Raw genomic sequence first — 56,191 nt, forward strand, 5'->3', positions numbered from 1 at the left:
ACTCGTCCTCGGCGCGCACGTCCCGCAGCGGCACCCGCACCGGCAGGAACCCGGCGGCGGGCAGCCGCGCCGCGAGCACCCGCGTCAGCACCGACTTGCCCGCGCCCGGCTGCCCGAGCACGAGCAGCGGGGCGTCGGCGAGCGCGGGGTTGGTGAGGGCCCCGGCGAGATACCGCGTGAGGTCGTGCCGTACGTCGATGCGCTCCCACCAGGACTCGTCGGCGGGCCCGGACTGGCCGCGCGGGGCCGCGACACGGAAGTCGGGGTCGATGTACATGTCCGCGAGAGTGGGGACGCGGATGCCCTCGGGCGCGGTCTCGGCGTCGAGGACGGCATGGCCGAGGACGGCGCCGTACGAGCGGGCCAGCGACGCCGCCACGTCCACGGGCGCCGTGAGGGCCTGGGCCGTGGAGGCGAGGAGCCGGTCGATGCCGTCGAGGGCGCGGCGGACCGCGACCCGGGTCGCCCGGTGCTCGGTCTCCCCGAGCCAGAACGCGAACTCGGGCGCGTGGGAGGCCAGTTCGGCGCGGAGCGTGCGGTACTTGCCGAGGGCGGTGACCTCAAGGCCCGCGAAGGCGGCGCGCAGGGACCGGTGCTGCTCGCCGGTCAGTGCCTCCGTGACGGCGAGTCCGTCCAAGAAGGACAGGAACGCCTCGGCGTAGTGGATGTACCACAACTCCAGCTCGGTCTCCACCAGTTCGGGCGGCAGATGCGGCGCGGGGCAGGGCGCGTCGACCGAGAACAGGTCCTCCCCGTCGCCGGACGCGAGCCGCACCTGCTCGGCGCCGGTCAGCTCCAAGTCACCTAAGGAGAGTGGTAGTTCCGCTTCCTCCAGGGCCTCGAACCAGGCCACGAGCACGATCACCGCGTGGGCCGCCCGCAGCACGTCCGTCCGCTCGGCGCGGCTCGTCGCCCGCCCGAGCCGCCTGCCGACCCCGCGCACCGCGTCCCGCCCGAGCCCGACGATCCGGCCGCGCTCGGACAGCATCCCGAGGACGGTGCCGCTCGCCCCGCCCGTCGCCAGGTTCAGCGCACCGCCGAGCGCCCGGTCCAGCGCGGCGACCCGCTCGGAGTCCACCCCCAGCAGTCCCAGAGCGTCGGCGAGCGACAACAGTCTGCGCGACCCCATGCAAGCCCCCCGGCCCGTCCCTCGTACGAGCCTCCCAGCCTACGAGCGCGTTGCGCCCGCCGCAGGGCGATGGCTTACCGTGTGGCCGTGGACAGTCAGGGTGAGCGGGCGGTTCGGCTGCGCCTGACAGGGGCCGCGGCCCTCGCCGTCGTGTCCTCGGGCGCCGGCGCGTGGGCGTACGCGCGCAGCGGCGCCACCGCCTCCGACCTCGTCCGCGACCTCGCCGTCGGCTGGGCGTACGTCGTCGCCGGGCTCGCCGCCTGGCGGCGCAGGCCCGCGAACCACACCGGGCGACTGATGGTCCTCGAAGGCGTCACCTGGTTCTTCGGCAACCTGCAAGGGACCTCCGTCCCCGCGCTGTTCACGTTCGGCGCGTGGTGGGAGGCGCTGAACATGGCGGTGCTTCTGCACCTCGTGCTGTCCTTCCCCGAGGGCCGCCTGACCACGGTGCTCACCCGCCGCCTCGTGCGGGCCGCGTATCTGCTCGTCGCGGTCGGCGGGCTGCTGCGCACGATGATGTTCGACCCCGCCCGCGACACCGGCGCCACCTACCTCGACTGCCGCGGCTGCGGCCCGAACCTCTTCCTCGTACCGTCGTGGAACGGCCTGTTCGACACCTTCGACGCCGTCTACCACGCCATCGGCTGGGTCATCTCCGCCGTCGCCGCCGCCGCGATCGTGCTGCGCTGGCGGCACGCCTCCGCCGCCCGCCGCCGCGCCCTGCTGCCCGCCTGGTGCGGCATCGGCGTCGCCGTCGTCTTCCTGATGTGGGACATGCTGTTCTACGTCGTCCCCTGGGTCGGCGACGTCGGCTCGGTCGCCGAGCAGGCCGTCTATCTGATGTCGGACCTCGCGCAGGTCGCCGTGCCCTTCGCGTTCCTCGGCGGGCTGCTGCGCATGCACCTGCAACGCGCCGAGGTCAGCGGCCTCGTCCTCGACGTCGGCACCGACCCCGACCCCTCCCGGGTGCGCGAGGCGCTGGTGCGCGCGCTCGGCGACCCGACGCTGCGGCTCGGCCTGTGGCACGAGGAGCGCGCCGCGTACGTCGACGCCGCGGGCGGCGAGGTCACGCCCGCGGGCCCCGGCCGCACCCCCGTACGCGCCGCCGACGGCCGCCCCCTCGCCCTGCTGCATCACGACCCGGCGCTCGCCGAGGACCCCGAACTCCTGGAGTCCGTCGGTGCCGCGCTGCGCCTCGCGCTGGAGAACGTGTGGCTGCGCACCCGCGCCAAGGACGTCGCCACCCGCATCGTGCGCGCCGCCGACGCCGAACGCGGCCGGCTGGAGCGCGACCTGCACGACGGGGCGCAGGCCCGCCTCGTGTTCGCCCTGATGTCGGTGCGCCGCGTCCAGCGGGGCCTCGACGGCCATCCCGACGCCGGGGTGCGGCGCGCCGCCGACGAGGCCGAGCAGAACCTGCGCCTGGCCATCGAGGAGCTGCGCGGCATCGCCCACGGCATCCATCCGGCGGTCCTCACCCGCGAAGGGCTCGCCCCCGCGCTGCACGCGCTGGCGAAGGAGGCCGCGCTGCCCGTCGTCGTCGCCGCCGAGCCGCGCCGCTACGACCCGCTCGTGGAGAGCACCGCGTACTTCACCGTCTGCGAGGCGCTCGCCAACGCGGCGAAGCACGCGCGCGCCCGCGCGGTCAGCGTCTCGGCGCTCCACCAGGGCGGCCGGCTGGTCATCGAGACGGTCGACGACGGGATCGGCGGCGTCGACCTCGCGCGCGGCACCGGACTGCGCGGTCTCGCGGACCGGCTCGCGGCCGTCGACGGCGTACTGCACATACACAGTCCCGCGGGCGGCGGGACCCGGATCAGGGCGGAGCTTCCGTGCGGGTGATCGTGGCCGAGGACTCGGCGCTGCTGCGGCAGGGCATCGTGCGCCTGCTCACCGACGAGGGTGTCGAGGTGGTCGCCGAACGCGGCGACACGGCGGGCCTCGTCGAACTGGTCGGGGAGCACGCCCCGGACGTCGTACTGCTCGACATCCGGATGCCGCCCACCCACACCGACGAAGGGCTCGTCGCGGCGGCCGCGATCCGCGCGGCGCACCCGGACACGGGCGTGCTGCTGCTGTCGCAGTACGTGGAGACCAGTACGACCGTGCAGGCGCTGGCGGAGCGGCCCGAAGGGCTCGGCTATCTGCTCAAGGAGCGCGTCGCCGACATCGACGAACTCGGCGGCGCCCTCAAGCGCGTCGCGGCCGGCGAGACGGTCCTCGACCCGATGGTGGTGGCCCGCCTCCTGGACGCGCCGCGCCCGCCGGGCCCGCTGGACGAGCTGACCGGCCGCGAGCGGGACGTGCTCGGGCTGATGGCGGAGGGCCGCTCGAACGAGGCCATCGCGCAGAAGCTGGTCATCGGCGGCAAGACGGTCGAGACGCACGTACGGAACATCTTCACCAAGCTGCGGCTCGAACCCGACCTGCTGGAGCACCGCCGGGTCATGGCGGTGCTCACGTACCTGCGGGGCTGACGGCATGCCCGTAGCTGCGGAGACGACGCGTGTGCCCGCCTGTACGGGGATGAGCCACATGCCCGCATCTACGGGGATGACCCGTGTGCCGGCTGTCCGCGTCCCCGGCGCGCACGCGCGCGAGGCGGGAAGAAGTCCCGGCTGTCCGCTCCGGAGACGACGCTCTTCCCCCGTGTCCCCCGTGGTTCCCCCGTGCGTCGTCCGCGGAGCGGTGCCGGATCTCCACCGTAGGGGGCGGCGGGGGAGCGGGACATCAGGGCCAGCCCTGAGACGTGCCGCGCGGGGACGTGACGCGCCCCGCGCCTGTGGCCCCTTCCCAGCGCGGCGGGGCCGGGACTATAGTCCAAAACTAGCAGTGCTAATTAACGCGTCGACCGCTCTCGCCTGGAGCTGACCTTGCGCCCCGTTCACTTCGCCGCCGCCCGCCGCACCCCGATCGGGAAGCTGCGCGGCGCGCTGTCCAGCGTCCGCCCCGACGACCTCGCCGCCACCGTCCTCGCCGGCCTGCTCGCCGACGTGCCCGCCCTCGACCCCGCCCGCGTCGACGACGTGTACTGGGGCGCCGCCAACCAGGCCGGCGAGGACAACCGCAACGTCGCCCGCATGGCCGCCCTCCTCGCGGGCCTGCCCGAGTCCGTCCCCGGCGCCACCGTGAACCGGCTCTGCGCCTCCGGCCTCGAAGCCGTCACCACCGCCGCCCGCACCATCGCCGCAGGCGAGGCCGACATCGTGCTCGCGGGCGGCTCCGAGTCGATGAGCCGCGCCCCCTTCGTGCTGCCGCGCCCCGACGACGCCCTGCCGCACACCCTCCAGACGTACGACACCCGCCTCGGCTGGCGCCTGACCAACCCCCGTATGAAGGACCTGCACGGCGTCCTCGCCATGGGGGAGACCGCCGAGGAGGTCGCGCAGCGCCACGGCGTCTCCCGCGAGCGGCAGGACGCGTTCGCGCTCCGCAGCCATCAGCGGGCCGCCGCCGCCCGCGAGGACGGCCTGTTCGACGCCGAGCTGCTGCCCGTCACCCGGCCCGACGGTGTCGTCGTCGACGCCGACGAGTGCATCCGCCCCGACACCTCCCTCGACAAGCTCGGCGCCCTCAAGCCCGTGTTCCGCAAGGGCGGTTCGGTCACCGCGGGCAACGCCTCCCCGATGAACGACGGCGCCGCCGGACTGCTCCTCGTCGGCGAGGACGCCCTCGCGGACCTGGGCCTGACCTCCCTCGGCCGCTACGTCGCCGGCGCCTCCGCGGGCGTCCACCCCGACGTGATGGGCATCGGGCCCGTCCCCGCCACCCGCAAGGCCCTGGCCCGCGTCGGCTGGAGCCTCGACGACATCGACGAGGCCGAGTTCAACGAGGCGTTCGCCGCACAGGCCCTCGCCTGCGTCGACACCCTCGGCATCGACCCCGACCGGGTCAACGCCACCGGCGGCGCCATCGCGCTCGGCCACCCGCTCGGCTGCTCCGGCGCCCGCATCCTCACCACCCTGCTGCACCGCATGCGCCGCGCGGGCGCCGCCCGCGGCCTCGCCACCATGTGCGTCGGCGTCGGGCAGGGCAGCGCCGTACTCGTCGAACGCGCCTGAACACCCGTACCACGTAAGGACATCGGGCCGGGCGCGGCGGCACCGGACGGGCGATCCCCGCACCGGCGCCACCGCACCGGCCGACAGCACGGAACGGAGCACCACCCCCCATGGCCACCTTGTCCCTCGCCTCGGTCCTCGCCGAGAACGCCCGCCGCCGCCCCCACAAGACCGGCCTCGTCGAAGGCGAACGCCGGTACACCTTCGCCGAGTTGTGGCTGCACGCGCGCAAGCAGGCCGCCGCGCTCGCCGGCCTCGGCGTCCGGCCCGGGGACAAGGTCGCCCTGATGGCACCCAACACCGCCGAGTTCCCGCTCGCCTACTATGCTGCCCTCGCCGCCGGCGCCACCGTCGTCCCCGTCCATCTGCTCCTGTCGGCGCCCGAGGTCCAGCACGTCCTCAAGGACAGCGGCGCGTCCCTGCTCCTCGTCCACCCGGCGCAGGCCGCGACCGGCGAGGCCGCCGCGGGAGCCGTCGGCGTACGCACCCTCGCGCTCGGCGCGGACGGCGAACTGGAGAAGCTCACCGACGCCGCCGAACCGCTCGCCACGTACGCCACCCGCGACGCGGACGACCCGGCCGTCGTCTTCTACACCAGCGGCACCACGGGCGTCCCCAAGGGCGCCGTCCTCAGCCACTTCAACCTCGTCATGAACGCCACGGTCGACGCGTTCGACTGCCACGAGCACAGCCCCGACGCCGTCGTCCTCGGCGCGCTGCCCCTCTTCCACGCCTTCGGCCAGACCGCCTCCATGAACGCCGTCTGGCGCGCGGGCAAGACGCTCGTCCTGCTGCCCCGCTTCGACGCGGCGAAGGCCATCGACCTGATGGTCGCCGAGCAGGTCACCGTCTTCCACGGCGTGCCCACGATGTACGTGCACCTGCTCGCCGCCGGCCGGGAGGCCGCCGCGCTGCCCTCCCTCGAACTCGCCGTCTCCGGCGGCGCCTCCCTGCCCGTCGCCGTCCTCGAACGCTTCCAGGAGATGTTCGGCGCGACGATCTACGAGGGATACGGCCTCAGCGAGACCTCGCCGGTCGCCGCCGTCAACCAGCCCTGGTTCGGCGCCGAGCCCGGCACGGTCGGCCACGCCATCTGGGGCGTCGACGTCGAGATCGCCCGCGCCGAGAACGACACCGCGATCGAACTCCTCCCCGCCGGGGAACTGGGCGAGATCGTCGTGCGCGGCCACTGCGTGTTCTCCGGCTACCTGGGCCGCCCGGAGGCGACGGCGGAGGCCCTGGTCGACGGCTGGTTCCGCACCGGCGACCTCGGCACCCGGGACGCGGACGGCAGGGTGCGCATCGTGGACCGCAAGAAGGACGTCATCATCCGCGGCGGGTACAACGTCTACCCGCGCGAGGTCGAGGAGGCCCTGATGCGCCATCCCGGCATCGCCCAGGCCGCCGTCATCGGCCTGCCCGACGCCGTGCACGGCGAGGAGGTCTGCGCGGTCCTCGTGCCCGCGCCGGACGTCACCCTCGACGCCGCCGAGATCACCGCGTGGGCCAAGGAGAACCTCGGCCGCCACAAGTACCCGCGCCGCGTCGAGATCACGGACGGGCTGCCGCTCGGCCCCAGCATGAAGGTTCTCAAGCGCGAACTGCGGGCCGCGTACGGCGACCGCGCCTGAGGCCGTTCACCCGCGCCCGCTCCGCGCCCGGGGGCGGGGTTCGGGTGTGGGTGCGGGCGTGGGCCTGGGCGTGGGCGGCCGGGGATCGTGGGTCTAGCATGCGGCCCACCATGATCGACATACTCGGGATCTCGCCCTGGGCGTTCGCCGCGCTCGCCGCTGCCGCCGTGCTCGTCGGCTTCTCCAAGACCGCCGTCAGCGGCGCCAACACGGTCAGCCTCGCGGTGTTCGCCGCCGTCCTCCCGGCCCGCGCCTCCACGGGTGTCCTGCTGCCGATCCTCATCGCCGGTGACATCCTCGCCGTCCTCACCTATCGGCGGCACGCGCACTGGCCCACGCTGTGGCGGCTGTTCCCGGCCGTCGCCGCGGGTGTGGTCGCCGGGACGGCGTTCCTCGCGTTCTCGGGGGACGGCGCCGTCCGTACGTCCATCGGCGCGATCCTGCTGTTCATGGCGGGTGTGACGCTGTGGCGGCGGCGCACGGCTCAGGCGCCGCGCGCCGAGGAGGAGCAGGCGAGCCGCGCGGGGCGCGTCAAGGCACGTTCGTACGGCGTCCTCGGCGGGTTCACGACGATGGTCGCCAACGCGGGCGGGCCCGTCATGTCCCTCTATCTGCTCTCCGCCGGCTTCCAGAAGCTCGGCTTCCTCGGCACCTCCGCCTGGTTCTTCCTCATCGTCAACACGGCGAAGGTGCCGTTCAGCGCCGGGCTCGGGCTGATCGACGGGCACTCGCTGCTCCTGGACGCGGCCCTGGTGCTGTTCGTGGTTCCCGGGGCGTTCCTCGGCAAATGGGCTGTGAACCGAATCAACCAGCGCCTCTTCGAACAGCTCGTCATCGGCGCGACTGTCCTGGGCGGCCTCCAGCTCCTGCTGCGCTGAGGGGCGCTCGCCGGGCGCCTTACGTGTGCCGTTCCCTGGGGGAGGCGGCGCGGGACGGGTCTGCGGCGCCGGGCGCTCAGGTCGCGGACAGCGCCCGGCTTCCCGTCGTCTGCGCCGGCAGCCCCTGCGCCAGGTCCTCCGCCAGCAGGCGCTTGGCGATCGTGTCCACGGCCGCACGCAGCTCCTTGCCCGCCGGACGTCCCAGATCCGCCTCGATGCGCCGGCCCAGCCACGCGCCCCACGCCCGGTTGATGACAGCGGCCTCGCGCGCGCCGGCGGCCGTGTGCGAGAAATACGTACCGGTACGCGTCAGATAGCCCTCGTCGACCATCCGCTGGAACACCGGCACCAGCACCTCGGGCGGCACCCTGCGGCGCGCCGCGATCATGCCGAGGCTCGCGTGCCCGACCATCCGCGTGAAGAACTCGACCTGCATGACCGCCCACGCGCCAGCGATGTCGAGCCGCGTGTCGGAGTCGTTCAGGACCTCGCGCACGGTGTCGAGCGTCGTCGACTTCACGAGGTTGCCGACCGCCCGCTCCAGCAGATGCGCCGGGTCGCCCGTCGACGGCTGCGCGAACCCCTCGCCCATGTCGGACGAGCCCACGCGCGCGCTGTCGCGGAGCGGCACCTGCTTGAGGAACAGCGCCACCAGGAACCCGATCAGCGCCACGGGCACCGTCCACAGGAACACCGTGTGCAGCGAGTCCGCGTACGCCTGCACGATCGGCTCCCGGGCCGGCCCCGGCAGCGCGTGCAGCCCCGCCGGGCTCTGCGCCGCCCGCGCGAGCGCCGCCGGGTCGAGCCCGGACCCGGCCCGCGCCGCCTCCGCCACGCCGTCCGCCAGATGGGGCTTGAGGGCGTTGGCGTAGATCGTGCCGAAGACGGCGGTGCCGAAGGAACTGCCGAGCGTACGGAAGAACGTCACGCCGGAGGTCGCCGTGCCGAGGTCCGCGTACTCGACGGTGTTCTGCACGGCGATGGTCAGCACCTGCATGCACAGGCCGATGCCGGCGCCCAGCACCAGCATGTACACCGACTCCAGGCCCGTCCCGGAGTCCGGGCCCATCAGCGACAGCAGGAACAGGCCGACCGCCATCACCAGCGCGCCGACGATGGGGAAGACGCGGTAGGAGCCCGTCTTGCTGACGACGTTGCCGGAGAAGATCGACGCGATCAGCAGACCGATCACCATCGGCAGCGTGCGCACCCCGGAGATCGTGGCCGAGTCCCCGTCCACGTACTGCAGATACGTCGGCAGGAACGTCATCGCGCCGAGCATGGCGAAGCCCACGATGAAGCTCAGGATCGAGCACACCGTGAACACCGGGTTGGCGAACAGCCGCATGGGCAGCATCGGTTGGCTCGCCCGCGTCTCCACCCAGCAGAACGCGGCCAACGCGACGACACCGCCCGCGAACAGGCCGATGATGACGGGCGAGCCCCACGCGTACTCGTTGCCGCCCCAACTCGTCGCCAGGATCAGGGCGCTCGCCCCGACCGCGACGAGCGCGATGCCCAGGTAGTCGATGACGGGCCGCGCCGCCGACTTCACGACGGGGATCGTACGGGCGGCGGCGATGACGACGACGATGGCGATCGGTACGTTCACGTAGAACGCCCACCGCCACGTCAGATGGTCCGTGAACAGCCCGCCCAGCAGCGGCCCGATGACCGTGGACACGCCGAACACCGCGCCGATCGCGCCCTGGTACTTGCCGCGTTCACGCAGCGGGATGACGTCCGCGATGAGCGCCATCGACGTCACCATGAGCCCGCCCGCGCCGATGCCCTGCATCGCACGCCAGGCGATCAGCAGCGTCATGTTCGTGGCGAGCCCGCACAGGAACGAGCCCGTGATGAACACGATCGCCGACACCTGGAAGACGACCTTGCGGCCGAACAGGTCACCGAACTTGCCGACCAGGACCGTGGCGACCGTCTCCGCCAGCAGGTACGAGGTGACCACCCACGACATGTGCGCCGCGCCGCCCAGGTCGGACACGATCGTCGGCAGCGCCGTCCCGACGATCGTCTGGTCCAGCGCCGCGAGCAGCATGCCGAGCATGATCGTCACGAAGACGACGTTGCGGCGGCGCTTGTCCAGGACGGGTGGGGCGGCGGCCGGTGCGGCGTCTTCTTCCACAGTGCTGGTCACCCTCGCAGGGTCACATTCGGCTCGGCGCCGTGCATGTGGGTAGGGGCCGTATCGGTGACGGTTCCCTCCGGGGTGGGGGCGGGGAGTTGTGCGGGGAGTGAGGTCTGGGGTGGGCCCCTGGTCGGCCTGGTGCGGCGCCGTCGTGGCTGGTCGCGCAGTTCCTCGCGCCCCTGAGGGGGCGTTGGTGGGGGGCGTTTAGGTGTCTTCGGCGGGGGGGGGGCGTTTAGGTGTTCTGGGGGGTGGGGCGTAGGTGGGGGGCCGTGGCTGCTGGGTCCAGCGGGGGGCCGCCCCGTTCGACCTGGGTCGCCAGGTTCTGGGCCCAGGTGATCAGGCCGGCCACGTCCAGCCCCGCGGGCGGCTCGCCCGGCCAGGTGGCGACGCCGTCCGCGCCGCGCCGCAGCAGCCGCGCCCCGCCCGCCGCGTTCCCGCGGGCCGCGTGCGTGAGGCCGACGGCCATCTGCGCCAGCGCCCGCCACAGCCCGCGCTCCCGCTCCGGCCCGGCCTTCCAGGCCTCCTCGAAGACCTCGTGGGCGTGGAAGGGGCGCCCCGCGTCCAACAGTTCCTGCGCCGCGTCGACGGTCTCGGCGGCGGAGCGCGAGACGCCCTCGGGCTGCCGGTCGACGCCGGGCGCGCCGTAGGGGAGGGGACGTCCGAGACCGTCCCGGGGGCGGGCGTTACGGGCCCGGCCCTGCTCGTCACGGTCCCGGCCGGCTGCGTTCGCGGTGCTCATGCCCCGATTGTCACGCACCGCGCCCGACGCGTGCGGATCCGGTTTCAAACCACCCGTGAGCTTGGGGTATTGTTCTTCTTGTCGCCGCCGGACGGGACTCCCGCGAGGCAGACGGCATCGGGACGTGGCGCAGCTTGGTAGCGCACTTGACTGGGGGTCAAGGGGTCGCAGGTTCAAATCCTGTCGTCCCGACTCGAAAGAGTCGTAGATCAGGGCCGGTATCGGAGAAATCCGACACCGGCCTTTGGTTGTTTTTGGGGACCACTGGGGGACCAGTGGGGGCCCGGCATCCTCGGCGGCAAAGCCGCCTGCTTCGGCGCAGTCCTCGCCCCTGCTCACTCCGATGCCGTGTAGTTCCTATGCCATTGGCATGAGTGGCGCGCGCCGCTTCGCACCGTAGGCATGCGGTGATCTTTTACTACTTTCACACATGCGGGTGTGGAGGGACGGTTCGCTGGGTGCGGCCGTCGTCAGAGCGGTCTCGCTTGCCTTCCGCCCGCGGATGAGGAGTGCGCGTGGACAGGTCCGGGCTTGCGGGGACGGTTGCCGCCGTCATGCTGACGGCGGGGGTGGTCGGTGCTTCGGCGTTGGCTTTCGGCGACACCAGCGCGGCGGCACGGGCACCTGGGGCGGTGGCCGCGGCTGTGAGCGAGAGCCCCACGAACCAGGCTCCGGCGCCTCCGTCCGCGTCGGCCGTGGCCGCGAGCGTGCCGTCGGTGTCGCATCCGCCGGTTGCGCAGGAGAAACCCTGCGCCGGGTCGGACGGGGCCTCGCCGTCGCCGGCGTGCAAGATGAAATCCGAGGTGGCCGGTCGCTTGAGCGCTTGCCCGCCCACGACCGGCAGCGGTGAGCCCAGCGCGCCGCCGAGCGGGAACGGGGCGTCCGCTCCGGGCCGGAGCGGGGCGCGGCCGGCTGCCGGGGAGCCCGCGCCGTCCGGCGAGCCGCACCTGTCGACGTGCATGGACGGCGTCGTCGGACTCCAGGGAGCCCATACGCACCAGCAGTCCTACCAGGACGCGTTGGAGTCGAAGGTCTCGGGCTTCCAGGAGGGGCGCAAGCCGCGCGAAACCCCGTACGCGTCGGCGGCGGCGGTCCTGTGCGAGATCGTGCTGCCCTCGCAGGAGCCCGTTCCCGGGGACATCACCCAGTACGACCCGCGCGGCACCTACTGCTCCTCCCCGCCCGCAGCTCCCCCCGCCAAGCAGTGACGGCGCTGCTCGCGCGGGTCCTTCGCGCGGCGTGCCCCCCAACCACCGGCGGCCCTGGGGCCGACGAGAAGAGGAGAAGACGTGAGACGTCCCCGAAGTCGGCGCCTGGCCGCGGCCGTGGGTGCGAGCCTGGCGTGCGGGCTGCCCGTGGCCGCACTGCCGGCGGCTGCCGCGCCGGCGGCATTCGCACGGGCCGCGGCTGAGCCGCCCCCGCTGGAGAAGGAACCGGTCGACGTACCGGTGGTCAACGGTGACTTCAGCCGCCCCACGGTCACCAACCGCACCGAGAAGGCGCCGCAGGACTGGGGCAAAGGGCTGACCGGCCGCACGGACGCGGCCGGCTTCAATGTCCCGGCCGGGCCGAACATGGCGGGCCGGGGTCAGGAGCAGGCGGCGCGTGTGGACGCCACCGCGCCCCCGAGCGCGAGCCTTCCGGCGTTCAAGACACGGTTGTGGGGGGTGCGCGCGGGCTCAGAGGTGACCTTGAAGTTCGAGTACAGCCCTTCCACCAATAAGGCCTGTACCGGGGTGTACGCCGACGACGCTGCCCGTACGTCGCTGCATGTGCTGGTCGACGGCAAGCGGGGCGGTGAGAACGACAAGCAGTTCAGTCTGGAGAAACCGGAGGCGGAGAAGGCGCACTGGAAACCGTCCGGCCCCCTCACCTTCACGGCCGGCTCCGACGAGCCACAGGTGATCTTCTATCTGGGCGTCACAGGCTCCTACCAGATGAACGAGTGCCACCCGATGATCGCCGCGGTGTCCGCCAAGCAGCGGGCCATCAAGGTGGACAAGGGCGCGCCGAAGAACGCACTGCCACCCGCCCGGGCCTATGTGGGCAACGAGCCCTACGCCGGCGTGCTGAGCGACACGGGGGCTGACAACCCGCTGCTCGCATGCGCGGGGGCCACCCCTGATGCCACGACGACGACTCCTAGCGGCTCCTGCGCCTTCACTGTGGATCAGCGGTACTCGTACGGTTACTACGACCGTCCGCGTCCGGTCGGTGAGGTGTACGAGAACTGCACCTTCGGCGAGAACGGTGCCTCGGCGGCGCTGCGGGACAAGCGCCAAGTCACGTACCGGGAGCGCACGTTCGACAGCATCACGCAGAGCAAGCACGCACAGTTCCTCGAGCCAGGGGAGGACGAGGGACTGACCACGGCGGACCTGCGACGCGACCCCTCCCACGCCGCCAAACCGAACCCGGCACCCGGCACCTCCGGAAAGGTCACGGACGACTCCTCCCAGACAGCGGCGGGGAAGGCGGCGACGCACTTCGCCGCCGCGTACGAGAGGGTGCGGCAGCAGCCGTGGCAGTGGTCGCGGACGGTGGATCGCACGATCGATGTGATCACGCCTCAGGGACACGCCAGTTGGATGGAGGTGTCTGCCGCCCGCGAGCGGGTGGACGGCCACTACACCGCCTACCCGGACAAGGCGACGAAGGTGTACCGCCTGTACACGCAGTACGACGGTCCCTCGCGGATCACCTCCGACCGCGTCTACCAGCGGCACGGATCGATGTCCCCGACCGAGGTGGCGCGGTGCAAGACGTTCCGCCCCATGCCCTACACCCCGGCGAACGACCCGGTGCTGCCGTACGACCCGGCCGACGGCGATGTCAGCGACACGTCGGAGACTCCGGGAACGGCGGTGAGCGCGGACAAGCCCACGACCTGAGAGTGACAACGGCGGAGCGGCCGGGCCCGGGGGAGATCCCGGGCCCGGCCGCTCCGCCGCGATGGTCAGTTCAGGGGGATGCGCCAGGTCTGCTCGGGCCTGCGACCGTCCGCCTCCGGAACGCGCCTGGCGCCGTCGCCGACAGCGCGTGTCAGTGTGCGTCCCGGGGAGGATTGGCTGTTCTCGTGTGCGCCTTGCTCGGGGTTGAGCGCACCGGACTGCTCGGGTTTCTTCGGGCAGCGGGTGGAGTTGTAGACCTGGCCGATGAGGGTGCTCGCGTTGCTGGTGGAGGGGGTGTGCATGGAGAAGTCCTCCAGCTTCTTGCCGGTCTTGCTGTTCTCCATCTCGCCGTTGACCTGCATCATGGCGAAGGTGGCGCCGAACTCCAGGACCTTGCCGGGGCGGACCTTGAACGTGTGCGCCGTGGTCTCCTTGACCGTGCTCGTCCAGGACTTGGCGAACTTCGCGCGGAAGGCGGCGGTGAAGCTCGCACGCGCCCCTACGAGCACGGAGTCGCTGGCCCCGACATGGGCGGTGTCCTTGCCCGTCGCGGTGGCGCTCGCCTGTGAAGTGGCGCTGGTGGTGGTCGAGGCGTTCGCCTTGGCGCTGTGCGGGGTCCACGTCTGATGTGTGGTCTGGTTGGTGTTCTGCTTGGTGGCCGAACCAGTGACCTCGGCCGTGTCGTCCACCGTGACGGTGGCCGTGTTGTTGATGGTGCCCTCGAACAGGGCCGAGCCGGAGATCTCGCCCTCCACGTTGTCCGTGGACGAGGACGTCAGCTCCACCGTCTTCGTCACCGTGATCGTGTCGTCGGTGCAGTTCTCCACCTTGTTGCCGACGGAGACGAGAGCCGTGGTGTACTCCTTCGCCTCCTTGATCTTGAACGCGCACGTGGGGGCGGCATCGCCCTTCTCGCACTCTTTGAGGGCGGCTCGATAGTCGACGGGCTGCTTGTGCGCGTCGTACGCCCGGGCCTGGGGCAGTGCGGGCAGCTCGACTGAACCGGTGCTGATGCTGTCGGCGCGGGCGGGTGCGCCGAGCACGGTCAGGGACAAGGAGGAGAGCGCGGCGACAGAGCAGGCACGACGCAGCGAACGGCGCACCGCGGACGGTGGTGTGGACACGGGAGGCTCCTGTGGGGGCGTGAGCGGGGGGAGACGGGGAGACCCGCGGGGAGACGGGGCGGCGGTGGCAGCCCCGTACCCGGTGATCACGCGCATCCTAAGTTCGACACAGAAGCAAAAAGGCGTAAAACGCCTTTTATCCTATTTTCAGGGTGCTTTGCACCTGATTGCCGCCTCGGGCGGCCTATGCTCAGCCGCAGGTGTCCTCGCAATCCCCGAAGTTGTCCCACGAGTAGTACTCCGTGTTGGTGGGCACCCTGTCGGCCGAGAAGACGCAGACCTGATCCTCCTCGGACCAGTAGTAGCGAGCGTCGTCAGGCCCTGCGGCGCGGAAGTCCTTGGGGTGGCACCTGTCGTCATCGCGCCGCGCGAGATCGGACATCGTGTGCGCCGATGCGCGTACCGGCTGTGCGGGTGCGGGTGCGGCTACGGCGGGTCCCGCGCTCAGAGCGAGGGCGACGGCGGTGTAAGCGATGACTGCGAAACGCATGGGAGAGCCCCTTCGAGCGAGGTGACGTCCCGTCGGTGTGCGGGACGCCCGGAGGCGCCCGGAGGCGCCCCCGACGAGCATGCGGCGCTCCTCCGGGAACGACCGTGCCCTCCGCGCCGAACCACGCCCATTTCACCCTGCCAGTGCAAGGTCCCTCAGCGGCTCACCTTCGTGGACTTCATGTGAACGAGGTCCCGCGAGACGTGACCGCGTCTAATCGGTGATCTCAAGCGTGAAGTACCTGATGGAGAGCGCCTGATCCGAGCCGTTGTTGTCGATGCGCTCCACCCATGCGCCTCCGAAGTTGTACCGCTTCAGCACCCATCCCATCTTGTCGTACACCACGATGGACATGTTCTTGAGGCGGCCTTCGCGGCCGGCTATCGCGTCGTCGATCCAGCGGTCGACGACAGGATTGTGGTACGACCCGCGTTGCAGGACCACTGTGTGGGTGTTGGTGTTCCAGCTGGTGACGGACGAGATGAATTCGACGGAAACACCGTCGAACTTCATGATGAAGTTGCTCGCGCCTGGGCAGTAATTAGGGTTGCAGGGGTTGTCTTCGGCGGCGGCCGTGGATGCGGCGGCCGCCTCGGTCGCCAGCGTGGCCCCCGTCAGCGTCAGCAGAGCCGCACTGGCGACAGCGGCCCCACGCATCGCCCAGCGCCTGCCGCGAAGTACGTTCATTTCGGTCCCCTCCCGTAAAGCATGTCGGATGAATGTTTCTACCCTGTAATGACGCGCGAGGGATCCGTGTTTCCGGTCAGATGTGTCGATGGTTTGAGCCGGTCGCCGATTGACCCGACCTCTGTGGGGTACTGGCCGCCGCGAGCCCCGACAGGGGGCCCGAGTGGGTTTCGTGCCGCACGGCGCGAGGCGAGGCGGTCGTTTCGCGCCGTCGTCCGCCCGGGTCCACCATGGAGAACGGCGTTCAATGGCCTCCATGGGCGAACGAAAGAGCGGGGCCGGAAGGGAGCGGGAGAACGATGCAGATCGGATACAAGCTGGCCGCCGAGGCATTCGGCCCCAAGGAACTGGTGCGGCAGGCCGTTCTCGCGGAGAAAGCCGGGTTCGACTTCGTCGAGATGAGCGACCATTACCATCCGTGGCTGGATGTGCAGGGCCATTCGCCCTTCGCCTGGTCCGTCCTCGGGACCATCGCCGCGCGCACGGAACGGATCGGCCTGGCGACCGGTGTCACCTGCCCGACCGTGCGCTACCACCCCGCGATCATCGCCCAGGCCGCCGCCACGCTCGCCCTGCTGTCCGACGGGCGCTTCACCCTCGGCATCGGTTCGGGTGAACGGCTCAACGAGCACGTGACCGGTGAAGGATTTCCCAATTCCGTACCGGAACGGCATGCCCGGCTCCGCGAGGCACTGGACATCATCCGGCTGCTGTGGAAGGGCGGATACCAGTCCTACGACGGACGGTATCTGCGTCTCGACGACGCCCGCGTATTCGACCTGCCCGACGAACTCCCGCCGATCGCCGTCGCCGCCGGCGGCCCTCTTTCCGCCCGTATCGCGGCCGAACTCGGCGACGGCCTCTTCGCCACCGAGCCCAGCGGCACCATCGTGAATGCCTACCAGACCGCCGGCGGAAAAGGCCCGCGTTACGCGGAGGTGCCGCTCGCCTGGGCCGAGGACGCGGACACCGGCGCCGACGCGGCACTGAAGACCTCGCGCTGGGCGCTCACCGGCTGGAAAGTCATGTCGGAACTCCCCAACCCGGCCAATTTCGAGGCGGCCACCTCGACCGTCCGCCGCGAGGACATTCTGGAGCAGTTCGCGTGCGGCACGGACCCCGACCGCTGCGTCGAAGTCGCCCAGCCTTTCGTCGACGCCGGCTACGACCGCCTCGTGATGCAGAACGCGGGCCCCGACCCGGACGGCTTCATCGACTTCTACCAGCGCGAACTCGACCAGCGCCTGCGCGCCCTCACCCCGTCCGGCGGCTCCACCGGGCCGAGCTGAGCGTCCAGGCGTGGTCGACAGCGTCCTGCACTTCGGGGACGTCGAGCGCGTCAGAGGCGTTCGGTGGTCGGGCCTGGCGGCAGGTGGACGGTCATGACGAGGTGGCAGGCGGACGCGCCCGCGCCGCGGTAGGTGTGGCCCGCGTCGGCGTGGAACGTGGCCGTCTGCCCCTCCTCGACCGGGTGTTCCACGCCGTCGACGACGAGCACCATGCGCCCTGCGGTGACACTGACGGTCTCGACGACACCGGCCTGATGCGGGTGGCTCGGGTACTCCTCGCCCGGCTCCAGCGTCCAGCGCCAGACCTCCACCGGCGCCGGCCCCGGCGTCGTCAGCATCAGCCGCGCCTCGCTGCCGCGCTCACCCGTCCACAGCGGCTTCACCGCGCCGGCCGACACCACACGTACGCGATCCTCGGCGGGACCGTCCAACAGCGCGGAGACCGAGACGCCGAGGGTGTCGGCGAGCCGGACCAGGGTGGCGAAGTTCGGGTTGCCCTGGGCTCTCTCCAGGCCCACCAGCGCACCCTTGCTCACCTTCGCCCGCCGCCCCAGCTCGTCCAGGGACAGGCCCGCGCGAGTGCGGGCCTGCTTGACGTTGTGCGCGAGCGTGCGCAGGGCCACGTCTGTCTCGGCCACCTGATCGCCTTTCTTACGGGTCTTCTCCCGAGGTCCCGGGGTCGCCGGTCGGTGGAATGTGCCGCGCGGTCGTTCGGTTGACTCAGGACGGTCATTCCGTTGTACCGTTCAGTCGTTCCACTGTAAGGGCGAGCGCCTCGGCGCCGCCGGGCTGATCGGCCTGCCGCTCGCGCTCGTGGCCGTCGTCCTGGTCAGCGCCGGTCACGGCGCGGGCGCGTCACGGCCTTCCCGTACGGCCATGCTGCTGGCCCTGGGTGCGGGCGCGGCCATCGCGCTGCAACTCGTCTGCCTGCATCAAGCGCCGACAGGCAGCGGGGTCGCGCCGCTGATCGCGGGCCGCGCCGTGTCGTCCGTGGTCACCCTGGCCGCCGCCGGGCTGCTGCGCGGCAGGCTCGGTCCGGAGAAGCCCGCCTACGCCGTGTCCGCCGCCGCCGGAGTGCTGGACTCGCTGGCGAACCTGCTGTTCCTGCTGGCCGCGCGCAGCGGCGACCTCACCGTCGTCGCCGTCATCACGGCGCTGTACCCGGCGGGCACGGTCCTGCTGGCCCGGGGCGTCCTCGCCGAACGCATCCACAGAGGCCAGCTCGTCGGCCTCGGCGCCGCCGCCGTCGCCGTCAGCCTCCTCGCTCTCACCTGACCCGGCCGCCCCGCCCCCGCGCGGCAGTCCCGTACCCCCGGCACGGCAGTCCCGTAACTCGCTGCCCTCCGCCGCCAGTTGCACCCGCCGCCCCCCACTGAACGGAGCCCCGCACATGACCGCCTTCCGTCTCGCCCCCGCCGTCGCCGCCGCGTTCCCCGACACCCTGATCGCCGTCGTCACCGCCACCGGCCTGCGCGGGCACGGACCCTGGCCCGAGACCGCCGCCGCCCTCGACGACCTGGAGCAGCGGCTCGCGGCCGGTACCTGGGCGCCGGCCGACGAGACCGATCCCCGAGTCGCGGCGTGGCACACCGCCTACCGGTCGTTCGGCACCAACCCGAGGCGTGTCCGCCCCAGCGTCGACGCGCTCGGCCGCCGCCTCGCCAAGAAGGGGTCCCTGCCCCGGATCGGCCCGGCCGTCGACTCGTACAACGTCGTGTCCGTACGGCACGGACTGCCCGCCGGGGCCTTCGACCTCGACCACGTCACGGGGGACGTCCGCATCCAATACGCGGACGGCACCGAGGAGTTCACGCCGCTCGGCGAGCCCGGCACCGTCGAGAACCCCCGGCCCGGCGAGGTCGTCTACACCGACGACCGCCTCGTCCTCACCCGGCACTGGAACCACCGCGACGCCCACCAGACCTGCGTCACCGAGGAGTCCACCCGCGTCGCGTTCCTCCTGGAGACGCTTCGGGCCGGCGAGGACGGCGGCCTGCTGAAGACGGCGGCCGACGAACTCCTCGGCCTGCTCACCCCGCACGCCGAACACACGGCGGTCCGCTTCCTCAGCCCCCAGGAACCGCACGTCCTCGTCTGAGCCCGCGTGCTAGCGTCGGCGCGATTCCGGCGGGGCCGGCCCGTCGTGGCGTACGAGGTGAGGTGCGATGGGGGAGCAGGAAGCGGCGGGGGCGTGCACGCTGCGGCCACTGACCGAGCAGGACATTCCGGCGCTGTTCGAGGTCCAACTCGACCCGGACGCGCAGTGGTTGGCCGCCTTCATGGACCCGGCGGCCGCGCGCGACCCGGAGGCGTACGAGCGGAAGTACCGCAAGATCCTCGCCGACGAGGACATCGTGAACCGGGTCGTCGAGGTCGACGGGCGGATCGTCGGCAGCGTGGCCGCCTTCCCCCTGGAGGGCGAGGTCGAACTCACGTACTGGATCCATCGGGACTGGTGGGGCCGGGGCCTGGCCACCGCGGCGGTCGCCGCGCTGCTGGAGGAGGTCACACACCGGCCGATCCGCGCGCGCGTGGTCGAGGACAACACCGGCTCGGTGCGGGTCCTGGAGCGCAACGGTTTCGTCCGGGTGGGCAGCGAGGAAGCCTTTGCGGCGGGGCGGCAGGCCACGGTCACGGAGCTGATCTACGCCCTGCCCGCCCGGGAGTGAACGGGCGTCGCCGCCGCCCCAGTTGGGCTCCGCCGGGGCGGTCTTGCGCGGGAGCCGCTGCCCCCGGTCGGACCTCGCCGGGGCGGTCTCACGCCGTCGCCGCCCGCCAGGCCCGTACCAGGGAGTCGATCTTGGCCGGGTGGTGGCCCGTCGCCGTGGCCACGGCCGGCGTCGGGTAGCCGAGACCGCAGCGCAGGACGACCGCGTCGTACTGGAGCGGCGATTCGGCCGGCAGGGGGAGAGGGAGCGGGCGGGCGCGGCTGCCGGTGCAGGCGATCAGCTGGTCCCACGCGTACCGCGCCGGGCTCGGCAGCGCGATGGCGTACGGCCACGTCGTGACGAGCCGCCCGAACGCGGCCGCGACCGCCTCCTGCGCGGCCCCCGGAGGCAGATGCGCCTGCGCGTAACCGAGGTAGAGGTCGTGGTGCAGGGCGCAGAACGCGTCGAACGCCGGGGGCAGCGCGAGCGGCCGTGCGGGCGGGCCCGGGTCGCGGGCCCTGACGTGGCGGCAGGAGGGCGGGCCGGACCGTGTCGTCTGACCCCGGCTCATCCGAACGCCCCGGCGGGCAGGCCGTTCGCACGCGACGGCGGCGCCGGGCTCGCCGGGGCGGCCGGCGGGCGGGCCGCCGCCCACAGCGGGCGGATGGTCTCGGGCGGCCCGTGCAGAGCGCTGACGAGCCGGTCGACGGTCTCCCACTCCGGTACGTGCTTCCCGGCGAGGATGGTGTGGATCTCCTCGCTGCTGAGCGCGTGTCCCAGACGTGAACTCAGTTGCAGGGTGGACGGGTTGGAGTCCGCGATGCGCAACCCGCGCAGGGCCGCCGCCATGCTCCCGGGCTGCGCGGGGCGCATCCCGCGCGCCGCCTCCCACAGCGGGCGCAGGTCGTCGGGATCGCCGCCGCAGGCGAGCGTGATCAGCCGGGTGACCCGCCAGGAAGGCAGCCGCTCACCGGTCAGCACGCGTGAGACGTACGAGCCCGAGACGCCCGCCTGCTCGCCGAGGCCCCGCAGCGTCTTGCCGCTGGTGCGCTGCAACCGTGAGAGAGCGCGCGCGAGCACCTGCTCGGGCGGTTGCGCGCTCTCGGGGCCGCCGCCCCCCGCCCCGGCCGTCCCGTCGGCGTCCTCGCCCGCCGGGTGCGCCGGGGTGCGGCGGTGCGGCCTGCGCTGCTGCGGAAGGAGCGGCGCCCCGCCTTTGCCGCCCGAGGAACCGCCGGCGGCGCCCTTCGTCCCGCCGGGCCCGCGCGGGGGCGTCCGGCGCTCCGCGCCGCCCCCGCCCTGCCGTTCCGCTGACCGTTCCGCGGCTCGCTCCGGGCGGCTCTCCTCGATCCTCTTGCGGCGCAACAGGCGCTGTTCGCGGCGGCGGATCGTGGCGCTCACGGAGTACTTGCGGCTCACGTTGTCGGAGCTGATGTTGAGGGCGGCGGCGATGTCGGCGGACTTCAGCCTGTGCGCCCGGGCGAAGGCGACCATCGCCGCCATGAGGTCCTCCCGGCCGTGCTCGAAGTCCACGGACCTGCGCAGCGCCTCCAGCGGCTCACCCGCGTTGACGAGCGCGATGACGGCCCAGATGTCGGCCGCGTACTCCTTGGCGACCTGGACGGCGTACGCGGCGACTTCTTCGGGCGTCTGCGGGCCGAGGCGCTTGCGCTTGCGGTACGCGCGCCCGCACGCCTCCGTGCAGTACTGCACGGGACGGCCTGGCCGCTTCAACGCCTGGCGGACCAGGTTGGGGCACGCGGGGTTGGCGCACGAGATCATGAGCGCCTGTTCCTGGTGCTGGTCCTTAGGGGTCGTCACTTCTGGTCCCTCTCGGGGTGTGCTCCCGGAATTCCGGGGTGGAATTGGGGTGTTCCGCAAGGCGGCGGGTCCGCGCTCGCGCCGCCTTGTGTGATCGTCGGACGGGCGCGGGAGGACGCGCGGCGCGGGCGGCGGGGCGGGGCCAGCCGCGCTCCGCCGCCCACGGTCCGGTCAGGTCGCGTAAACGTGCCGGTAGCGCACGTACGAGCGTCGCAGGGCCGTCATGAGGAACGGGAGCGCGGCGAGGGCGAGTTCACCCGCGTCGGGACGGAACACGAGCACGATGCCCGCGAAGGGCAACGCGATGAACGGCCCGAGCTGCATGTTGACTTGCTTGTCACGCCGTTCGCGGGTTTTGGCCCGCGTCGCGCGAGGGATGCTAGCTTCGGGTCCGCTCAGCCGAGCGCGTCGCAGCGGTCGGCGGGGAGCACGGTCGGGAGGCATACGCCCTCCTGGGTCAATGGCAGGAACGTGATACGGGAGAGCCCCGGTTCAGATAGTCGGTCCGGGTCGGGGCGGCTCTCGCCCGCCGAACGTACCGTTCACTCATCCGGGACTCCATAACTACCGTCCGTTAATGCCACAGTTGCGGTTCTCGCTCGTTCACTCTTGCGAACTCGATCGAAAGTCGACCGGCGGCGATCAAACGGCGTCAGAGGCGGGCGCATATATGCGACATCGCCCCCACGCCCCCACGAATACTCCTCCGACGCTCCCCGAAGCGCCGGAGCCGCTGCCGGTGTTCGCCGCCGCCTCCCCGGCCGCCGGGCCCGCGGCTGGGCCCTGACGCTCGCCGCCGCGGAACGCCGGGCCGGCGCCCCGCTCTAGGTGGCCGGCGTCCTCTGCGTCTCGGGGCGTGCGCTCGCCTCCCGCTGGTGCGGGATGAGGGAGGTCGCGGTGCTGCCCTGGGCGAGCGCCACCGTGCGCACCGGCGACGGGACGCGGATGCCCTCCTCGCGGTAGCGGCGGTGGAGCCGCTTGATGAACTCGTGCTTGATCCGGTACTGGTCGCTGAACTCGCCCACGCCCAGGATCACCGTGAAGCCGATCCGCGAGTCGCCGAACGTGTGGAAGCGGACCGCCGGTTCGTGCTCGGGGAGCGCACCTTCCACGTCCTTCATGACCGCCTCGACGACCTCGGTCGTGACCCGCTCCACATGCTCCAGGTCGCTGTCGTAGCCGACCCCCACCTGCACGGTCAGGGTCATCTCCTGCGCGGGTCTGCTGAAGTTGGTCATGTTCGTGCCCGACAGTTGCGTGTTCGGGATGATGACGAGGTTGTTGGCGAGCTGACGCACCACCGTGTTGCGCCAGTTGATGTCGACGACGTACCCCTCCTCGCCGCTGCTGAGCCGGATGTAGTCGCCCGGCTGGATCGTCTTGGAGGCGAGGATGTGCACCCCGGCGAAGAGGTTGGCGAGGGTGTCCTGGAGGGCGAGCGCCACCGCGAGGCCGCCGACGCCGAGCGCGGTCAGCAGCGGCGCGATGGAGATACCCAGTGTCTGGAGCACCACGAGGAAGCCCATGGCGAGGACCACGGCCCGGGTGATGTTCACGAAGATCGTCGCGGAGCCCGCCACGGCCGCCCGCGACTGGGCGACCGTGCGGACCAGGCCGGTGACCACCCGGGCCGCCGTCAGCGTCGCCGACACGATCAAGAACGCCGTCAGGACCGTGTTCACGGTCCGTCCGGTGCGCGCCGTCAGCGGCAGCGCCTGCGCCGCCAGCGCCGCCCCGGCCGCGACCGCCGCCCACGGCACGACCGTACGCAGCGCGTCCACGATCACGTCGTCACCGCCCCAGCGGGTGCGCCCCGCCCGCACCCCGAGCCAGCGCAGCAGTGCCCGCAGCAGCACCGCCGCGAGCAGCCCGCCGAGCAGCGCGACCCCGGCGGCGATGAGGTCGTGCGCCTCCACGCCCCGGTTCACCGGGCACCTCCCCGGGCGTGCAACGGGCGCGGGGACACGGGTATGTGATGTCTCGTCACGTACTACCTGCTCACTCGGTTACAAGATCTCCTCATCCTGCACCACTCCGAGGTCGTCCGGTGCCGGGCGGGTCCCCGCAGGCGAATCGCCACACATGACCCATTGACGCCGGTTCGGCCCGGCACTGACGCTGGAGTCATGACCCGACTGTCCGAGCATCTGCGCCAGGCCACCCCCGTCGTCGCGCAGCGCGGGGAAGGCGTCCACCTCTACGGCATCGACGGCCGCCGATATCTCGACTTCACCGCCGGGATCGGCGTCACCAGCACCGGCCACTGTCACCCGAAGGTCGTGGCCGCCGCCCAGGAGCAGGTGGCGACGCTCATCCACGGCCAGTACACGACCGTGATGCACGAGCCGTTGCAGCGGCTCGTCGCCAAGCTGGGGGACGTGCTGCCCTCCGGGCTCGACAGCCTGTTCTTCGTCAACTCCGGCAGCGAGGCCGTCGAGGCCGCCATGCGCCTGGCCCGCCAGGCCACCGGCCGCCCCAACATCGTCGTCGCCCACGGCGGCTTCCACGGCCGCACGGTCGCCGCCGCCTCCCTCACCACGTCCGGCACCAAGATCCGTACCGGCTTCGGACCGCTCATGGCGGGCGTCGCCATCACCCCGTTCCCCGACGTGTACCACTACGGATGGGACCAGGAGACCGCCACCCGGTTCGCGCTGCGCGAGTTCGACCACCTCCTCGCCACCGTCTCCGACCCCGACGACACGGCCGCCGTCATCGTCGAACCCGTCCTCGGCGAAGGCGGCTACGTACCCGCCAACACGGCCTTCCTGCAAGGGCTGCGGGAGCGCGCCGACCGGCACGGCATCCTGCTGATCCTCGACGAGATCCAGACCGGCGTCGGCCGCACCGGCCGCTTCTGGGGCCACGACCACTTCGACGTGCGCCCCGACATCCTCGTCACCGCCAAGGGCCTCGCCAGCGGCTTCCCGCTCTCCGGCATCGCCGCCCCCGAAGCGCTCATGCACAAGGCCCGCCCCGGTTCACAAGGCGGCACCTACGGCGGCAACGCGGTCGCCTGCGCCGCCGCCTGCGCCACCCTCGACGTCATCCGCGAAGAAGGGCTCGTCGCCAACGCCGAGGCCATGGGCGCCCGGCTGCGCACCGGCCTGGAGGACATCGCGGCGAAGACCCCCGCCATCGGTGACGTACGCGGACTCGGCCTGATGCTCGCCAGCGAGTTCACCACCGACGCGGGCGACCCCGACCCCGCGACCGCGATCCGCGCCCAGCAGGCCGCCGCCGACGAGGGACTGCTCCTGCTGACCTGCGGCCCGTACGGCAACGTCGTCCGCATGATCCCGGCGCTCGTCGTGACGCAGGGGCAGGTGGACGAGGCGCTCCAGTCCTGGCAGGCGGCCGTGACCACCGCCACGTCCTGACTCCTGACGCCCCGGGCGGCGCGGGACCGAAAGGGCGCACACCCACGCCCCCACCCGCGCCCGCCCGCCGTCCCGTCACCTCCTTCGAAGGGCCACCATGACCACACCCCCCGTAGTGCGGAACGTCCCCCGTGAGCTGTACGTGGGCGGCGCCTGGCGGCCCGCCGCGTCCGGCCGCACCCTGCCCGTCGACAACCCGGCCACCGGCGCCACCCTGTGCCACGTCGCCGACGCCGGGCCCGAGGACGGCCGCGCTGCGCTCGACGCCGCCCGCGCCGCCCAGCGCGCCTGGGGGGCGACCGCGCCCCGCGAACGCTCCGAGATCCTGCGCCGCGCCCACGAGACACTGCTGCGCCGCACCGACGACCTCGCCCTGCTCATGACCCTGGAGATGGGCAAGCCGCTCGCGGAGGCACGCGGCGAGGTCGCGTACGCCGCCGAGTTCTTCCGCTGGTTCTCCGAGGAGGCCGTCCGCGTCGACGGCGGCTACGCGACCAGCCCCGACGGCCGCAACCGCCACCTCGTCCTGCGCCAGCCCGTCGGCCCCTGCCTGCTGATCACCCCGTGGAACTTCCCGCTCGCCATGGGCACCCGCAAGATCGGCCCGGCCGTCGCCGCCGGCTGCACGATGATCCTCAAACCGGCGCCGCAGACCCCCCTGTCCACGCTCGCCCTCACCCGCATCCTGGAGGAGTGCGGGCTGCCGCCCGGCGTCCTCAACACCGTCACCACGACCGACGCCGCCGCCCTCGTCGAACCGCTGCTGCGCGGCGGCGGCATCCGCAAGCTGTCCTTCACCGGCTCGACGCAGGTGGGCCGGACGCTGCTCGCGCAGTGCGCCGACACCGTCGTACGGACCTCGCTCGAACTCGGCGGCAACGCCCCGCTGATCGTCTTCCAGGACGCCGACCTCGACGCGGCCGTCGAAGGGGCGATGCTCGCCAAGATGCGGAACATGGGCGAGGCGTGCACGGCCGCCAACCGCATCTACGTGCACCGCTCGGTCGCCGGGGAGTTCGCCGAGCGGCTCACCGCCCGCATGGCCGCCCTGAAGGTCGGCGACGGCACCGCCCCCGGCACCGACGTCGGCCCGCTCATCGACCAGGCGGGCCGTGCCAAGGTCGAGCACCTGGTACGGGACGCCGTCGAGCGGGGCGCGAAGGTGCTCACCGGGGGCGAAGTCCCCGGCGGAGAAGGCACGTTCTACCCGCCGACCGTGCTCGCCGGCGTGCCGCGCGATGCCGAACTCACCACCACGGAGATCTTCGGCCCGGTCGCGGCGCTGTTCGAGTTCGACGACGAGGACGATGTCGTCGAAGTCGGCAACGCCACCGAATGGGGCCTCGTCTCCTACGTGTTCACCCGCGATCTAGACCGTGCGCTGCGCGTCGGCGAACGCCTGGAGACCGGCATGGTCGGCATCAACACCGGCCTGGTCTCCAACCCGGCCGCGCCCTTCGGCGGCGTCAAGCAGTCCGGCCTCGGCCGGGAGGGCGGCCGGGTCGGCATCGAGGAGTTCCTGGAGTACAAGTACCTGGCGATCCCGGCCCCGGGCTCCTGAACCCGGCTCGGCGGTGGGGCGCCGGCGTCACAGGCGCTCCACCGCCCGGAACCCGGCGAGATGCGCGACCAGGGAGCGGGCCGCGGGCGCGAGTTCCCCGACCGTGAGCGTCGCACCCCGGTTCAACCGGCCGAGCACCGCGCCGAGTTCACGGGCCGTCAGATCCGTCTCCAGGACGTGACCGCAGGCCGCGACGAGCCGTCGGCCCGACGCCTCCGCCCACAGCACTCGCTCCACGGCGCGCACCGCGTCGTCGTCGGTGAAGTAGCCGGGCCGGGCGGGCGGCGGCACCGGCCGCAGCCCGCCGTCCGTCGCGTGCCGCAGCGCCTCCCGCGCCAGCCACCGCTCCAGCGACGCGGGCCGGGCCGCCTCCCGGTAGTGCCCGAGCGCCCGCACCAGCACCTCCGGCAGCCCCGGCCCGCCACCGCCCCCGCCGTGCGCCTCGGGCCCGTCCGGCGGCGGCCCTTCGTCCCGTACGAGGATGTCGTCGTCGCCGCCCCGGGCCTGCGGGGTCGCCGGACTCGGCCCGGGCGCGAGCAGCCGCCCCAGACCGGCGCCCGGCGCGGGCGGCTGCCGGCGGATGCCGAGGTGCACCACGGCGCCGGGGGAGGGGAGCGGCTCGACGGTCCAGCGCCGGCCGGGCGGCCAGTACACGAGGTCGCCCGGCGCGGGCCGCGCCGAGTGCCAGCACCCCTCGTGCCGCACCCGCAGCCGGGGCCGCCCGGACAGGGTGTAGAGGAACGTCGCCGAGGACGCGGGCGCCGGGGTCGCCGGGCCGCGCGTGCCGTGCCACAGCGTGGTGGACGTGCCGTGGACGGGCTGGCCCACCCGGTCCCACAGGCGCGCGAGGAAGTCCCGTTCGCGCAGCCACACCGGGTGGTGCCGGGCGTGCAGGCCGCGCACCACGAGCCGGAACGGCTCACGCCCCAACTGCCGTGCCAGGCGCCGTTCGTAGCGGCCGAACGAACCGTCCCCGGCGTGCGGCAGCAGGTCCCCGGGGTCGAGCAGGCGGCGCGGCCCCACGGTGAACGTCACCTGGCCGGCGCCGGGTTGCTGCGCCGCGGCCACGGTCCCCTCGAACGCCTCGTGCGCGTCGAAGGGCGGCGAGCCGAGGGCGGCGCCCTTGATCAGCGCGGGGCGCCGGTCCCAGTACGCGGCGACGAAGTGGTCCCAGTCGAACGCCTCCAGGACGTCGACGGGCGGCGACAGGGGCGGGCGGGGCGGCCTCACCGCTCCCGCTCCAGCACGCGCAGCGCGTACAACTCGCCGAGCAGGTGCAGCAGTTCGGGGGAGCGGGGCGAGAGGGCGCAGGCGGCGGCGAGGTGCGCGACGGTGACCGTGTCCGCAGGTGCCAGCGGGCGCAGGCGGTCGAGGACGCGGGGCGCGGCGGGGAAGGCGGTGCGGCGGGCGTGGCCGTTCGCCGCCCATACCGTGGTGCCGGGACGTTCCCCGGCGGGGACGAAATCCCGGGTACGGATGAACTCCCCGGTGCGCCGTAATCGGTCGGGCGGCGTAAGGGGGAGGCGCGGGCGCGGCGGCGGAGCGGGTTCGAGACCCGCGCCGGTGCGCAGGGCGGCCCAGCGCAGCAGCAGGGCGCGTTCGGCTGCGTCGCCTTCGAGGACGCGGGCGAAGTGCGCGGCGGGCTCGGTGAAGCGGCGCAGCGGGACCAGCCGCCCGTCCGGCGCGGCCGGCAGCGGATGCGGCAGGACCGCCACGGCGTCGGAGGGAGTGGCGTCGCGCCGCAGCAGGCCGCCGACCACCTCCCCGACGAACGGCATGGCGGCCGCCGCGCGGGCCGGCACCGACAGACGCAGGGTCGCGCAGGGCTCCGTACGGTCGTCGAGGTGGGTGGCGCCCGCCGGCCAGTGCACGAGATCGCCGGCGCCGGCCCGCAGCGCGAACTCGGTGCCGGTGTGCTCCGGGCGCACCCGCACGGTCAGGGAGCCCTCGACGACCCAGGTCAGACAGGCGGCGTCCGGGGCGGCGCCTACCTCCTCGGTGGCGTGGTGCCGCCGCCCGTACGCGAGTTCGGCGGTGACGGGCAGTGGGGGCCGGCCGACGTGCCGCCACAGGGCGGCGAGCGCGTCCCGCACCCGTGACCACAGGGTGAAGTCCAGGCTCAGCGCGTTGCGTGCCGTGAGCAGCCAGCCCGCGCCGTCGAGGCCGCCCGGCGCCGCGAGCCGCTCCGCGTACCCGGCGAGTCCGCCGTCCTCCGCGCGCGGCAGCAGCGGGCCCGGCGCCTCCAGGAAGCCGTCCGACACGGCGAGCCGGACCCGGACCGGGGTGGGGGAGGGGGCGCGACCGGCGGCGACCAGCAGGCGGTGCACGTCGGCGGGGCCGAGAGGGGGGCCGGGGGCTCCGGGGACGACGACGGGTCCGCGGGCCCAGTGCTCCGCCGCGAACGCCCGCCATGCCCCGGCCGGGTCGGCGGGCGTGGGGGCGGCTGCGGAACGGGCGTTCATCGGAGCGGGATCTCCTCGGTCTCCTCGGGTCTCCTCGGTCTCCTCACCGGCGGCCCGACGGGCGTGGCGACCCTGTCATTTGGCTTCCCGCCGCGTCAACGCTTCACGGAGAACCTGTGAACTTCTGGCGCAGAACATGCGTTCGTGCCCCACGGCCTCGTGAGCCCCGCGCTTCCCAGGTGTGAATGTTGTGAAGTCCGGGGCGGCGCGGAGCGGATTACGGGATTCCGCGGCAATTGCGCAGGCCGGGGGCGTGGCAAGGTGGGCGTAGAACGTCAGTTGCACCGGAAAGGTCCCTGTCATGCCCCTCGCCCTGTTCCGTCGGAAGCGGGCCGGTTCCGCAGCGCGGGGAGCCGGACTCGCCCATCCCGTCCCGCAGGGCGCGGGAGTCGTCCACTGCCAGGTCACCGACCCCGTCGGCCAGCCGATGGCGGGCGCCGAGGCCACCGTCACCGAGTCCGGCAGCGGGCGCCCGGCGGCCAAGGTCACCACGGACCCGTACGGCACGCTGTTCCTCACGCTGCCGCCCGGCCGCTACTCCGTCCTGATATCGGCGGACGGGCTCCAGCCTCATCAGCAGACCCTCGACGTCGCCCCGGACGAGATCGCGCCGCTCACGCACGTCCAGTTGCATGTGGGCCGCGCGCCCGAACTCCCGCAGCCCGGCACGTGGTTGTTCGACCCGCCGCACACCGCGATCCGGTTCATCGCCAAGCACGTCGGCATGGCCCACGTCCACGGCCGTTTCACGCGCTTCGAGGGCGGCATCCAGGTCGCGCCGGACATGGTCGACTCGCGGGTCGAGGTGCGCATCGACGCGGCGTCCATCGACACCGGCAACACGACCCGCGACAACCACCTGCGCTCCGCCGACTTCCTGGACGTCGAGCGGTACCCGTACATCCACTTCTCCTCCGACCGGTTCGTGTACCGGGGCGGCTCGAAATGGACGCTCCAGGGCGCGCTGACCATGCACGGCGTGAGCCGCACGGTCGACCTCGACACCGGCTATCTCGGCGTCGTCAACGGCGGTTACGCGGAGGAGCTGCGTTGCGCCGCGCTCGCCACCGCCGAACTCCACCGCGAGGACTACACGCTCAACTGGCGGACGATGCTGGCGCGGGGCATCGCGGTCGTCGGCCCCACGGTCAAGCTCGAACTCGACGTCCAGGCGATGTACCGCAGCCACGACACACCCACCCCGCCGGAGTAGTCCCGTCACGGAGGACCGGCCGTCGCCCCCGCCTCACTCCTTCGGTGTGTTGCCCGCGACGGCCTCGACGACCTTCTTCGCCGTGGCCTTGGCCGAGCCCGGGTTCTGGCCGGTGACGAGGTTGCCGTCGGTCACGACGTAGGAGACGAACGGCAGCGCCGCCTTCTCGTAGAGCGCGCCGCGCTGCTTCGCCTGCTCCTCGGCGTTGTAGGGAACCAGCTTGTCGACGCGGGCGAGGACCTCCTCGGTCCAGGCGAAGCCCGTCATCCTGCGTCCGGCGATGAGGTAGGAGCCGTCGGAGAGCCGGGTGTTGAGCAGGCCGCAGTAGCCGTGGCAGACCGAGGAGACGATGCCGCCCCGCTCGTGGATCTCGCGGGTGATGCGCTGCAGGCCCTCGCTGTCGGGGAAGTCGTACATCACCGCGTGACCACCGGTGAAGTAGATCGCGTCGTACTCCGACGGGTCGATCCGGTCCGGGCTCGCCGTGTTCTCGAGCAGGGCCATCTTGGCGGGGTCGGCGCGCCACGCCTTGGCGGTCTTGTCGTAGTTGGGGAACTTCAGCGCGCGCGGTTCGAGGGGCACCGCGCCGCCGGCCGGGCTGACGAGCGTCTGCTCGTAGCCGTGTTCCTCGAAGACGTGCCAGGCGTGCGTGAGCTCGGAGAGCCACAGGCCGGTGGCGTGGGAGGGGTCGTCGTAGTGGCCGACGTTGGTGACGACGTGGAGGACGCGCTTGGTCATGGCTGATTTTCTTCCATGGGGGCGGGGACGGCGAGATGACAGGCCGTCGTGGCGACGGTTCGGTCAGCGGGCGCCCGGGGCGCGCGGCGACGCGGGGAGGGCGGTCCGGAGGCGGCCGGTGTCCGGGGTGGCCGCCATGGGGGTGTCAGCTCCGGTCCTGGACGGAGGTGGGTACGGGCATGTGCAGCGCGAGCTGGCCCTCGGTGGTGACGTCGAGCTGGAGGGCGCGGACCGGCTTCAGCGAGCGCAGGTCGTCGCTCATCCGGCCTTGACCGAGCTGGAGGTCGAGCCCGCAGGGGAAGCGCGTGGTTCCCGAGGCGAGCGTGTTGATCTGGCTGGTCGTGGAGTGCCAGGCGCCGTCGATCGTGGTGTAGGAGGTCAGGGTCGAGACGTGTGCGCCGCTGGGCCGGGACGTCTGTTTCGGGGTGGGCGCCGACAGGGCGAGGTCGAGGCCGCCCCGGTCGTTGGCGATCCTGGCGGAGGCGCGCCGGGTGTCGATGTCGACGTCGAGCTCGGTGACCCACTTGGGGAACCCGTAGCCGTCGTGGCCGCGCACCTGTGCGATCTCGGTGCTGACCGGGAGCGAGAGGACGTAGGAGTGCAGCCAGTCGTTCTTGAGCCCGGTGACCAGGTCGAGCAGACCGAGCCCGCCGTGCCGCGCGGGCTTCACCGCGATGCCGACCGCGGCCTCGGTGTAGAAGTCGATGTCGCACACGTCGTACCGGAACGCCATCACGGAGACGATCCCGCGCCCCGGGGCGATTTCCAGTGGGTCGAGCTCCCGGGGCAGGCGGGCCCGGATCGCCTTGGTCGGCGCGATCATCGTGAGCCGGGCCGTGGAGATCCGGTAGTAGAAGTTCGGGGTCAGCGTGGGGCCGATGCGGGAGTCCACGCGGGTCTTCGGCATCCGGCGGAAGAAGTCGACGCCGCTGACCCGGGGGTCGCGCTCGACCTCGTCGAGGTCGGTGTCCATGCGGAACCGGTCGTAGAGGCCGCCTGCCGGGACGGTGACGAGACGCCCTCCGAGATCGACCTTCACGGTCCGGTCGGTCGGCTTGCCGGTCGATGGCATGGGTTCTCTCCTCTGATGTGAGCGGTGCTAACACCGAGGATGGCATGGGATGTGAGCACCGTCAACACGATCGGAGGGTGTGAGGCGGGGTGGCGTGCGTCAGGAGCCGGTCGACATGATGGCGAGGAAGGCGCCCCGCACCCGGTCGGCGACCTCCTCGTCCGACGCGGCCTGCAACTTTCCGTCGAGATGCAGGCAGGCCAGCCCGTGCGCGAGCCCCCAGCCCGCCGACGCCAGGGCCGAGGTGTCGGCCCCGGGGAAGACGCGATCGAGCGCGCCGGCCAGCAGTTCGTGCAGGGCGTCGGCGGCCTTGACCCGCTCGTCGTCCGCGTTGTCACACGGCTTGCCGAACATCACGCTGAACAGGGCCGGGCGCCGCAGCGCGAAGGCGACGTAGGCGACGGCGAACTCGGCCAGGTCCGAGGGTGACGCGGGCAGGCCGTGCCCGCCGCCCAGGTCGGCCAGCAGGTCCCGGAAGCCCTCGACGGCCAGCGCGGACTCCAGGGCGTCACGGTCCTTGAAGTGGCGGTACGGCGCGGTCGGCGACACGCCTGCCTCGCGCGCGACGGCGCGCAGCGAGAAGGGCTCACCCTTCTCCAGCATCTCCATCGCGGTCGACAGCAGCGCCGCCCGCAGGTCGCCGTGGTGATAGCCGCTCTTCCCTGATGTCGACATCGCTTACTTCGTCCTCCTATGCTGTGTGAGCACTGTAAACATAGCGTACGTCCGAAGGTCCTTCGGGTCACGCAAGGGCGCGGGCCGCTCCCGCGTGGTGGCGCGGCGCCGCTCGCCGTTGAATGGTCGTCACCACCCGCACCACCCCCCCCACAAGGAGATCAGAGCCATGCAGACCGTTCTCGGTGCCGGCGGACCCATCGCCGACGAGCTTGTGAACGAGCTCCACCGCACCCACACCAAGGACATCCGCCTCGTCAGCCGCAAGCCGTCGAAGGTGCACGACACCGACGAACTCGTGCCCGCGGACCTCACCGACGCCGACGCCACCAGCCGCGCGGTCGCGGGCAGCGACATCGCCTACCTCACCGTCGGTCTGCCTCTGGACTCGGAGCTGTGGGAGCGTCAGTTCCCCGTCATGATGCGCAACGTCATCGACGCCTGCGCCGAACACGGCACGAAACTCGTCTTCTTCGACAACACCTACATGTATCCCGGAACGCCGACGCCGCAGACCGAGTCGACCGCCTTCGCACCGGCCGGACGCAAGGGACGCGTCCGCGCGGAGATCGCCACCATGCTGCTCGACGCCATGCGGGCCGGTCGGGTCGAAGCCCTGATCGGCCGCGCACCCGAGTTCTACGGTCCCGGCAGGACCACGAGCTACACGAACTCACTGGTGTTCGACCGGATCAAGGCGGGCAAGCGGCCGTTCGTCCCCGTCGACGCCCACGCCAAGCGCTCCCTGATCTGGACCCCCGACGCGAGCCGCGCGCTCGCGCTGCTCGGCAACACACCGGACGCCTACGGCCAGACGTGGCACCTGCCCGTCGACCCGGACCGCAAGTCCTATGCCCAGCTCATCCAGATCGCGGGCGAGGTCACCGGCCGCAAGATCGGCTACACGGTGCTGCCGATGCTCGCCTTCCGCCTCGGGCGCCGCTTCGTCAAGCCGCTCGACGAGATGTACGAGCTGATCGCCCGTTACCGCGCCGACAACCTCTTCGACAGCTCGAAGTTCGCGGCCCGCTTCCCCGACTTCCCGGTCACCGGTTATCGGGAGGGCGTCGAGCGGATCCTCGCCGGCTGACCCGCGGACAGACCGGCTCTCAGTCCTGGTGGAGAGCCTCGCGCAGCGCGTCCACGGACAGCTTCCGTGCGAGGTTGGTGGCCGGGGTGTCCCGCAGGCTGTCCAGCAGCATGAAGTCGTGGACGGTCCCGCTGACGCGGACGGCCGTCACCTCGACGCCGGCCTCACGCAGCTTGTTGGCGTACATCTCGCCGCCGTCCCGCAGGACGTCGGCCTCCGCCGTGATGACGAGGGCGGGCGGCAGCCCCCGGAGGTCGTCGAGGGTCGCCCGCAGGGGCGAGGCGTACTTCTCCTCCCGCTGGGACTCGTCGGTCGTGTACGCGTCCCAGAACCACTTCATCCCGTCACGGGTGAGGTAGTAGTGCTCGGCGAACTGGTGGTAGGACTGCGTGTCGAAGTCCGGCCCGGTCACGGGGTAGAGCAGGATCTGCGCCTTGAGCGCGAGCCCGCCGCGGTCCTTGTTCATCTGCGCGAAGACCGTGGACATGCATCCGCCGACCGACTCGCCGGCGACCGCGACGCGCGAGGTGTCCAGGCCGTGGTCGGCGCCGTTCTCCCGCAGCCACTGGCCGACGGCGTAGTTCTGCTCGACCTGCGTGGGATAACCCTTCTCGGGCGCCCAGTCGTACACCGGGAAGACACCGGCGGCGCCCGCTCCGACGGTGAGCTCGCGGAAGAGACGGTCGTGGGTCCTGTCGTCGCCGAAGACCCAGCCGGCGCCATGGATGTAGAACACCACGGGCAGCGGGCCCGTGGCGCCCTTGGGCCTGATGATGCGGGTGCGGACCGTGCCCCATTCGCCGGCGTCGACATCGACCCATTCCTCGTCCACGTCCGGGCGTTCGACACCGTCGCCCTTCTGCAGGTCGCTGAGGATCTTGCGCCCCTCCTCGGGCGGAACCTCGTAGATCCGCGGATGGGGATCGGTGGCCTCGGCGAGTTCCCTCGCCTCGGGCTCCAGATACGGCGTGGTGGGGGCCGGAAGGTCGGTCATGGCTGGTCCTCTCCTCGAAAGCCGGTCGCTTGACCCGTCGACGCTGCGTCTTCGGGGGAAGCTCTTCCCTTCCAGCGTCCGGCTCATCGGCCTTGTTCGCATGCGGGGTCGGCTTCTCTCGCCGTCGCGGCCGGTGACGCCTCCGTGGCCGTACCGGGGCGCGGGCGCGGTGCTTGGGGTTGCGGCATGTTCATCATCGATCTGCGCTACGTCGCTCCGCTCGACCGGGTGGACGCGCTGCTTCCGGAGCATGTCGCCTGGCCGCACGGGCACTTCGCGCCACGGGGTGCGGGAGGTCCCGGTCCAGGGGGTGCTTTTCTCCGAGGGGGGAGGGGCGGGGTCAGTGGCGGTTCCGGCGTGATCTGCGGTGGGACCGCCAGCTGAGGATCAGGCGCGTGATCAGCAGGCCGAGGAATACGGCGCCGAACGCGAACCGTAGCCAGTGGGGGGCGGCGCCCGAGTCGGGCAGGAACGCCAGCGGGGTGGTCGCGGGGGTCGCGGGGGCGGGGTCGCTCATCGGTGGCTCCCGGAGGGGCCCTGTGGAAGAGTGGGCCGTAGTCGTAGATGTCCCACTATGCCCGGGAGGCGTCATGTCGTCCAAGCGACGTCGTAAGAAGAAGGCTCGTCGTAAGCACGCCGCTAATCATGGGCGTCGGCCTCAGTCCTGACGGGGCGTTCCACTCGGGGGCGGGGGTTTGTGTGCGCTGGGTTGAGGCTGGGTGCGTAGTTCCCCGCGCCCCTTACGGGGCTGCCCCCGGGCGCGGTTGGCCGTGTGCGGGGGCGTCGTGGCTGGTCGCGCAGTTCCCCGCGCCCCTTACGGGGCTGCCCCAGGGGGGTAGGTCCTTGCGCCCCTCGCGGGGCTGCCCCGGGGTGGATTTCGGTGCTGGGGGGTTACACCCTCTGCACTGCTCCTTCACCTACCGCTGCCGCCCACTCCGTGACGAGCGCCTCGTACTGGGCGCGGTCCTCGGCGGTCAACTGCCCGCCGGTACGCGCCCAGAGGTCACGAATCTGCTCGTTGACCACGTCGGCGGACCGTATGGAGCGCGGGGCGGGAGTGGAGGACATGTGAAAGAGGGTAGGGGATCGGCGCGCCTGTTCGCTCCGGTCCGTCACGTGGTCATCGCCATGTGTGATGTTCGCCATGTTGTGGAACCCTCGACCGGGTGAACGCCGTCCCCTGGAGGGCGGCTCGGCAGGCCGCCCTCCAGGGGACGGGGGGCGCCGACAGGAGGCACGTATGGCCAGCTCGACCGAGGGGTTCGTCGTGGCGCGCGCCGGGCTGGAGGACTGGCCCGTGATCCATGAGTGGGCCGCCGCCGAAGGCTGGAACCCCGGCCTGCGGGACGGGCCGAGCTTCTTCGCGCAGGACCCCGGCGGATTCTTCCTGGGCCGCCTCGACGGCGAGCCCGTGTCCGCCGTGTCGGTCGTCCGGTACGGGCCCGCGTACGCCTTCCTGGGCTGCTACCTCGTCCGCCCCGACCTGCGCGGACGCGGATACGGCCGCGCCACCTGGGACGCCGGTCTCGCCCACGCCGGCGGGCGCACGATCGGCCTCGACGGTGTCGTCGCCCGGCAGGCCGACTACCGCAGGTCCGGGTTCGCCCACGCCCACCGCACGATCCGCTACACCGGCACCCCGACCGCGCCCGACCGCGCCGCGGACCCCGCCGCCCGTATCGTCCCCGCCGCCCACCGCTTCGCGGACGTCCTCGCCTACGACCGCGCCTGCTTCCCCGCCGACCGCCCCCGCTTCCTGGAGTCCTGGCTGACCACCGAGGGCCACACCGCGCTCGCCCGGGTCACCGGCGGCAGGATCACCGGCTACGGCGTGCGCAGGCCCGGCCGGGACACCGCTCGCATCGGCCCCCTGTTCGCCGACACCGCCGCCGACGCGCTCGCCCTCTTCGACGCCCTCACGCCGGAGGGCGACCCGGTCGGCATCGACGTACCCGAGACGAACCCGCAGGCCGTGGCGCTCGCCGAGCGGCGCGGGCTCAGCCCCGGGTTCGAGACCGCCCGCATGTACACGGGTCCCGTACGCCCCTTCGCCGCGGAGCGCGTCTACGGCGTCACCACCCTCGAACTCGGCTGACCCGTGCCACCCCGGCCGGGCCGCCAGGGGTGACGTTCCGCCAAAACCTTGACCTCAAGATTGGTTGAGGTTCTAGGTTCGACGGCATGAGCATGGAGACCACAGCCTGGACGCAGTTGCACAGCGTCATGAACGCCCAGAACGGCGGGCCCGACGGCCGCCCCTTCTCCCGCGCCACCCTGCGCCGCATCGCCGCCTTCGCCCGCCCGCACAAGCGCCGCATCATCCAGTTCCTGGTGCTCAGCGTCCTGACCGCGCTGCTCGCCGTCGCCACGCCGCTGCTCGCGGGCCGGGTCGTCGACGCCATCGTCGGCGGCGAGGACCAGGCCGTCGTCGTGCGCCTCGCCCTCCTCATCGCGCTGATCGCGCTCGCCGAGGCCGGCCTCGGGCTCCTCGCCCGCTGGCTCTCCGCCAACCTCGGCGAAGGGCTCATCCTCGACCTGCGCACCGCCGTCTTCGACCACGTCCAGCGCATGCCCGTCGCCTTCTTCACCCGCACCCGCACCGGCGCCCTCGTCAGCCGCCTCAACAACGACGTCATCGGCGCCCAGCGCGCCTTCAGCAACACCCTGTCCGGCGTCGTCGGCAACATCGTCACCCTCGTCCTGACGCTCGCCGTCATGCTCACCCTGTCCTGGCAGATCACCCTGCTCGCCCTGCTGCTCCTGCCCGTGTTCGTGCTGCCCGCCCGCCGCACCGGCTCCCGCATGGCCCGCCTCCAGCGCGAGGCCGCCGCCCACAACGCCGCCATGGGCACCCGCATGACCGAGCGGTTCTCCGCGCCCGGCGCCACCCTCGTCAAGCTGTTCGGCCGCCCCGAGGACGAGTCCGCCCAGTTCGCCGAACGGGCCCGCCGCGTACGGGACATCGGCGTACGGACCGCCATGGCGCAGTCCGCGTTCATCACCGCGCTCACCCTCGTCTCCGCGCTCGCGCTCGCCCTCGTCTACGGCCTCGGCGGCTACCTCGCGCTCGACGGCACCCTCGAAGCCGGCGCCGTGGTCTCCCTCGCCCTGCTCCTGACCCGCCTCTACGCCCCGCTCACCTCGCTGGCCGGCGCCCGCGTCGAGGTCATGAGCGCCCTCGTCAGCTTCGAGCGCGTCTTCGAAGTGCTCGACCTCAAGCCGCTCATCGACGAGAAGCCCGACGCCCGCGCGGTCCCCGAGGGGCCCGTCGCCGTCGAGTTCGACGACGTACGCTTCGGCTACCCGGCCGCCGACAAGGTCTCCCTCGCCTCCCTCGAAGAGGTCGCCGCCCTCGACACGCGCGGCGGCGACGAGGTCCTGCACGGCGTCAGCTTCCGCGCCGAACCCGGCCAGACCATCGCCCTCGTCGGCTCCTCCGGCGCCGGCAAGTCCACCATCGCCCAGCTCCTGCCCCGCCTGTACGACACCGACGCGGGCGCCGTCCGCGTCGGCGGCGTCGACGTACGCGACCTGTCCGCCGCCTCCCTGCGCGCCACCCTCGGCATGGTCACCCAGGACGGCCACCTCTTCCACGACAGCGTCCGCGCCAACCTGCTGCTCGCCCGGCCGGACGCCACCGAGGACGACCTGTGGGACGCGCTGCGCCGGGCCCGCCTCGACACGCTCGTCGCGTCGCTGCCCGACGGCCTCGACACCGTCGTCGGCGAACGCGGCTACCGGCTCTCCGGCGGCGAACGCCAGCGCATGACCATCGCCCGGCTGCTCCTGGCCCGCCAGCGCGTCGTCATCCTCGACGAGGCCACCGCCCACCTCGACAACACCTCGGAGGCCGCCGTCCAGGAAGCCCTCGCCGAAGCCCTCGAGGACCGCACCGCTCTCGTCATCGCCCACCGCCTGTCCACCGTGCGCGGCGCCGACCGCATCCTCGTCATCGAGGACGGCCGCGTCCTCGAACAGGGCACCCACACCGAACTCCTCGCCGCCGACGGCCGCTACGCCACCCTCTACCGCACCCAGTTCGCCCCCGGGGAACAGGCCCCCGAACCCACCGCCGCCTGACGGCGAGGCGGGCGGTGAGGCCGCCCCGCCCGGCGGCCCGCCCGCCCCCTGCGCTACAAAGGGCACCAGCACAAGCGACACGAACGACAGGCGTGGGGAGGCGGACGGACCGTGACGGGCCAGGCATTGCCCGATGGCTACCTGGAGGGGTACGCCGACCTCCTCACCGCCGCCTGCGCCACCGGCCGCCGCCTCACCCGCGAGGAACTGGAGGGCCGCCGCGCGCTCGGCCTGCGCGCCGCCGAAGCGGGCCTCGGCCTGCGCGCCCTCGTCGCCGCCTACCTCGCTGCCACCCGCGCCCACTGGCCCCGCACCGCCGACACCGACAGCGTCCTCGCCGTCGTCGAACAGGCCGTCGACGCCGTCGCGGAGGGCTACGAACGCGCCCAGCGGCTCGCCGTGCGCCGCGAGGAGGCCGCCCGCCGCGAGTTCGTCGACGACCTGCTCTACGGGCGCAGCGACCTCGGCCGCCTCGCCCAGCGCGCCGAACGCTTCGGCCTGCGCCTGTCCTCCGCGCACGCCGTCGCCGTCGCCCAGGCGAAAGCCGCGTACGAGGAAGGCGACCCTGTCCCCCGCGAGGTGGAGAACGCGCTGGTCACCCGGTTCGGCGACCGCAGCATCCTGCTCACCACCAAGGGCGGCCGGCTGATCTGCGTAGCCCCCGGCGACCAGGACGAGGTCCTCGCCTTCTTCGCCAAGCAGGCCCACGCCGCGACCGACGGCGGCCAGGTCGCCGTCGGCCGCCCCCAGCCGGGACCCGGCGGCGTCGTCCACTCCTACGAGGAAGCCCTCGGCGCCCTCGACCTCGCCGCCCGGCTCGGACTCGACGCGCCCGTGCTGCGCGCCGCCGACCTGCTCGTCTACCCCGTGCTCGGGCGCGACCGGCAGGCCATGGCCGACCTCGTCCGGCACACCCTCGGCCCCCTCGAAGGCGCCCGCGGCGGCGCCCGCCCGCTCCTCGACACCCTCACCGCCTACTTCGACTCCGGCTGCGTCGCCGCCGCCGCGGCCCGCGCCCTGTCGCTCAGCGTGCGGGCCCTCACCTACCGGCTGGCCCGCATCCACCAGCTCACCGGCGCCGACCCCGCCGACCCCGTGCACCGGTACACCCTCCAGACCGCCGTGATCGGCGCCCGCCTCCTCGACTGGCCCGCCCGCCCCCTGTGAGCCCCGCGCGCCTCACGTCGCGGGAGCGGTGCGCCGGATGGCCAGGAGTGTCGCGTCGTCCGTGCGGTGCGCGCCGTCGAGCCGCGTCACGACCCGCTCCGCGTACTCCTGGAGCGCGTCGTGCCCCGGCCCGGGCGGCGCCGCCCGCCAGCACTCCTCGACCGCGTCGAGGAACCGGCGCGTGTCCAGATCCGGGTCGCTGTCCCGGCGCTCGGTCAGCCCGTCCGTGTACATCAGGACGGTGTCGCCGACCCGCAGTACCGTCTCCGCCGCCGTGTACCGCGCCCCCTCGCGCACCCCGAGCGGCAGCCCGGGCCCGCCCTCAGGCCCGGGCAACTGCTCGGCCCGCCCGTCCCTGACCAGCACCGGACGGGGATGGCCCGCGCACGTCCAGCGCAGCAGCCGGCGCTCGGGATGGAACCGGGCGATGATCGCCGTCGCCGTCGACTCCAGGCCGTCCGCGCAGGCCAGCTCGTTCAGCCACTGCGTCAGCCGCTCGGCCCGCTCGTCCGTGTAGGCCAGCCCGGCGAGCGCGAAGCGCAGCTTGCCCATCAGCGTCACCGCCGGCAGGCCGTGCCCGCGCGCGTCACCGAGCGCCACCAACAGCCGGCCGCCCGGCAGCCGCCGCGCCTTGTACCAGTCGCCGCCGATGCCCGCCTCCCGCGCCCCTGGCCGGTACACGGCGGCCGTCTCCAGTCCGTACGCCGCCAGCTCGTCCTGGAAGTGCGGCAGCATGGCCTCCCGCAGCGCCCCCGCGAACTCCGCCACCGTCTCCGCCCGCGCCCGCTGCCTGCGCGCCTCCTGCTGCGCCCGCTCCGTGCTCTCCAGCCGCCGCCGGTCGGCCGTCACATCCGTCAGCACCGCGCGCAGCGCCCAGACGAGGCCCCCGGGCTCGATACGGGCCGGCTCCGCCGTCATCCGGATCAGCCGGTCGCCGAGCCGTTTCAGACGCAGCTCGCAGCGGGCGGTCCGGGTGCGCAGGATCACGTCGTACAGCGTCTGGTAGAGCGCGGGCAGGCTCTCGGGGCGGACATCGGCGGCGAGTTCGGCGAGCGTCGGCGGGGCCGCGCCCTCCGGGAGCCGTAACACCTGCCGAAAGCCCGGCGAGTACTCCACGCGGCTGTCGCCGAGGCTCCACTCGACCCAGCACGTGCGCACGAGTCGCTGCGCCGCCTCCGAGATGCGCAGCAGATGCGCCCGCTCCCAGGCGATCAACAGGTGCTCCCCGCAGGGCGACACCCGTACCACGTCGTTCACGGGCACCGCCGCCACCGGCCCGTTCGCCACCCACTCGACGAGTTCCGGCCCCTGGGGCGCCGACTCGCGCAGCGCCTGCTCCATGAGCCGGTGCACCGCCGTGTCCCGCAGCGCAGGGTAGGAAGCGTACAGGGAGACGGGGCCGTCGCGCAGCGGGGTGACGCCCGTGGGCAGGCGCTCGGCGGCGAACGCGAGCGCCACCGCGTTCTGCGTGACGAACAACGCGTCGATCAGCCGCCCCTGCGCGTCCAGCACCGGCGCCACCAGCACGGCGGGCAGGGGCAGCGCGTCCAGGACCTCGCGGGCCGACGGCATCGGAGGTATCCCCGGCAGCTCGTGGTCCGGCGCCGTCGCGCGGAAGGGGCCGTGCTGGATCGCGTACGCCGAGATGCGCCTCCGCTGCGACTGGAGGAGTTGCCGGATGGCCTGCAACTCCAGATTGGCGCGCGCGTCGGTGACCGGCGTCGGGTCGTCCATACGCGGCTCGAACCCCCTGAGTGCGGTGTGCGTTGCGGACAGGACTTCCCTCCAGCCTCTCTTCACCCCGCCCACTCGGCCAGTGGGATTACGCCATCGGCGGCCCCGGCCCGTGCCGCGGCGCGTGCGCCCTGTTGACCGCGCCCCCGGGCGGCCCTAGCGTCCTGGCGTGCGCGGCCCGCGCCGCGTCGGCGGCGCTCACGGGCCCGCGCGACGCCCGCCCTGGAGGCCGCGATGCCCACCGTCCCGCCCCTCACGACGCTCCCCGCGCTCCTGGCCCGCAACGCCGCCCACCACGCCGGCCTGCCCGCCCTGTCCTGGCGTACCGACGGGACCTCGTCCGACTGGACGGCCCTGACCTGGGCCGAGGTCGCCGCGCACACCGCGCGCCTCGCCGCCGGATACGCGGCGCTCGGCGTCGCCCCCGGCGACCACGTCCTGCTGATGATGGCGAACCGGCCCGAGCACTGGCTCAGCGACTTCGCCTTGGTCCGCCTCGGCGCCGTCCCCGTCAGCGTCTACGGCACCTCCGCGCCCGCCCAGATCGAGCACATCGCCCGCAACTGCCGCGCCGCGCTCGCCGTCGTCGAGGACGCGGAGCAGGTCCGCAGGTGGGCGCCGCTGCTCACCGACCCGGACACCCCGCTGTCCCGCCTGGTCGTCGTCGAGGCGGGCGCGGGCGACGAGCCGCCCGCGCCCGGCCTCCACCCGTACGCCGCGCTGCTCGCCGCCGAGCCGTCCGACGGGTTCGCCGACACGCTCGACCGGGCCCGGCCCGATGATCCGCTCACCGTCGTCTACACCTCCGGCACCACCGGCGAGCCCAAGGGCGTCGTCCTCACCCACGCCCAGGTCCTCACCGACGCCGGTGCCCTCGACGCCGTCGTCGAACTGCCCGCGCACGTCGAGCACATCTGCTACCTGCCGTTCGCGCACATCGCGGAGCGCATGCTCGGCCTCTACCTGCCCTGTCTGCGCGCCGCATACGTCCACCTGTGCGCCGACCCGAGCCTCGTCGCCGCCGCCGTACGCGACATCAGGCCCCGCCAGTTCTTCGGCGTGCCGCGCGTCTGGGAGAAACTGGCCGCCGCCGTGCGCGCCGGTCTCGCCCGGCTGCCCGCCGAGCAGCGCGCGGCCGTCGAGGACGCCGCCGACACCGCCCGCGCGCACGTCGCCCACCGCGAACGCGGCGAACAGCCGCCCGCCGCGCTGGAAGCCGCGTACGCCCGCTGCCGCGCGGACGTCCTCGTCCCGCTGCTCGCCGCCGGCGGCCTGGACCGGGTCACCTGGGCGGCGAGCGCGTCCGCGCCGATGCCGCAGGACGTCGTACGGTTCTGGGCCGGGTTCGGCATCGTGATCATGGACGCGTGGGGGCTGACCGAGACGACCGGCGTGGTGACCACCAACAGCCCGCGCACCGGCTTCCGGCTCGGCTCCGTGGGCCGCCCGATCGACTGCGTCGAGGTACGGGCGGCCGCCGACGGCGAACTGGAGGTGCGCGGCGCGTCCCTGTTCTCCGGCTACCTTCAGCCGGACGGCTCGGTGAGCCCGGCGGTCGACAAGGACGGCTGGCTCGCCACCGGCGACCTCGGACGCGTCGACGCCGACGGCTACGTCTGGATCACCGACCGCAAGAAGGAGATGATCATCACCTCGACCGGCAAGAACGTCTCCCCGGCCCTCGTCGAGAACGCCCTGAAGGAGCACCCGCTCATCGGCCAGGCGGCCGTCCACGGCGACCACCGCTCCTACCTCGTCGCGCTGCTCGTCCTCGACCCCGAGACCACCCCCGGATGGGCCGCCGCCCAGGGCATCGAGGGCACCGACCTCGTCGAACTCGCCGCCCACCCCGGTGTCCTGGCCGAGATCGACCGCGCGGTCGCGGCCGCCAACGCCCGCCTCAACCGCACCGAACAGATCAAACGCCACCACGTCCTCGGCACCGAATGGTCCCCGGCCACCGGCGAGTTGACGCCCTCGCTGAAACTCCGCCGCCGCGTCGTGCGCGACAAGTACGCCGACGTACTGGCCCAGTTGTACGAGGACTGAGCGCGCCGGGGCCGGGTCAGGCGCGGCCGGCCGGGGTCACCGTCACGTTCACGTGCTTCATCAGCGGCTGGTCGCTCTGCGTGCTGTAGTCGCCGATCGCGCACAGCACGTTCATCTCCGGCATGTACCCGGCCGCGCAGCCCCGCGGGATGTCGTACGCGAGCGCCGTGTACCCCTTCAGATGCCGCCGGCTGCCGTCGCGCGCGGTGCTCGTGATGTCGACCGGGTCGAAGGGGGCGATGCCCCGCTCCCGCATGTCGTCGCGGTTCATGAAGACCAGCGTGCGCAGGTTCTTGACGCCCCGGTAGCGGTCGTCGTCCGAGTAGATCGTCGTGTTCCACTGGTCGTGCGAACGCATCGTGCCCAGCGCCAGCGTGCCCGCCTCCGGCACCACGTCCGGCAGCGGCGCCGCCGAGAACTCCGCCCGGCCCGACTCCGTGAGGAAGACCAGCTCGCGGGCCGGCTGCTTGATACGGAACCCGAGGGGGAGCCGCACCCGCCGGTTGCAGTCCTCGAACCCGTCGATGACCTGGGCCATCGAGTCCCGGATCCGGTCGTAGTCCTCGACGTACCACTCCCAGGGCGTCGAACTGCCCGGCAGCGAGGCCCGCGCCATGCCCGCGATGATCGCCGGCTCCGACAGCAGATGCTCTGACGCGGGCCGCTTCATCCCGACCGACAGATGCACCATGCTCATCGAGTCCTCGACCGAGGTGGCCTGCACCCCGCCGCGCTGGTGGTCCTTCTCCGTACGCCCGAGGCACGGCAGGATCAACGCGGAGCGCCCGTGCACCAGATGACTGCGGTTCAGCTTCGTGCTGACCTGCACGGTCAGCTCGCACGCGCGCAGTGCCTCGAAGGTGTACGGGGTGTCGGGCGCCGCCAGCGCGAAATTGCCGCCCATGCCGACGAACACCTTCACGTCCCCGCGCCGCATCGCCTCGATCGTGCCGACCGTGTCGAGGCCGTGCTCGCGCGGCGGATCGATCCCGCACGCCTTCGCCAGCCGGTCCAGGAACGCGGGCGCGGGGCGGTGGTCGATGCCGCAGGTGCGGTTGCCCTGCACGTTGCTGTGGCCGCGCACGGGGGAGGGGCCCGCGCCCTCGCGGCCCAGATTGCCGCGCAGCAGCAGCACGTTGACGATCTCGCGGACCGTGTCGACGCCGTGCTCGTGCTGGGTGACGCCCAGGCACCAGCTGATGATGCTGCGGTCCGCCTGCCGGTACACGCGGGCCGCCTCCAGGATCTGCGCGCGGCTCAGCCCCGACTGCCGCTCGATCTCCTCCCACGGCGTCGCCTCGCACACCACCCGGTACTCCTCGAAGCCGTGCGTGTGCCGCTCGATGAACTCCCGGTCGACGGCCTTCGGATCGGCGCCCGACTGCTCCAGCACGGCCTTCGCCATCCCGCGCAGGAACGCCATGTCGCCGCCGATGCGGACCTGGAGGTCGAGCGTGCCGGTGCGCGTCGCCTTGTTGAGCGCCATGTCCTTGAAGTCGTGCGGGATGATCGTGCGGGTGGCCGCCGCCTCGATGAGCGGGTTGACGTGCACGATCTGCGCTCCGCGCCGGTACGCCTCCGCGAGCGCGGTCAGCATGCGCGGGGCGTTGGAGGCGGCGTTGACGCCCATGATGAACAGCGCGTCCGTGCTCTGCCAGTCCGCCAGGTCGCAAGTGCCCTTGCCGGTGCCCAGCGCCGCCTGGAGCGCGCGTCCGCTGGCCTCGTGGCACATGTTGGAACAGTCGGGCAGGTTGTTCGTGCCCAGCTCACGCGCCCACAGTTGGTACAGGAACGTCGCCTCGTTGCCGAGCCGGCCCGACGTGTAGAAGGACGCCTCGTTCGGGCTGTCGAGGCCGCGCAGGGTCCGGCCCACCAGATCGAAGGCGTCCTTCCAGCTGCCCGGTACGTAATGGTCGCTGTCCGCGTCGTAGACCATCGGCTCCGTCAGCCGGCCCTGCGCCTCCAGCGCGGCGTCGCTCCACGTCGACAGTTCGCTCACCGAGTGCGCCGCGAAGAACTCCCTGCCCACCCGCTTGCGGGTCATCTCCCAGGTGACGTGCTTGATGCCGTTCTCGCAGATGTCCAGGTGCAGGCCCTTGAGATCGTCCGGCCAGGCGCAGCCCGGGCAGTCGAACCCGCCGTTCTCATGGTTCATCCGCATGATGGCGCGGGGGCCCTCCACAAGCTCCCGCTCCCGCAGCAGGAACCGCGTCACGCTCTTCGCGGCGCCCCAGCCGGCGGCGGGATGGCGGTACGGGTGGAACTCCGGCGTGCCCTCGTCGGGGCGGTCGGGCTGCGCGTCCAAGGCCGTTTCCTTTCCGGGACCATCGCCCCCACCCAACAACGCGGGTGCGTCGCCCGCGACAGCGGAATCATCATCCGGCGCGAGATCGGCCCCGCCAGCACCTGGAGTATGCGCCGAGGCCAGCCCCGTAAGGGGCGCGGGGAACTGCGCGCCCAGCCCCAACGCACCCGGCACTCTGGGGCGCTGCCCCAGGCCCCGCTCCTCAATCGCCGGAGGGGCTGGATGTGGGCGCTGAGGCCAGTCCCCAGGGCCCCGGGGCGGGAGGCCGGGAGCGGGCGCTCAGACAAGCCCCGCCAGGGGCGCGGGGAACTGCGCGCTCGGCCACGGCGTACCCGGCACTCTGGGGCGCTGCCCCAGGCCCCGCTCCTCAATCGCCGGAGGGGCTGGATGTTGGCGCCGAGGCCAGTCCCCAGGGCCCCGGGCCGGAGGCCTGGAGTGGGCGCGGAGGTCAGCCCCGTCAGGGGCGCGGGGAACTGCGCGAGAAGCCCCACCGGGGCTGCACCCGAAGCACAACGATCACGCACCCGGCGCTGGGGTGCCGCCTTGCCCACCCTGCCGCCCTGGGGGTCCCCCCGGACGAAGTCTGGGGGAGGCAGACTGCCCAAGGCGGCGGGGGCGGGCGGCGCCCGAAAGGCACCGGCGTTGGCAGCCCCGTAAGGGGCGCGGGGAACTGCGCGCTCAGCCACGGCGTACCCGGCACTCTGGGGTGCTGCCCCAGGCCCCGCTCCTCAAGCGCCGGAGAGGCTGGGAGTTGGTGCTGGGGCCAGCCCCAGGGAGCTGAGGGAAAGGCCCTATGTCAGCGCCGCCAGCGCTTCACGGAGCCCCGTGGGCCGCTTCGTGCCCTCCACCGGCGTCGGCCCCCACCCGGGCCCGGCCAGCAGCACCCGCGGACGCTGCCGCGCCCCCCTGACCCCCCACGCGGCCCGCACCAGATGCACCGCCAGCGGAACACTCGCCGACGACCGCGTCTGCGACCACAGCAGCACCGCGCGCGGCCCCGTACGCCGTACGGACTCCGTCAGCGCCTCGACGGGCACCGCCGCCCCCAGCATCCGTACCGGCACACCGGCCACCGCCAGCGCCGCGTACACCGCCTCCAACGGCAGCGTGTGCTGCTCCCCGGGCACGCACGCCAGCAGCACCGCCGGCGCACCCCGCGCCGGAGGACGGGCCCCGGCGAGGACCGGCGCGGTCCGCAGCGCTGTCGAGACGTGCCAGGACAGCAGGTGCTCGACCTCGACGTACCGGTCCCCGGCCGACTCCCACTTGCGGCCCACGGCGTGCAACGTCGGCATCATGACCTCCTCCCAGGCGGCGACGACGCCATGCGCGCCCACGAACGCGTCCAACTGCTCCTGGAGCGCCCCCGCGTCGAGCCGTACGGCGGCCCTGGCGAGCCCCCGGCACTCCGCGCGCACCGCCCCGAGCGGCAGCGCGGCCCCGCCGGAAGGCGCGAGCGGCACGGCCGGGGCCGGCGAAGGGGCGCCGACGCGGTGCTTGGCGGCTCGGGCGGCCTCGGCGGGCGGCAGCCCCGACGCCGTGAGCCGGCACATCTCCTCCACCATGGCGACGTCCTCGCCGCTCCAGCGCCGGTGGCGGCCGTCGGCGCGTACGGCGGGGCCGAGCCCGTAGCGCTGGTCCCAGGAACGCAGGGTGGTGGGGGAGACGCCGAGCTGGCGGGCGAGCGCCCCCGTTGTGATCCCGGCGCCCGGATCCGGGCCGTCGTGACGCGCCGGGGCACCGGCCGTGTGGTCCATGCCGTTCACCATACGACGCGGAAACGCTGCAAAGCCCAAAGCCCCGATACATCGGCGGCCCCAGACGCGCTGCGTGCATCCGCAGAGAGCCCGGCGCCCGAATCTCCGTACGGATCTCCGTACGGAACCTGATCGAAACCCGGACTGAACACAAAAACGACGCACATTCGATGCGGCTGGAGACGCCCCCGCGAGCTGGTGAGGGTGAGGGTCCCACAGAGCGGCGGAAGGGACTCCTCCCATGACTGCGCGACCCCTCACCGAGCGGACGGCCCGCGCCGACCGGGCCCCCACCGAGGCGCCCCCCGCCGAAGCCCGCATCGCCGCCGGCCTGCGCGCCGGGCAGGAAGCCGCACTCGAAGCGGCCTACCGGCGCTGGGGCACCCTCGTCCACACGCTCGCCCACCGCACCCTCGGTGACGCCCGCGAGGCCGAGGACGTCACGCAGCAGGTCTTCCTCGCCGCCTGGCACGGCCGCACCGGGTTCGACCCCGCCCGGGGCCCGCTGGCCGCCTGGCTCGTCGGCATCACCCGCAGGAAGGTCGCCGACGCGCTCCAGGCCCGTACCCGGCGCACCCGGACCGTCGAGGCCGCCGGTGCCGCGCTCACCGCCACCGCCACGGTGGGCGGCGATCTCGCGGCACCGGTGCTCGACCGGCTCGTCGTGCGCCACGCCCTGAACCGGCTGCCCGCGCCCCAGCGCCGCGTCCTGGAGCTGACGTTCTACGCGGATCTGACGCAGACGCAGATCGCGGGCGTGACCGGGCTGCCGCTCGGCACGGTCAAGAGCCATGCCCGGCGCGGCCTGCACCGCCTGCGCGACCACCTGGCCCCCGGCGACACGGCCCACGCCCGGCAGGCGGCCTGACACCCCGTCAACCCCTCCACAGAACACGGCATTTCAGTACGGCAACCGCCCCTGCGAGCGCAGTGCCCACCGGCGTTCCGCGTACGCCAGATCATCGCGCCACAGGCGTCCCGCCGCCGCGCGCATGACGGGCCGCAGCGCCCCCGCGACCTGCCGGGCGGCGACGAAGCCCCGGCGGTCGGAGGTGGCGATCACCGCCTCCACCACGGCCGTCCGGGGCCGTGGGTGGCCGGGCGGTGTCAGCGGCGTCGCGTGCGTCTCCACGACCGAGCCGCTGCCCTCCCCGTCGACGATGCGCATGACGACCGTACGCGGATCCGGCGCCGTGAACGCGGCCCGCACCGGCACCACGATCCGCGACGTCAGCTTGAACGACACCTCCACGACGAACGCGTCGTCCTCCGGGGCGAGTTCACCCCCGCCGAAGCCGTCTCCGAACCCGTCCCCGCTACCGTCCTCGATGCCGTCCCCGGAGCCGCCTCCGACTCCGTCCCCGGGGCTGTCGACCACCCGCAGGTCCACGAACGAGTACGGGTGGAACCATGCCCCGTGCCAGGGATCGAGCCGGTTGGCGACCACGTCCTCGGGCTCGCACCGCCCGAACCCCGTGTAGACGGCCTCGACCGCCCCGGCGAGCGCGGGCCGGGGCGGCGCGACCGGCGCGGCGAGCGGTTCGGGCCCGCCCGGCGCGTCGAGCCGTACCCATACGAGGACCCCGTCGTCGTGCACCGGAAGCGGTCCCCAGCCGGGAAAGCCCTCCGGGCCGAGGCGCAGCCCGTGCCAGTGGCAGACGAGCGTGCCGCAGCGCACCGGGCTGTCGCGCAGCGGCGCCCCCAGGTGCGGGCACGCGCCGGGTCCCGCGACGACGGCGCCCCGCTCGTCGCGCCACAGCACGATCTCCCGCCCGGCGACCGTCCGCCCCACGGGAGCGCCCCCGGGGACGTCCCGCGCGGCGCCCACCACGTACCAGTCGCCGCCCGGCCGGGCCTGGGCGCGCTTCAGCGCGGCCTCGATGACGGCCGGGCGCACCTCGCGCCACGTCGGCCGCTGCCGCTCCCACGCCACCGGGCGCCGCCGCAGCGCCAGCGGGAACCGGCTCCCGGCCTTCCGTCGTTTCGTCATGCCGCCTCCTGCGGTGCCGGTTCGGGAGAAGTGCCGTACAGCAAGCCGGAGTTGAGGTGCTCCCGCGCGGCCGGGTTCGCGCGGTGGCGTAGCCGGGCGCCGAGGACGCGTGCGAGGCCGTCGGCGGCGACCGCCGCCCTGCGCCGCCGGGGGACGACGGCACGGCGGTGCAGCACCGCGTACCCGTCGTCGGCGACCGCGTCGAGGATCCCCGCGTACAGCACGCACGCCGTACGGATGCACGGCCGCGCGACCGGCGACAGCATCGCCACCCCCGGCAGCGCCTCCCGGTACACGGCCCGGGTCAGCGCCTCGAACTCGGCGAACGCGCGCGTGACCCGCGTCGCGCTCCGGCCCGTGCGCCGGCTCCACAGCAGCTCCTCGCGGTCCACGTCGTGCGCGGCGAGCAGGTCGGCGGGCAGATAGACGCGGCCCCGGTCGAGGTCCTCGCCCACGTCCCGCAGGAAGTTGGTCAGTTGGAAGGCGACGCCGAGCGCCGCCGCGTACGGCTCCGCCTCCCGCCGGGGGACGACCGTGCCGAGGACGGGCAGCATCTCCAGGCCGATGACGGCCGCCGAACCGTGCATGTAGCGCCGCAGATCGGCGTAGGTGGCGTACTCGGTGACGGTCAGGTCGGCGCGCATCGCCGCCATGAAGTCCGTGAAGTGCGCGTGGTCGATGCGGTAGCGGCGGGCGGTGTCGGTGACCGCGCGGACGACGGGCTCCTCGCTGTGTCCGGCCCGCAGGCCCGCCTCCAGGCGCCCGGCGAGGCGGTCGAGTTCGCTCGCCCGGTCCGCGGTGGAGGTGTCGGCGGCGAGCCGGTCCACGATGTCGTCCGCCCAGCGCGCGAAACCGTACAGGGCGTGCACGGCCGGACGCCGGTCCACCGGCAGCAGCCGGGTCGCCAGGAAGTACGTCTTGCCGTGGCGGGCGTTGAGGCGGCGGCAGCGCGCGTAGGCGGCACGCAGCGCCGGGTCGGTGACGCCCGCGGCGTCGAGTTCACGCCGGGTCACGCGCGCACACCCCCACCGGCCAGGACCGTACGGGTGCGCGCCGGGAGGCCCGTGACGCGCGCCGCCGCGAGCTTGCCCGACAGCAGCACGGTCGGTACGCCGACGCCCGGGGTGGTGCCGCAGCCGGCGAGGACCGCGTTGCTCGTCCCGCGCACCAGATTGCGCGGCCGGAACGGGCCCGTCTGGGCGAAGGTGTGCGCGGCGGAGAACGGCGTGCCCGCCGCGTGCCCCTGCGCCGCCCAGTCGGCGGGCGTCACCAGGCACTCCTCCTCGACGGCCGCCCCGAGCCCGTCCAGGCCGCGCCGCTCCAGCTCGGCGAGGAGGCTGTCGCGGTAGCGCGGCCCGAGGTCGCTCCACCGGGCGGGCCCGGGCCCGATGTCGGTGTTGGGGCAGGGCGCGAGGATGTAGTGCAGATGCCGGCCGGGCGGCGCGAGCCCGGGGTCGGTGGCCGTGGGCCGGGTGATCAGCAGCGAAGGGTCCGTCATCAGGCTCCCGGTGCGGGTCAGTTCGTCGAACGTGCGGTGCCAGGCGGCCCCGAACGACAGCGTGTGATGGGCCAGTTCCGGCCAGGTGCGGCGCGTGCCCGCGTGCAGGACGACCGCCGACGGCGCGTGCGTCAGCCGCACCGGGCGGCGCGGCCGGTGCCCGAGCAGCCGGTAGGCGACGGGCAGATCGGGCGTCAGGACGACCGCGTCGCACGCGATCCGCTCCCGCGCGGTGACCACGGCGGTGACGCGCTCCCCGGAGCGTTCCAGGCGTACGACGTCCCGCTCGTAGAGCAGTTCGGCGCCCGCGTCCCGCGCCGCGTCCGCCATCGCCCGGGGTAGCGCGTGCATGCCGCCACGCGGGAACCACACCCCGGCGACCGTGTCCATGTACGCGATCACGGCGTACGCGGCGAGCGCCCGGGCCGGCGGCACGCCCGCGTACAGCGACTGGAACGAGAACACCCGCCGCAGCCGCTCGTCCTCGATGAACCGCCCGATCCGCGCGTCGAGCCGCCCGAACCCGCCGAGCGCCGCGAGCCGCGCCAGGTCGGGGGTGAGCAGCCCGAGCGGCGAGTCGAAGTTCGCGTCGACGAAACGCCGCATCTGCGCCCGGTACAGCCGCTCCAGCCACACCCGCAGCCGCCGGTAGCCGTCCGCCGCGCCCGGCCCGGCGAACTCCGCGACCGCCCGCTCCATCGCCTCCGCGTCCGTGTGTACGTCGATGCCGGTGCCGTCCGCGAACCGCGCCCGGTACGCCGGGTGCAGCGGGATCAGCTCGACGCGCCCGCGCAGCGACTCGCCTACGGCGGCGAACGCCTCGTCGGCGAGATCGGGCATCGTCAGCACGGTCGGGCCCGTGTCCATCCGGTAGCCACCCCGCGTCAGCAGGCCCGCGCGCCCGCCGGGCAGCGCCGCACGCTCCACGACGGTCACGCGCCGTCCCGCCCCCAGCAGATGCAGCGCCGCCGCGAGCCCGGCCAGGCCCGCCCCGACGACCACGACATGATCGGTGCGTCCGCTTACGGTCCTCATCGGCAGGCTCCTCGGGCGGCGGGGCGGTCCGCCTCGGGCGGGTGCGGTCGGGTGGGGGTGCGTTCGTACGGGGTGGTGGGGCGGCCCGCTGCGGGCGGGTGCGGTCGGGCGGCCGTGCGTTCATGCGCGGCGGTGGGGCGGCCCGTGTCGGCCGTGCGTACGGGCCTCACGGGCGGCCTCCTCGCGCGTGCGCACCCGCACCCGCACCCGCACCCGCACCCGTGCCTGCGCCAGCGGCGAGGACCGTGGGCAGGGGCGGGAGCCGGTGACGGGCGGGCGCGCCGGCGGCCAGGCGCATGAGCGCGACCAGGCGGTCCGCCGCGACGGGATCGACGACCACGCCGTCCAGATGGCGCATCGCCTGCGCGAGCAGCCGCGCGATCCGCGCCTCCACGATGCGGAGCGCACCGGTGTCCTCGAACACCTCCCTGACCTCGTCCAGCCCCCGTTCGTCCAGGTCGGCCCGGCCCAGCGCCCGCCGCAGCACCCCGAGCGCCCGCTCGTCCCTCTCGGCCTCCGCGCGGGCCAGCGCCACCGCCGTCAGATACGTGGGCTTGCCCGACCGCACGTCCTGCCCCGCAGGCTTGTCCCGGCGCGGGCCGCCGAAGACGTCGTCGAGGTCGTCGCGCAACTGGAAGGCGAGGCCCGTGCAGCGCCCCGCCGAGCACAGCGCGCGGACGGTCGCGTCGTCGGCGCCGCCGAGGGCCGCGCCGAGCTGGAGCGGGCGCTCTACCGTGTACAGGGCGGTCTTCAGGCAGGCGGCACGCACCGCGCGCGTGAGGGAGCGGGCCCGCGTGAACTCCCCGTGGATGTCCAGGTACTGGCCCGCGACCATTTCAAGCCGCATCCGCGCCCAGATCCCGCGCACATCGGCCGCCGCGGGCCCGGGCGAGCGCAGGGCGGCCACCTCGTCGTCCGCCCACACCAGCGCCAGGTCGCCCGCGAGGATCGCCGCCGACCTGCCGAACCGGGCCTCGCCCTCCGCTCCCCGCGACGCGCCCGGGCGGGCCAGGGCGATGTGCAGCGCGGGGCGCCCGCGCCGCGTACCGGCCGCGTCCATGATGTCGTCGTGGACCAGGGCGCAGGTCTGTATCAACTCCAGGGCGGCGCCCAGCCGCAGCGCGGCCTCCGTCTCCTCCGCGCCGGGCAGGCCGCAGGCGCGCAGCCCCCACCACAAGAAGCGGGGCCGGATCCGCCGTCCGCCCTCGCGCGCGAAGGCGGCGACCCGCTCGGCCACCTCGCCGCCGAACACCTCGTCCACCGCCCGCGCCTCCGCGACGCGGGAGCGCAGCACCGCGTCGAGCCGCAGCCCGACGGCCCCGGCCACGTCGGCGTCGATCGCGTGCACCCGCGCCGCGCCTGAGCGGTCGCAGGACCGGGGCACCGGCCCCGGCACCGGGGCACCCCGCTCCCGCGCGCACCGGGCCGCGTCGGCGCTGACGGCATCCGCTGCCTCGTCCGGGGCCATGCCTGCTCCTGTCGTGTGCTGGTCACCGCTGCTGGTCGCCGCGCGACGTGATCCGTACGGGCAGCGCGGCGAGATGAGCGGGAAGGGAGTTACGTACGGGGTGGGTCTCGTAGCCATTCCCCGCCGGAGGCGCGTTCGGATGCGGCAAACGGCGGACGGGCCGGGCGAGCCGCGCCGGCGGGGGAGGGGAGTGCGGTACGAGAGGACAGGCGGCGGCACGGGAAGCGGCCCCGGCGCCCGCCCCGGGGCCCCGGCCGGAACCCGCCCGTACGGCCGCATCCGAACGGGCCCCCGCCGGGGAAGGGTGAGCGGGGACGGCCCGGGCGGGCCGCGCGGCACGAGTGACAGGAGAGACGTGTGGAGCGGGTGGACATCGCCGTCATCGGGGCGGGCGCGGCGGGCCTCTCCCTGGCCGACCACCTCACCGCGCCCCTGGACCTCAGCCCCTTCGACCCCACGGGCCCCCTCCACCCCACCGCCCCCGGCCGCACCGCCGCCCGCACCAGCCACACCGGCCGCACCGCCCCCGCCCCCACGCGCGTCCCGCGCCCGACCGTCGCCCTGATCGACGCCCCGCCCGGACCGCTGCGCCCGCCCCCGCGCACCTGGTGCTACTGGGAGGCGGGCGCCGGCCGTTACGACGACGCGCTCACCGCCTCCTGGGACCACCTGCGCGTCCGCGCCCCCGGCGGCCGGGAGCTGGGCGGCGCCCTCGCCCCGCTGCGCTACAAGATGCTCCGCTCGGAGGCGTTCGAGGCGCTGCTGGACACCCGGCTCGCCGCCCGCCCCGCCCTCACCCGGCGCGAGGCCACCGTCGAGGCCGTCGAGAGCACCCCGGGCGGCGCCCGCCTCACCCTGCGCGCCGCAGACGGCAGCCGCCGCACGCTCGCCGCCCGCTGGGTCTTCGACTCCCGCCCGCTCGGCGCCCTGCCCCGCGCCCGCACCACGCTCCTCCAGCACTTCCGCGGCTGGTTCGTGCGCACCCCGGGGCCCGCCTTCGACACCGGCGCCGTCGACCTCATGGACTTCCGCGTGCCGCAGCCCCGCCACGGCCTCGCCTTCGGCTACGTCCTGCCCACCGGACCCCGTACCGCCCTCGTCGAGTACACGCAGTTCTCCGCCGCGCCGCTCACCGACGAGGCGTACGACCGGGCCCTGCACGCCTATGCGCGCGATGTGCTCCGTCTGGGCACCTTCGCCGTCGAGGAGACCGAGCAGGGGGTCATCCCCATGACCGACGCGCGTTTCGCCCGGCAGAGCGGGGAGCGCGTCTTCCGGATCGGCGCGGCGGGCGGCGCGACCCGGCCCTCCACCGGCTACACGTTCGCCGCGATCCAGCGCCAGTCCCGCGCCGTGGCCCGCGCCGTGCGCGCCGGACGCAGGCCCGTGCCGCCGCCCCCGCACACGCGCCGCTCCCTGGCGATGGACGCCGTCCTGCTGCACGGCCTGGCGGGCGGGCGCATCGACGGCGCCGCCTTCTTCACCCGCCTGTTCGCCCGCGTCCCCGCGCCCCGGCTGCTGCGCTTCCTCGACGGCGACACGAGTCTCGCCGAGGACGTCGGCATCGGGCTGCGCGGCCCGACGCTGCCCCTGCTGCGCAGCGCCCTCACGCTCCCGGCCGCGCCGCTGCGCCCGGCACCGGACCGCCGCCCCCACCCTCCCCAGGAGAACCATGCCGACCCTGCGTGACGCGCCGCTCGCCCGCGCGTTCGACCACGCCGCGCGCAGCTACGACACCCTCGTCGCCGCCAACCCCGGCTACCACGCGCATCTGCGCCGCTCCGCCCGCCGCCTCGCCCTGCCCGGCCACGGCAGCGGCCTGCGCCTGCTGGACCTCGGCTGCGGCACCGGCGCCTCCACCGCAGCGCTGCTGTCCGCCGCGCCCGCCGCACGCGTCACCGCCGTCGACGCCTCCGCCGGGATGCTGGAACGCGCCGCCGCCAAGCCCTGGCCGCCGACCGTGTCCTTCCACCACAGCCCCGCGGAAGGGCTCGCTGCGGCCGGTCTGACGGGCCCCTACGACGCGGTGTTCGCCGGGTACCTCTTCCGCAACACCACCGACCCCGACGCCGTGCTGCGGGCGGTGCGCGACGCCCTCGTACCGGGCGGCAAGCTCGCCGTGCACGACTACCTGCTCAGCGGGAAGCGGCGCCACCGCGCCGTGTGGTCAGCGGTCTGCGCCGGGCTCGTCCCGCTCACCACGGCCCTCGGCGACGGCGCCCTCTACCGGCATCTGTGGCGCAGCGTCGTCGACTTCGACACCGCCGACGCGTTCGCCGCCCGCCTCGGGCGCGCAGGGTTCACGCAGGTCCGGGTGGTGCCGCTGCCCGGCTGGCAGACCGGCATCGCGCACACCGTCGTCGCCCGCGCCCCGCGCGCCGAGGACCGC

At 73.4% G+C, this 56,191-nt stretch carries 48 protein-coding genes, 1 tRNA gene and 1 pseudogene (2 of these 50 only partly in view); 24 read left to right on the forward strand and 26 right to left on the reverse strand.

All coding sequences use genetic code 11. The features are described 5' to 3' along the window. Positions 1-1,129, reverse strand: partial view of an NACHT domain-containing protein gene (locus ACZ7LY_RS24510; RefSeq protein ID WP_471626836.1) — the start only. The gene continues 1,844 nt to the left of window position 1, outside the view; 1,129 of the gene's 2,973 nt are visible here — the first part of the coding sequence; the start codon lies at positions 1,127-1,129; the stop codon falls past the left edge of the window. An 87-nt stretch (positions 1,130-1,216) separates the two neighbouring features. On the opposite strand from ACZ7LY_RS24510, the gene ACZ7LY_RS24515 reads away from it, so the two are divergent. From ACZ7LY_RS24515 to ACZ7LY_RS24535, 5 genes are all read left to right on the forward strand, one after another. Then, positions 1,217-2,971, forward strand: coding sequence for a sensor histidine kinase (locus tag ACZ7LY_RS24515; protein WP_471626837.1), 1,755 nt, complete (start codon positions 1,217-1,219; stop codon positions 2,969-2,971). After that, on the forward strand, positions 2,962-3,606 hold the full coding sequence (locus ACZ7LY_RS24520) for a response regulator (RefSeq protein ID WP_471626838.1): 645 nt from the start codon (positions 2,962-2,964) through the stop codon (positions 3,604-3,606). The genes ACZ7LY_RS24515 and ACZ7LY_RS24520 overlap by 10 nt, the downstream gene beginning before the upstream one ends. Positions 3,607-4,002: 396 nt before the next feature. Then, positions 4,003-5,190, forward strand: coding sequence for a thiolase family protein (locus ACZ7LY_RS24525; protein ID WP_471626839.1), 1,188 nt, complete (start codon positions 4,003-4,005; stop codon positions 5,188-5,190). Between the two features lie 110 nt (positions 5,191-5,300). After that, positions 5,301-6,821 carry a long-chain-fatty-acid--CoA ligase gene (locus tag ACZ7LY_RS24530; RefSeq protein ID WP_471626840.1) on the forward strand — a complete coding sequence of 507 codons (1,521 nt, stop codon included), beginning with the start codon at positions 5,301-5,303 and terminating at the stop codon, positions 6,819-6,821. Between the two features lie 110 nt (positions 6,822-6,931). Continuing rightward, entirely contained in the window at positions 6,932-7,699 is a 768-nt protein-coding gene (locus tag ACZ7LY_RS24535; RefSeq protein ID WP_471626841.1) for a sulfite exporter TauE/SafE family protein, read from the forward strand. A 76-nt stretch (positions 7,700-7,775) separates the two neighbouring features. On the opposite strand, the gene ACZ7LY_RS24540 is transcribed toward ACZ7LY_RS24535, so the two are convergent. Both ACZ7LY_RS24540 and ACZ7LY_RS24545 read right to left on the reverse strand, forming a co-directional pair. After that, complete coding sequence (locus tag ACZ7LY_RS24540; RefSeq protein WP_471626842.1) at positions 7,776-9,857, reverse strand: MDR family MFS transporter; 2,082 nt, start codon at positions 9,855-9,857, stop codon at positions 7,776-7,778. 223 nt (positions 9,858-10,080) lie between these two features. After that, the gene (locus ACZ7LY_RS24545) at positions 10,081-10,587 is read right to left on the reverse strand and encodes a DUF309 domain-containing protein (RefSeq protein WP_471626843.1); all 507 of its coding nucleotides are present in this window, start codon (positions 10,585-10,587) and stop codon (positions 10,081-10,083) included. A 118-nt stretch (positions 10,588-10,705) separates the two neighbouring features. On the opposite strand from ACZ7LY_RS24545, the gene ACZ7LY_RS24550 reads away from it, so the two are divergent. The 3 genes from ACZ7LY_RS24550 to ACZ7LY_RS24560 all read left to right on the forward strand — a co-directional run bounded on the left by ACZ7LY_RS24550 (position 10,706) and on the right by ACZ7LY_RS24560 (position 13,478). Further along, positions 10,706-10,779 (forward strand) — tRNA-Pro (locus ACZ7LY_RS24550). A 623-nt stretch (positions 10,780-11,402) separates the two neighbouring features. Next, positions 11,403-11,795, forward strand: a complete 393-nt coding sequence (locus ACZ7LY_RS24555; RefSeq protein WP_471626844.1) for a hypothetical protein — start codon at positions 11,403-11,405, stop codon at positions 11,793-11,795. An 81-nt stretch (positions 11,796-11,876) separates the two neighbouring features. Further along, complete coding sequence (locus ACZ7LY_RS24560; protein ID WP_471626845.1) at positions 11,877-13,478, forward strand: hypothetical protein; 1,602 nt, start codon at positions 11,877-11,879, stop codon at positions 13,476-13,478. A 65-nt stretch (positions 13,479-13,543) separates the two neighbouring features. Here ACZ7LY_RS24560 and ACZ7LY_RS24565 read toward each other — a convergent pair whose 3' ends face one another. The 3 genes from ACZ7LY_RS24565 to ACZ7LY_RS24575 form a co-directional block, all read right to left on the reverse strand. Further along, positions 13,544-14,602, reverse strand: coding sequence for a hypothetical protein (locus ACZ7LY_RS24565; RefSeq protein ID WP_471626846.1), 1,059 nt, complete (start codon positions 14,600-14,602; stop codon positions 13,544-13,546). 190 nt (positions 14,603-14,792) lie between these two features. Next, positions 14,793-15,092 (reverse strand): hypothetical protein, encoded by a 300-nt coding sequence (locus ACZ7LY_RS24570; RefSeq protein ID WP_471626847.1) that lies wholly within the window; start codon positions 15,090-15,092, stop codon positions 14,793-14,795. A 213-nt stretch (positions 15,093-15,305) separates the two neighbouring features. Continuing rightward, positions 15,306-15,779, reverse strand: coding sequence for a hypothetical protein (locus ACZ7LY_RS24575; protein WP_471626848.1), 474 nt, complete (start codon positions 15,777-15,779; stop codon positions 15,306-15,308). Between the two features lie 299 nt (positions 15,780-16,078). Between ACZ7LY_RS24575 and ACZ7LY_RS24580 the strand changes: the two genes are divergently transcribed. Beyond that, positions 16,079-17,068 carry a TIGR03557 family F420-dependent LLM class oxidoreductase gene (locus ACZ7LY_RS24580; RefSeq protein ID WP_471626849.1) on the forward strand — a complete coding sequence of 330 codons (990 nt, stop codon included), beginning with the start codon at positions 16,079-16,081 and terminating at the stop codon, positions 17,066-17,068. Between the two features lie 50 nt (positions 17,069-17,118). On the opposite strand, the gene ACZ7LY_RS24585 is transcribed toward ACZ7LY_RS24580, so the two are convergent. Beyond that, the gene (locus ACZ7LY_RS24585; RefSeq protein ID WP_471626850.1) at positions 17,119-17,706 is read right to left on the reverse strand and encodes a helix-turn-helix domain-containing protein; all 588 of its coding nucleotides are present in this window, start codon (positions 17,704-17,706) and stop codon (positions 17,119-17,121) included. Between the two features lie 124 nt (positions 17,707-17,830). On the opposite strand from ACZ7LY_RS24585, the pseudogene ACZ7LY_RS24590 reads away from it, so the two are divergent. From ACZ7LY_RS24590 to ACZ7LY_RS24600, 3 genes and pseudogenes are all read left to right on the forward strand, one after another. Beyond that, a pseudogene (locus ACZ7LY_RS24590) lies at positions 17,831-18,343 on the forward strand (EamA family transporter); the annotation flags it as partial. A gap of 115 nt (positions 18,344-18,458) precedes the next feature. Continuing rightward, entirely contained in the window at positions 18,459-19,166 is a 708-nt protein-coding gene (locus ACZ7LY_RS24595; RefSeq protein WP_471626851.1) for a B3/B4 domain-containing protein, read from the forward strand. Between the two features lie 67 nt (positions 19,167-19,233). Next, complete coding sequence (locus tag ACZ7LY_RS24600; RefSeq protein ID WP_471626852.1) at positions 19,234-19,737, forward strand: GNAT family N-acetyltransferase; 504 nt, start codon at positions 19,234-19,236, stop codon at positions 19,735-19,737. Positions 19,738-19,825: 88 nt separating this feature from the next. On the opposite strand, the gene ACZ7LY_RS24605 is transcribed toward ACZ7LY_RS24600, so the two are convergent. From ACZ7LY_RS24605 to ACZ7LY_RS24620, 4 genes are all read right to left on the reverse strand, one after another. After that, the gene (locus tag ACZ7LY_RS24605; RefSeq protein WP_471626853.1) at positions 19,826-20,287 is read right to left on the reverse strand and encodes a hypothetical protein; all 462 of its coding nucleotides are present in this window, start codon (positions 20,285-20,287) and stop codon (positions 19,826-19,828) included. Further along, positions 20,284-21,534, reverse strand: coding sequence for a helix-turn-helix domain-containing protein (locus ACZ7LY_RS24610; RefSeq protein ID WP_471626854.1), 1,251 nt, complete (start codon positions 21,532-21,534; stop codon positions 20,284-20,286). The genes ACZ7LY_RS24605 and ACZ7LY_RS24610 overlap by 4 nt, the downstream gene beginning before the upstream one ends. Positions 21,535-21,705: 171 nt before the next feature. After that, the gene (locus tag ACZ7LY_RS24615) at positions 21,706-21,858 is read right to left on the reverse strand and encodes a hypothetical protein (protein ID WP_471626855.1); all 153 of its coding nucleotides are present in this window, start codon (positions 21,856-21,858) and stop codon (positions 21,706-21,708) included. Between the two features lie 500 nt (positions 21,859-22,358). After that, positions 22,359-23,462, reverse strand: a complete 1,104-nt coding sequence (locus tag ACZ7LY_RS24620; RefSeq protein ID WP_471626856.1) for a mechanosensitive ion channel family protein — start codon at positions 23,460-23,462, stop codon at positions 22,359-22,361. A gap of 198 nt (positions 23,463-23,660) precedes the next feature. On the opposite strand from ACZ7LY_RS24620, the gene ACZ7LY_RS24625 reads away from it, so the two are divergent. Both ACZ7LY_RS24625 and ACZ7LY_RS24630 read left to right on the forward strand, forming a co-directional pair. Further along, positions 23,661-24,914 (forward strand): aspartate aminotransferase family protein, encoded by a 1,254-nt coding sequence (locus ACZ7LY_RS24625; RefSeq protein ID WP_471626857.1) that lies wholly within the window; start codon positions 23,661-23,663, stop codon positions 24,912-24,914. A gap of 97 nt (positions 24,915-25,011) precedes the next feature. Next, the gene (locus tag ACZ7LY_RS24630) at positions 25,012-26,475 is read left to right on the forward strand and encodes an NAD-dependent succinate-semialdehyde dehydrogenase (RefSeq protein WP_471626858.1); all 1,464 of its coding nucleotides are present in this window, start codon (positions 25,012-25,014) and stop codon (positions 26,473-26,475) included. Between the two features lie 27 nt (positions 26,476-26,502). Here the strand turns inward: ACZ7LY_RS24630 and ACZ7LY_RS24635 are convergent, their stop codons facing one another. After that, complete coding sequence (locus tag ACZ7LY_RS24635) at positions 26,503-27,705, reverse strand: hypothetical protein (protein ID WP_471626859.1); 1,203 nt, start codon at positions 27,703-27,705, stop codon at positions 26,503-26,505. Further along, complete coding sequence (locus ACZ7LY_RS24640; protein WP_471626860.1) at positions 27,702-28,937, reverse strand: hypothetical protein; 1,236 nt, start codon at positions 28,935-28,937, stop codon at positions 27,702-27,704. Before ACZ7LY_RS24640 ends, ACZ7LY_RS24635 begins: the two co-directional genes overlap by 4 nt. Positions 28,938-29,238: 301 nt before the next feature. On the opposite strand from ACZ7LY_RS24640, the gene ACZ7LY_RS24645 reads away from it, so the two are divergent. Continuing rightward, positions 29,239-30,150 (forward strand): YceI family protein, encoded by a 912-nt coding sequence (locus tag ACZ7LY_RS24645; RefSeq protein ID WP_471626861.1) that lies wholly within the window; start codon positions 29,239-29,241, stop codon positions 30,148-30,150. Between the two features lie 33 nt (positions 30,151-30,183). On the opposite strand, the gene ACZ7LY_RS24650 is transcribed toward ACZ7LY_RS24645, so the two are convergent. From ACZ7LY_RS24650 to ACZ7LY_RS24660, 3 genes are all read right to left on the reverse strand, one after another. Continuing rightward, positions 30,184-30,888: a type 1 glutamine amidotransferase domain-containing protein gene (locus ACZ7LY_RS24650; protein WP_471626862.1), complete on the reverse strand. Its 705-nt coding sequence runs from the start codon at positions 30,886-30,888 to the stop codon at positions 30,184-30,186. Positions 30,889-31,033: 145 nt separating this feature from the next. Further along, positions 31,034-31,960: an acetoacetate decarboxylase family protein gene (locus ACZ7LY_RS24655; protein ID WP_471626863.1), complete on the reverse strand. Its 927-nt coding sequence runs from the start codon at positions 31,958-31,960 to the stop codon at positions 31,034-31,036. A gap of 99 nt (positions 31,961-32,059) precedes the next feature. Beyond that, positions 32,060-32,635, reverse strand: a complete 576-nt coding sequence (locus ACZ7LY_RS24660; protein ID WP_471626864.1) for a TetR/AcrR family transcriptional regulator — start codon at positions 32,633-32,635, stop codon at positions 32,060-32,062. A gap of 169 nt (positions 32,636-32,804) precedes the next feature. On the opposite strand from ACZ7LY_RS24660, the gene ACZ7LY_RS24665 reads away from it, so the two are divergent. Continuing rightward, positions 32,805-33,725 (forward strand): NAD-dependent epimerase/dehydratase family protein, encoded by a 921-nt coding sequence (locus ACZ7LY_RS24665; protein WP_471626865.1) that lies wholly within the window; start codon positions 32,805-32,807, stop codon positions 33,723-33,725. Between the two features lie 19 nt (positions 33,726-33,744). Here the strand turns inward: ACZ7LY_RS24665 and ACZ7LY_RS24670 are convergent, their stop codons facing one another. After that, positions 33,745-34,719, reverse strand: a complete 975-nt coding sequence (locus tag ACZ7LY_RS24670; RefSeq protein WP_471626866.1) for an alpha/beta hydrolase — start codon at positions 34,717-34,719, stop codon at positions 33,745-33,747. Between the two features lie 340 nt (positions 34,720-35,059). Beyond that, positions 35,060-35,236, reverse strand: a complete 177-nt coding sequence (locus tag ACZ7LY_RS24675; RefSeq protein ID WP_471626867.1) for a hypothetical protein — start codon at positions 35,234-35,236, stop codon at positions 35,060-35,062. 73 nt (positions 35,237-35,309) lie between these two features. Here ACZ7LY_RS24675 and ACZ7LY_RS24680 point away from each other — a divergent pair, with 73 nt between their 5' ends. Then, positions 35,310-35,387 carry a 50S ribosomal protein bL37 gene (locus ACZ7LY_RS24680; RefSeq protein ID WP_467560784.1) on the forward strand — a complete coding sequence of 26 codons (78 nt, stop codon included), beginning with the start codon at positions 35,310-35,312 and terminating at the stop codon, positions 35,385-35,387. Between the two features lie 223 nt (positions 35,388-35,610). On the opposite strand, the gene ACZ7LY_RS24685 is transcribed toward ACZ7LY_RS24680, so the two are convergent. Beyond that, a complete protein-coding gene (locus ACZ7LY_RS24685) occupies positions 35,611-35,787 on the reverse strand; it encodes a hypothetical protein (protein WP_471626868.1) in 177 nt (58 codons plus the stop codon). Between the two features lie 172 nt (positions 35,788-35,959). Between ACZ7LY_RS24685 and ACZ7LY_RS24690 the strand changes: the two genes are divergently transcribed. The 3 genes from ACZ7LY_RS24690 (at position 35,960) to ACZ7LY_RS24700 (ending at position 39,966) form a co-directional block, all read left to right on the forward strand. Then, entirely contained in the window at positions 35,960-36,814 is an 855-nt protein-coding gene (locus ACZ7LY_RS24690) for a GNAT family N-acetyltransferase (protein ID WP_471626869.1), read from the forward strand. A gap of 86 nt (positions 36,815-36,900) precedes the next feature. Beyond that, complete coding sequence (locus tag ACZ7LY_RS24695; protein ID WP_471626870.1) at positions 36,901-38,799, forward strand: ABC transporter ATP-binding protein; 1,899 nt, start codon at positions 36,901-36,903, stop codon at positions 38,797-38,799. 111 nt (positions 38,800-38,910) lie between these two features. After that, complete coding sequence (locus tag ACZ7LY_RS24700; protein WP_471626871.1) at positions 38,911-39,966, forward strand: PucR family transcriptional regulator; 1,056 nt, start codon at positions 38,911-38,913, stop codon at positions 39,964-39,966. A 12-nt stretch (positions 39,967-39,978) separates the two neighbouring features. Here ACZ7LY_RS24700 and ACZ7LY_RS24705 read toward each other — a convergent pair whose 3' ends face one another. Beyond that, a complete protein-coding gene (locus ACZ7LY_RS24705) occupies positions 39,979-41,700 on the reverse strand; it encodes a PP2C family protein-serine/threonine phosphatase (RefSeq protein ID WP_471626872.1) in 1,722 nt (573 codons plus the stop codon). 234 nt (positions 41,701-41,934) lie between these two features. Here ACZ7LY_RS24705 and ACZ7LY_RS24710 point away from each other — a divergent pair, with 234 nt between their 5' ends. After that, on the forward strand, positions 41,935-43,749 hold the full coding sequence (locus ACZ7LY_RS24710; RefSeq protein ID WP_471626873.1) for an AMP-dependent synthetase/ligase: 1,815 nt from the start codon (positions 41,935-41,937) through the stop codon (positions 43,747-43,749). Between the two features lie 16 nt (positions 43,750-43,765). Here ACZ7LY_RS24710 and ACZ7LY_RS24715 read toward each other — a convergent pair whose 3' ends face one another. Next, positions 43,766-46,054, reverse strand: coding sequence for an FdhF/YdeP family oxidoreductase (locus tag ACZ7LY_RS24715; protein WP_471626874.1), 2,289 nt, complete (start codon positions 46,052-46,054; stop codon positions 43,766-43,768). Between the two features lie 791 nt (positions 46,055-46,845). After that, positions 46,846-47,811, reverse strand: coding sequence for a MerR family transcriptional regulator (locus tag ACZ7LY_RS24720; RefSeq protein ID WP_471626875.1), 966 nt, complete (start codon positions 47,809-47,811; stop codon positions 46,846-46,848). Positions 47,812-48,052: 241 nt separating this feature from the next. Here ACZ7LY_RS24720 and ACZ7LY_RS24725 point away from each other — a divergent pair, with 241 nt between their 5' ends. Further along, complete coding sequence (locus ACZ7LY_RS24725) at positions 48,053-48,679, forward strand: sigma-70 family RNA polymerase sigma factor (RefSeq protein ID WP_471626876.1); 627 nt, start codon at positions 48,053-48,055, stop codon at positions 48,677-48,679. 33 nt (positions 48,680-48,712) lie between these two features. Here the strand turns inward: ACZ7LY_RS24725 and ACZ7LY_RS24730 are convergent, their stop codons facing one another. The 4 genes from ACZ7LY_RS24730 to ACZ7LY_RS24745 all read right to left on the reverse strand — a co-directional run bounded on the left by ACZ7LY_RS24730 (position 48,713) and on the right by ACZ7LY_RS24745 (position 53,802). Next, the gene (locus ACZ7LY_RS24730) at positions 48,713-49,801 is read right to left on the reverse strand and encodes a DUF5914 domain-containing protein (protein ID WP_471626877.1); all 1,089 of its coding nucleotides are present in this window, start codon (positions 49,799-49,801) and stop codon (positions 48,713-48,715) included. After that, positions 49,798-50,814 (reverse strand): phytoene/squalene synthase family protein, encoded by a 1,017-nt coding sequence (locus tag ACZ7LY_RS24735; protein ID WP_471626878.1) that lies wholly within the window; start codon positions 50,812-50,814, stop codon positions 49,798-49,800. The genes ACZ7LY_RS24730 and ACZ7LY_RS24735 overlap by 4 nt, the downstream gene beginning before the upstream one ends. Then, on the reverse strand, positions 50,811-52,334 hold the full coding sequence (gene crtI / locus ACZ7LY_RS24740; RefSeq protein ID WP_471626879.1) for a phytoene desaturase family protein: 1,524 nt from the start codon (positions 52,332-52,334) through the stop codon (positions 50,811-50,813). Before crtI ends, ACZ7LY_RS24735 begins: the two co-directional genes overlap by 4 nt. Before the next feature lie 166 nt (positions 52,335-52,500). Further along, positions 52,501-53,802: a polyprenyl synthetase family protein gene (locus ACZ7LY_RS24745; protein ID WP_471626880.1), complete on the reverse strand. Its 1,302-nt coding sequence runs from the start codon at positions 53,800-53,802 to the stop codon at positions 52,501-52,503. 357 nt (positions 53,803-54,159) lie between these two features. On the opposite strand from ACZ7LY_RS24745, the gene ACZ7LY_RS24750 reads away from it, so the two are divergent. Both ACZ7LY_RS24750 and ACZ7LY_RS24755 read left to right on the forward strand, forming a co-directional pair. Further along, positions 54,160-55,491: a lycopene cyclase family protein gene (locus ACZ7LY_RS24750; RefSeq protein WP_471626881.1), complete on the forward strand. Its 1,332-nt coding sequence runs from the start codon at positions 54,160-54,162 to the stop codon at positions 55,489-55,491. Next, positions 55,475-56,191, forward strand: partial view of a class I SAM-dependent DNA methyltransferase gene (locus ACZ7LY_RS24755; protein WP_471626882.1) — the 5' portion only. It continues 6 nt past the right edge of the window; 717 of the gene's 723 nt are visible here — the first part of the coding sequence; the start codon lies at positions 55,475-55,477; its stop codon lies off the right edge, out of view. Before ACZ7LY_RS24750 ends, ACZ7LY_RS24755 begins: the two co-directional genes overlap by 17 nt.

The sequence above is a fragment of the Streptomyces sp. NPDC107550 genome (assembly GCF_055639095.1).

Bases quoted from the DNA above. Each gene is read 5' to 3' on its own strand.
- ACZ7LY_RS24665 (WP_471626865.1), top strand. From the start codon at position 32,805: ATGCAGACCGTTCTCGGTGCCGGCGGACCCATCGCCGACGAGCTTGTG.
- ACZ7LY_RS24695 (WP_471626870.1), top strand. From the start codon at position 36,901: ATGAGCATGGAGACCACAGCCTGGACGCAGTTGCACAGCGTCATGAAC.
- ACZ7LY_RS24745 (WP_471626880.1), bottom strand. From the start codon at position 53,802: ATGGCCCCGGACGAGGCAGCGGATGCCGTCAGCGCCGACGCGGCCCGG.
- ACZ7LY_RS24645 (WP_471626861.1), top strand. From the start codon at position 29,239: ATGCCCCTCGCCCTGTTCCGTCGGAAGCGGGCCGGTTCCGCAGCGCGG.
- ACZ7LY_RS24600 (WP_471626852.1), top strand. From the start codon at position 19,234: ATGGGGGAGCAGGAAGCGGCGGGGGCGTGCACGCTGCGGCCACTGACC.
- ACZ7LY_RS24655 (WP_471626863.1), bottom strand. From the start codon at position 31,960: ATGCCATCGACCGGCAAGCCGACCGACCGGACCGTGAAGGTCGATCTC.
- ACZ7LY_RS24725 (WP_471626876.1), top strand. From the start codon at position 48,053: ATGACTGCGCGACCCCTCACCGAGCGGACGGCCCGCGCCGACCGGGCC.
- ACZ7LY_RS24650 (WP_471626862.1), bottom strand. From the start codon at position 30,888: ATGACCAAGCGCGTCCTCCACGTCGTCACCAACGTCGGCCACTACGAC.
- ACZ7LY_RS24535 (WP_471626841.1), top strand. From the start codon at position 6,932: ATGATCGACATACTCGGGATCTCGCCCTGGGCGTTCGCCGCGCTCGCC.
- ACZ7LY_RS24675 (WP_471626867.1), bottom strand. From the start codon at position 35,236: ATGAGCGACCCCGCCCCCGCGACCCCCGCGACCACCCCGCTGGCGTTC.
- ACZ7LY_RS24640 (WP_471626860.1), bottom strand. From the start codon at position 28,937: ATGAACGCCCGTTCCGCAGCCGCCCCCACGCCCGCCGACCCGGCCGGG.
- ACZ7LY_RS24720 (WP_471626875.1), bottom strand. From the start codon at position 47,811: ATGGACCACACGGCCGGTGCCCCGGCGCGTCACGACGGCCCGGATCCG.
- ACZ7LY_RS24670 (WP_471626866.1), bottom strand. From the start codon at position 34,719: ATGACCGACCTTCCGGCCCCCACCACGCCGTATCTGGAGCCCGAGGCG.
- ACZ7LY_RS24680 (WP_467560784.1), top strand. From the start codon at position 35,310: ATGTCGTCCAAGCGACGTCGTAAGAAGAAGGCTCGTCGTAAGCACGCC.
- ACZ7LY_RS24575 (WP_471626848.1), bottom strand. From the start codon at position 15,779: ATGAACGTACTTCGCGGCAGGCGCTGGGCGATGCGTGGGGCCGCTGTC.
- ACZ7LY_RS24660 (WP_471626864.1), bottom strand. From the start codon at position 32,635: ATGTCGACATCAGGGAAGAGCGGCTATCACCACGGCGACCTGCGGGCG.
- ACZ7LY_RS24595 (WP_471626851.1), top strand. From the start codon at position 18,459: ATGACCGCCTTCCGTCTCGCCCCCGCCGTCGCCGCCGCGTTCCCCGAC.
- crtI (WP_471626879.1), bottom strand. From the start codon at position 52,334: ATGAGGACCGTAAGCGGACGCACCGATCATGTCGTGGTCGTCGGGGCG.
- ACZ7LY_RS24605 (WP_471626853.1), bottom strand. From the start codon at position 20,287: ATGAGCCGGGGTCAGACGACACGGTCCGGCCCGCCCTCCTGCCGCCAC.
- ACZ7LY_RS24615 (WP_471626855.1), bottom strand. From the start codon at position 21,858: ATGCAGCTCGGGCCGTTCATCGCGTTGCCCTTCGCGGGCATCGTGCTC.
- ACZ7LY_RS24570 (WP_471626847.1), bottom strand. From the start codon at position 15,092: ATGCGTTTCGCAGTCATCGCTTACACCGCCGTCGCCCTCGCTCTGAGC.
- ACZ7LY_RS24710 (WP_471626873.1), top strand. From the start codon at position 41,935: ATGCCCACCGTCCCGCCCCTCACGACGCTCCCCGCGCTCCTGGCCCGC.
- ACZ7LY_RS24545 (WP_471626843.1), bottom strand. From the start codon at position 10,587: ATGAGCACCGCGAACGCAGCCGGCCGGGACCGTGACGAGCAGGGCCGG.
- ACZ7LY_RS24625 (WP_471626857.1), top strand. From the start codon at position 23,661: ATGACCCGACTGTCCGAGCATCTGCGCCAGGCCACCCCCGTCGTCGCG.
- ACZ7LY_RS24685 (WP_471626868.1), bottom strand. From the start codon at position 35,787: ATGTCCTCCACTCCCGCCCCGCGCTCCATACGGTCCGCCGACGTGGTC.
- ACZ7LY_RS24705 (WP_471626872.1), bottom strand. From the start codon at position 41,700: ATGGACGACCCGACGCCGGTCACCGACGCGCGCGCCAATCTGGAGTTG.
- ACZ7LY_RS24730 (WP_471626877.1), bottom strand. From the start codon at position 49,801: ATGACGAAACGACGGAAGGCCGGGAGCCGGTTCCCGCTGGCGCTGCGG.
- ACZ7LY_RS24530 (WP_471626840.1), top strand. From the start codon at position 5,301: ATGGCCACCTTGTCCCTCGCCTCGGTCCTCGCCGAGAACGCCCGCCGC.
- ACZ7LY_RS24630 (WP_471626858.1), top strand. From the start codon at position 25,012: ATGACCACACCCCCCGTAGTGCGGAACGTCCCCCGTGAGCTGTACGTG.
- ACZ7LY_RS24580 (WP_471626849.1), top strand. From the start codon at position 16,079: ATGCAGATCGGATACAAGCTGGCCGCCGAGGCATTCGGCCCCAAGGAA.
- ACZ7LY_RS24690 (WP_471626869.1), top strand. From the start codon at position 35,960: ATGGCCAGCTCGACCGAGGGGTTCGTCGTGGCGCGCGCCGGGCTGGAG.